53 protein-coding genes (2 of these 53 cut by a window edge) are annotated in these 55,221 nt (G+C 64.3%); 25 read left to right on the top strand and 28 right to left on the bottom strand.

Going from position 1 to position 55,221, the window contains the following annotated elements; translation table 11 throughout:
* Window positions 1-1,215, bottom strand: the 5' portion of a protein-coding gene (glyA, locus tag ACGYK4_RS02440; protein ID WP_259945921.1) for a serine hydroxymethyltransferase. Its footprint begins 63 nt before the window's first position; the window shows 1,215 of its 1,278 coding nt (coding positions 1-1,215); the start codon lies at window positions 1,213-1,215; its stop codon lies off the left edge, out of view.
* Window positions 1,216-1,396: 181 nt separating this feature from the next.
* Here glyA and ACGYK4_RS02435 point away from each other — a divergent pair, with 181 nt between their 5' ends.
* The gene (locus tag ACGYK4_RS02435) at window positions 1,397-2,158 is read left to right on the top strand and encodes an NAD kinase (protein ID WP_067267283.1); all 762 of its coding nucleotides are present in this window, start codon (window positions 1,397-1,399) and stop codon (window positions 2,156-2,158) included.
* 123 nt (window positions 2,159-2,281) lie between these two features.
* On the top strand, window positions 2,282-2,479 hold the full coding sequence (locus ACGYK4_RS02430; protein ID WP_067267282.1) for a CsbD family protein: 198 nt from the start codon (window positions 2,282-2,284) through the stop codon (window positions 2,477-2,479).
* Between the two features lie 64 nt (window positions 2,480-2,543).
* Here ACGYK4_RS02430 and ACGYK4_RS02425 read toward each other — a convergent pair whose 3' ends face one another.
* The 3 genes from ACGYK4_RS02425 to ACGYK4_RS02415 all read right to left on the bottom strand — a co-directional run bounded on the left by ACGYK4_RS02425 (window position 2,544) and on the right by ACGYK4_RS02415 (window position 7,018).
* Complete coding sequence (locus tag ACGYK4_RS02425; RefSeq protein WP_394454938.1) at window positions 2,544-3,785, bottom strand: saccharopine dehydrogenase family protein; 1,242 nt, start codon at window positions 3,783-3,785, stop codon at window positions 2,544-2,546.
* 20 nt (window positions 3,786-3,805) lie between these two features.
* Window positions 3,806-4,900, bottom strand: coding sequence for a carboxynorspermidine decarboxylase (locus ACGYK4_RS02420; protein WP_394454937.1), 1,095 nt, complete (start codon window positions 4,898-4,900; stop codon window positions 3,806-3,808).
* Window positions 4,901-5,125: 225 nt separating this feature from the next.
* Window positions 5,126-7,018 (bottom strand): propionyl-CoA synthetase, encoded by a 1,893-nt coding sequence (locus ACGYK4_RS02415; RefSeq protein WP_394454935.1) that lies wholly within the window; start codon window positions 7,016-7,018, stop codon window positions 5,126-5,128.
* A 190-nt stretch (window positions 7,019-7,208) separates the two neighbouring features.
* Between ACGYK4_RS02415 and ACGYK4_RS02410 the strand changes: the two genes are divergently transcribed.
* On the top strand, window positions 7,209-7,970 hold the full coding sequence (locus tag ACGYK4_RS02410) for a MipA/OmpV family protein (protein ID WP_209218232.1): 762 nt from the start codon (window positions 7,209-7,211) through the stop codon (window positions 7,968-7,970).
* A 43-nt stretch (window positions 7,971-8,013) separates the two neighbouring features.
* On the opposite strand, the gene ACGYK4_RS02405 is transcribed toward ACGYK4_RS02410, so the two are convergent.
* Entirely contained in the window at window positions 8,014-10,287 is a 2,274-nt protein-coding gene (locus ACGYK4_RS02405; protein WP_394433782.1) for an NADP-dependent malic enzyme, read from the bottom strand.
* 221 nt (window positions 10,288-10,508) lie between these two features.
* Between ACGYK4_RS02405 and ACGYK4_RS02400 the strand changes: the two genes are divergently transcribed.
* The 5 genes from ACGYK4_RS02400 (at window position 10,509) to ACGYK4_RS02380 (ending at window position 15,633) form a co-directional block, all read left to right on the top strand.
* The gene (locus ACGYK4_RS02400; protein ID WP_394454934.1) at window positions 10,509-10,901 is read left to right on the top strand and encodes a cytidine deaminase; all 393 of its coding nucleotides are present in this window, start codon (window positions 10,509-10,511) and stop codon (window positions 10,899-10,901) included.
* A gap of 4 nt (window positions 10,902-10,905) precedes the next feature.
* Window positions 10,906-12,210, top strand: coding sequence for a thymidine phosphorylase (locus tag ACGYK4_RS02395; RefSeq protein ID WP_394454932.1), 1,305 nt, complete (start codon window positions 10,906-10,908; stop codon window positions 12,208-12,210).
* On the top strand, window positions 12,210-13,400 hold the full coding sequence (locus tag ACGYK4_RS02390) for a phosphopentomutase (protein WP_394454931.1): 1,191 nt from the start codon (window positions 12,210-12,212) through the stop codon (window positions 13,398-13,400). The genes ACGYK4_RS02395 and ACGYK4_RS02390 overlap by 1 nt, the downstream gene beginning before the upstream one ends.
* A 70-nt stretch (window positions 13,401-13,470) precedes the next feature.
* Entirely contained in the window at window positions 13,471-14,112 is a 642-nt protein-coding gene (gene upp, locus ACGYK4_RS02385) for a uracil phosphoribosyltransferase (protein ID WP_067263778.1), read from the top strand.
* Window positions 14,113-14,199: 87 nt separating this feature from the next.
* Entirely contained in the window at window positions 14,200-15,633 is a 1,434-nt protein-coding gene (locus tag ACGYK4_RS02380) for an SPOR domain-containing protein (protein ID WP_394454930.1), read from the top strand.
* 69 nt (window positions 15,634-15,702) lie between these two features.
* On the opposite strand, the gene ACGYK4_RS02375 is transcribed toward ACGYK4_RS02380, so the two are convergent.
* Window positions 15,703-16,716, bottom strand: a complete 1,014-nt coding sequence (locus ACGYK4_RS02375) for a hypothetical protein (RefSeq protein ID WP_394454928.1) — start codon at window positions 16,714-16,716, stop codon at window positions 15,703-15,705.
* 84 nt (window positions 16,717-16,800) lie between these two features.
* A complete protein-coding gene (locus tag ACGYK4_RS02370; protein ID WP_394454927.1) occupies window positions 16,801-18,426 on the bottom strand; it encodes an AMP-binding protein in 1,626 nt (541 codons plus the stop codon).
* Between the two features lie 94 nt (window positions 18,427-18,520).
* On the opposite strand from ACGYK4_RS02370, the gene ACGYK4_RS02365 reads away from it, so the two are divergent.
* On the top strand, window positions 18,521-19,453 hold the full coding sequence (locus ACGYK4_RS02365) for a DMT family transporter (RefSeq protein WP_209218225.1): 933 nt from the start codon (window positions 18,521-18,523) through the stop codon (window positions 19,451-19,453).
* Window positions 19,450-20,091, top strand: coding sequence for a sulfotransferase family 2 domain-containing protein (locus ACGYK4_RS02360; protein WP_394454925.1), 642 nt, complete (start codon window positions 19,450-19,452; stop codon window positions 20,089-20,091). The genes ACGYK4_RS02365 and ACGYK4_RS02360 overlap by 4 nt, the downstream gene beginning before the upstream one ends.
* 249 nt (window positions 20,092-20,340) lie before the next feature.
* On the opposite strand, the gene ACGYK4_RS02355 is transcribed toward ACGYK4_RS02360, so the two are convergent.
* The 7 genes from ACGYK4_RS02355 to ACGYK4_RS02325 all read right to left on the bottom strand — a co-directional run bounded on the left by ACGYK4_RS02355 (window position 20,341) and on the right by ACGYK4_RS02325 (window position 28,235).
* On the bottom strand, window positions 20,341-22,542 hold the full coding sequence (locus tag ACGYK4_RS02355) for a 3-hydroxyacyl-CoA dehydrogenase NAD-binding domain-containing protein (protein ID WP_394454924.1): 2,202 nt from the start codon (window positions 22,540-22,542) through the stop codon (window positions 20,341-20,343).
* 20 nt (window positions 22,543-22,562) lie between these two features.
* On the bottom strand, window positions 22,563-23,777 hold the full coding sequence (locus ACGYK4_RS02350) for an acetyl-CoA C-acetyltransferase (RefSeq protein WP_209218222.1): 1,215 nt from the start codon (window positions 23,775-23,777) through the stop codon (window positions 22,563-22,565).
* 15 nt (window positions 23,778-23,792) lie between these two features.
* Window positions 23,793-24,431: a glutathione S-transferase family protein gene (locus ACGYK4_RS02345; protein WP_394454923.1), complete on the bottom strand. Its 639-nt coding sequence runs from the start codon at window positions 24,429-24,431 to the stop codon at window positions 23,793-23,795.
* A gap of 134 nt (window positions 24,432-24,565) precedes the next feature.
* Window positions 24,566-25,714, bottom strand: coding sequence for an acyl-CoA dehydrogenase family protein (locus ACGYK4_RS02340; RefSeq protein ID WP_394454921.1), 1,149 nt, complete (start codon window positions 25,712-25,714; stop codon window positions 24,566-24,568).
* Between the two features lie 23 nt (window positions 25,715-25,737).
* On the bottom strand, window positions 25,738-25,950 hold the full coding sequence (locus ACGYK4_RS02335; protein WP_067261198.1) for a hypothetical protein: 213 nt from the start codon (window positions 25,948-25,950) through the stop codon (window positions 25,738-25,740).
* A gap of 49 nt (window positions 25,951-25,999) precedes the next feature.
* Window positions 26,000-27,781 carry an acyl-CoA dehydrogenase C-terminal domain-containing protein gene (locus ACGYK4_RS02330; RefSeq protein WP_394454920.1) on the bottom strand — a complete coding sequence of 594 codons (1,782 nt, stop codon included), beginning with the start codon at window positions 27,779-27,781 and terminating at the stop codon, window positions 26,000-26,002.
* A gap of 52 nt (window positions 27,782-27,833) precedes the next feature.
* The gene (locus ACGYK4_RS02325) at window positions 27,834-28,235 is read right to left on the bottom strand and encodes a MerR family DNA-binding transcriptional regulator (protein ID WP_067261195.1); all 402 of its coding nucleotides are present in this window, start codon (window positions 28,233-28,235) and stop codon (window positions 27,834-27,836) included.
* A 185-nt stretch (window positions 28,236-28,420) separates the two neighbouring features.
* Here ACGYK4_RS02325 and ACGYK4_RS02320 point away from each other — a divergent pair, with 185 nt between their 5' ends.
* Both ACGYK4_RS02320 and ACGYK4_RS02315 read left to right on the top strand, forming a co-directional pair.
* Window positions 28,421-29,182, top strand: coding sequence for a LuxR C-terminal-related transcriptional regulator (locus ACGYK4_RS02320; protein WP_394454918.1), 762 nt, complete (start codon window positions 28,421-28,423; stop codon window positions 29,180-29,182).
* A 99-nt stretch (window positions 29,183-29,281) separates the two neighbouring features.
* The gene (locus tag ACGYK4_RS02315; protein ID WP_209218216.1) at window positions 29,282-29,506 is read left to right on the top strand and encodes a hypothetical protein; all 225 of its coding nucleotides are present in this window, start codon (window positions 29,282-29,284) and stop codon (window positions 29,504-29,506) included.
* Between the two features lie 21 nt (window positions 29,507-29,527).
* On the opposite strand, the gene ACGYK4_RS02310 is transcribed toward ACGYK4_RS02315, so the two are convergent.
* Window positions 29,528-29,908 (bottom strand): MerR family DNA-binding transcriptional regulator, encoded by a 381-nt coding sequence (locus ACGYK4_RS02310; protein ID WP_209218215.1) that lies wholly within the window; start codon window positions 29,906-29,908, stop codon window positions 29,528-29,530.
* A gap of 118 nt (window positions 29,909-30,026) precedes the next feature.
* Here ACGYK4_RS02310 and ACGYK4_RS02305 point away from each other — a divergent pair, with 118 nt between their 5' ends.
* From ACGYK4_RS02305 to ACGYK4_RS02295, 3 genes are read left to right on the top strand one after another with little or no spacing between them, the layout of a single operon-like run.
* Entirely contained in the window at window positions 30,027-30,449 is a 423-nt protein-coding gene (locus ACGYK4_RS02305) for a PaaI family thioesterase (protein ID WP_067261213.1), read from the top strand.
* Window positions 30,446-30,958, top strand: a complete 513-nt coding sequence (locus ACGYK4_RS02300) for a PaaI family thioesterase (RefSeq protein ID WP_209218213.1) — start codon at window positions 30,446-30,448, stop codon at window positions 30,956-30,958. The genes ACGYK4_RS02305 and ACGYK4_RS02300 overlap by 4 nt, the downstream gene beginning before the upstream one ends.
* A gap of 22 nt (window positions 30,959-30,980) precedes the next feature.
* Entirely contained in the window at window positions 30,981-32,333 is a 1,353-nt protein-coding gene (locus ACGYK4_RS02295) for an MATE family efflux transporter (RefSeq protein WP_394433839.1), read from the top strand.
* On the opposite strand, the gene arsC is transcribed toward ACGYK4_RS02295, so the two are convergent.
* Genes arsC through ACGYK4_RS02280 form a run of 3 tightly spaced genes read right to left on the bottom strand, consistent with a single transcriptional unit; the run spans window position 32,330 to window position 34,058 of the window.
* Complete coding sequence (arsC, locus tag ACGYK4_RS02290) at window positions 32,330-32,671, bottom strand: arsenate reductase (glutaredoxin) (RefSeq protein WP_394454917.1); 342 nt, start codon at window positions 32,669-32,671, stop codon at window positions 32,330-32,332. The genes ACGYK4_RS02295 and arsC overlap by 4 nt on opposite strands.
* Window positions 32,668-33,711 (bottom strand): quinone-dependent dihydroorotate dehydrogenase, encoded by a 1,044-nt coding sequence (locus tag ACGYK4_RS02285; protein ID WP_394433817.1) that lies wholly within the window; start codon window positions 33,709-33,711, stop codon window positions 32,668-32,670. Before ACGYK4_RS02285 ends, arsC begins: the two co-directional genes overlap by 4 nt.
* A complete protein-coding gene (locus ACGYK4_RS02280; RefSeq protein ID WP_394454916.1) occupies window positions 33,708-34,058 on the bottom strand; it encodes a DUF952 domain-containing protein in 351 nt (116 codons plus the stop codon). Before ACGYK4_RS02280 ends, ACGYK4_RS02285 begins: the two co-directional genes overlap by 4 nt.
* A gap of 129 nt (window positions 34,059-34,187) precedes the next feature.
* Between ACGYK4_RS02280 and ACGYK4_RS02275 the strand changes: the two genes are divergently transcribed.
* Both ACGYK4_RS02275 and ACGYK4_RS02270 read left to right on the top strand, forming a co-directional pair.
* Window positions 34,188-35,747, top strand: a complete 1,560-nt coding sequence (locus ACGYK4_RS02275) for a bifunctional metallophosphatase/5'-nucleotidase (RefSeq protein ID WP_394433821.1) — start codon at window positions 34,188-34,190, stop codon at window positions 35,745-35,747.
* 177 nt (window positions 35,748-35,924) lie between these two features.
* Entirely contained in the window at window positions 35,925-36,338 is a 414-nt protein-coding gene (locus ACGYK4_RS02270; protein WP_271688085.1) for a VOC family protein, read from the top strand.
* A gap of 70 nt (window positions 36,339-36,408) precedes the next feature.
* Here the strand turns inward: ACGYK4_RS02270 and ACGYK4_RS02265 are convergent, their stop codons facing one another.
* Window positions 36,409-36,738: a hypothetical protein gene (locus tag ACGYK4_RS02265; RefSeq protein WP_394454915.1), complete on the bottom strand. Its 330-nt coding sequence runs from the start codon at window positions 36,736-36,738 to the stop codon at window positions 36,409-36,411.
* 89 nt (window positions 36,739-36,827) lie between these two features.
* Window positions 36,828-37,727 carry a LysR substrate-binding domain-containing protein gene (locus ACGYK4_RS02260; protein ID WP_394433825.1) on the bottom strand — a complete coding sequence of 300 codons (900 nt, stop codon included), beginning with the start codon at window positions 37,725-37,727 and terminating at the stop codon, window positions 36,828-36,830.
* Window positions 37,728-37,824: 97 nt separating this feature from the next.
* Here ACGYK4_RS02260 and ACGYK4_RS02255 point away from each other — a divergent pair, with 97 nt between their 5' ends.
* Together ACGYK4_RS02255 and ACGYK4_RS02250 are read left to right on the top strand one after the other, a co-directional pair.
* Complete coding sequence (locus tag ACGYK4_RS02255) at window positions 37,825-39,048, top strand: acyl-CoA dehydrogenase (protein ID WP_394454914.1); 1,224 nt, start codon at window positions 37,825-37,827, stop codon at window positions 39,046-39,048.
* Window positions 39,049-39,187: 139 nt separating this feature from the next.
* Window positions 39,188-41,362 carry a thiamine pyrophosphate-dependent enzyme gene (locus ACGYK4_RS02250; protein ID WP_394454913.1) on the top strand — a complete coding sequence of 725 codons (2,175 nt, stop codon included), beginning with the start codon at window positions 39,188-39,190 and terminating at the stop codon, window positions 41,360-41,362.
* A gap of 176 nt (window positions 41,363-41,538) precedes the next feature.
* On the opposite strand, the gene ACGYK4_RS02245 is transcribed toward ACGYK4_RS02250, so the two are convergent.
* The 4 genes from ACGYK4_RS02245 to ACGYK4_RS02230 are packed head-to-tail and all read right to left on the bottom strand — an operon-like array spanning window position 41,539 to window position 45,628.
* A complete protein-coding gene (locus ACGYK4_RS02245) occupies window positions 41,539-42,771 on the bottom strand; it encodes a mandelate racemase/muconate lactonizing enzyme family protein (RefSeq protein ID WP_394433831.1) in 1,233 nt (410 codons plus the stop codon).
* Window positions 42,772-42,794: 23 nt separating this feature from the next.
* Window positions 42,795-43,637 carry an NAD-dependent epimerase/dehydratase family protein gene (locus tag ACGYK4_RS02240; protein WP_394433833.1) on the bottom strand — a complete coding sequence of 281 codons (843 nt, stop codon included), beginning with the start codon at window positions 43,635-43,637 and terminating at the stop codon, window positions 42,795-42,797.
* A 12-nt stretch (window positions 43,638-43,649) separates the two neighbouring features.
* On the bottom strand, window positions 43,650-44,429 hold the full coding sequence (locus ACGYK4_RS02235; protein ID WP_394454911.1) for an HpcH/HpaI aldolase/citrate lyase family protein: 780 nt from the start codon (window positions 44,427-44,429) through the stop codon (window positions 43,650-43,652).
* The gene (locus ACGYK4_RS02230) at window positions 44,426-45,628 is read right to left on the bottom strand and encodes an NAD(P)/FAD-dependent oxidoreductase (protein ID WP_394454910.1); all 1,203 of its coding nucleotides are present in this window, start codon (window positions 45,626-45,628) and stop codon (window positions 44,426-44,428) included. Before ACGYK4_RS02230 ends, ACGYK4_RS02235 begins: the two co-directional genes overlap by 4 nt.
* A 256-nt stretch (window positions 45,629-45,884) precedes the next feature.
* On the opposite strand from ACGYK4_RS02230, the gene ACGYK4_RS02225 reads away from it, so the two are divergent.
* The 4 genes from ACGYK4_RS02225 (at window position 45,885) to msrB (ending at window position 48,366) form a co-directional block, all read left to right on the top strand.
* On the top strand, window positions 45,885-46,385 hold the full coding sequence (locus tag ACGYK4_RS02225; RefSeq protein ID WP_209218390.1) for a sigma-70 family RNA polymerase sigma factor: 501 nt from the start codon (window positions 45,885-45,887) through the stop codon (window positions 46,383-46,385).
* Entirely contained in the window at window positions 46,382-47,074 is a 693-nt protein-coding gene (locus ACGYK4_RS02220) for an anti-sigma factor domain-containing protein (protein ID WP_394454909.1), read from the top strand. The genes ACGYK4_RS02225 and ACGYK4_RS02220 overlap by 4 nt, the downstream gene beginning before the upstream one ends.
* Window positions 47,075-47,246: 172 nt before the next feature.
* A complete protein-coding gene (locus ACGYK4_RS02215) occupies window positions 47,247-47,801 on the top strand; it encodes a fasciclin domain-containing protein (RefSeq protein WP_067268384.1) in 555 nt (184 codons plus the stop codon).
* An 82-nt stretch (window positions 47,802-47,883) separates the two neighbouring features.
* Window positions 47,884-48,366 carry a peptide-methionine (R)-S-oxide reductase MsrB gene (msrB, locus tag ACGYK4_RS02210; protein WP_067268381.1) on the top strand — a complete coding sequence of 161 codons (483 nt, stop codon included), beginning with the start codon at window positions 47,884-47,886 and terminating at the stop codon, window positions 48,364-48,366.
* Between the two features lie 52 nt (window positions 48,367-48,418).
* On the opposite strand, the gene hrpB is transcribed toward msrB, so the two are convergent.
* Window positions 48,419-50,860, bottom strand: a complete 2,442-nt coding sequence (gene hrpB / locus ACGYK4_RS02205) for an ATP-dependent helicase HrpB (RefSeq protein ID WP_394455109.1) — start codon at window positions 50,858-50,860, stop codon at window positions 48,419-48,421.
* Between the two features lie 62 nt (window positions 50,861-50,922).
* Here hrpB and meaB point away from each other — a divergent pair, with 62 nt between their 5' ends.
* Window positions 50,923-51,897 (top strand): methylmalonyl Co-A mutase-associated GTPase MeaB, encoded by a 975-nt coding sequence (gene meaB / locus ACGYK4_RS02200; protein ID WP_394454907.1) that lies wholly within the window; start codon window positions 50,923-50,925, stop codon window positions 51,895-51,897.
* Here meaB and ACGYK4_RS02195 read toward each other — a convergent pair.
* From ACGYK4_RS02195 to ACGYK4_RS02185, 3 genes are all read right to left on the bottom strand, one after another.
* Window positions 51,894-52,322: a PACE efflux transporter gene (locus tag ACGYK4_RS02195; RefSeq protein ID WP_394454905.1), complete on the bottom strand. Its 429-nt coding sequence runs from the start codon at window positions 52,320-52,322 to the stop codon at window positions 51,894-51,896. The two genes, meaB and ACGYK4_RS02195, sit on opposite strands and share 4 nt — an antisense overlap.
* Before the next feature lie 106 nt (window positions 52,323-52,428).
* Complete coding sequence (locus ACGYK4_RS02190; RefSeq protein WP_394446969.1) at window positions 52,429-53,373, bottom strand: tyrosine recombinase XerC; 945 nt, start codon at window positions 53,371-53,373, stop codon at window positions 52,429-52,431.
* Entirely contained in the window at window positions 53,370-54,077 is a 708-nt protein-coding gene (locus ACGYK4_RS02185) for a DUF484 family protein (RefSeq protein WP_067263525.1), read from the bottom strand. Before ACGYK4_RS02185 ends, ACGYK4_RS02190 begins: the two co-directional genes overlap by 4 nt.
* 271 nt (window positions 54,078-54,348) lie before the next feature.
* Between ACGYK4_RS02185 and ACGYK4_RS02180 the strand changes: the two genes are divergently transcribed.
* A protein-coding gene (locus ACGYK4_RS02180) for a nitrilase-related carbon-nitrogen hydrolase (RefSeq protein ID WP_394431441.1) crosses the window boundary here: on the top strand, window positions 54,349-55,221 show its 5' portion. It continues 48 nt past the right edge of the window; the window shows 873 of its 921 coding nt (coding positions 1-873); the start codon lies at window positions 54,349-54,351; its stop codon lies off the right edge, out of view.

Here is a 55,221-nt window from a genome sequence, read left to right as displayed (position 1 = left end):
CTCGACCTCGGCATTGCCATCGGCACCATTGGCCGCCAGCCCATCGACCACTTCGATGATCCAATCGGCGATCTGGCGGAACTCGGCCTCACCAAAGCCGCGTGTCGTGCCCGCAGGGGAGCCGAGGCGGATGCCGCTCGTCACCATCGGCTTTTCCGGGTCAAACGGCACACCGTTCTTGTTGCAGGTGATATGCGCGCGACCCAGAGCCTTCTCCGTGTCGTTGCCCTTCACGCCTTTGGGGCGCAGATCGACCAAGACAACATGGGTGTCGGTGCCATGGGTCACGGTGTCGAGGCCGCCTTTGATCAACTGATCCGACAGCGCCTGCGCATTGGCGATGACCTGTTTGGCATAGGCTTTGAACTCAGGCTGCTGCGCTTCGCCAAAGGCCACGGCCTTGGCCGCGATCACATGCATCAAGGGGCCGCCCTGAATGCCGGGGAAAATGGCGGAGTTGATCTTTTTCGAAATCGCCTCGTCATTGGTCAGGATCATGCCGCCGCGCGGGCCGCGCAGGGTCTTGTGGGTCGTGGTCGTGGCCACATGCGCATGGGGGAAGGGGGAGGGATGCTCACCCGCTGCCACGAGGCCCGCGAAATGCGCCATGTCGACGAGCAGATAGGCACCCACGCTGTCGGCAATCTCGCGCATCTTGGCAAAGTCGATCTGACGCGGGATGGCAGAGCCACCGGCGATGATCATCTTGGGCTGATGCTCTTTCGCCAGTTCGGCGACTTGGTCGTAATCCAGCAGATTGTCCTGTTTGCGCACACCGTATTGCACCGCGTTGAACCATTTGCCCGACTGGTTCGGTTTGGCCCCGTGGGTCAGGTGGCCGCCGGCATCAAGGCTCATCCCCAGAATGGTGTCGCCGGGTTGCAAAAGCGCTGTGAAGACACCTTGGTTCGCTTGGCTGCCGGAGTTCGGCTGCACATTGGCGAACTGACAATCGAACAGCGCGCAGGCGCGTTCGATGGCAAGGTTCTCGGCCACGTCGACATGCTCACAGCCGCCATAGTAGCGCCGCCCCGGATAGCCTTCGGCGTATTTGTTGGTCATGATGCTGCCCTGCGCCTCAAGCACCGCAGCCGAAACGATGTTCTCGCTGGCGATCAACTCGATCTCGTCGCGCTGGCGGCCCAGTTCGGCATCGATCGCAGCAGCGAGGGCGGGGTCGGAATCAGCGAGAGATTTGGTGAAGAAATCGGACATCAGGGGATCCTCATTGGAGCTGGTTTCGCGTGTTGCCTATCGGAAACCCGGCCTGAGGTGAAGGCTGTAAACCGACAGGTTGCAAGATATGTGCGTCAACACTGGTGGCGCACGGAATAATGTGATTGTTTTGGCCCCAAACGCCGATGATCGGAAACTTCGCCGGAATGAGCCTGCTGACATGTCCTTAAAGATCGCTTTTGTGGCCAGCCGGGCCAGCGTGGCACAGACGGCGCGGGCCGCTTTGATCGGGCGTTATGGCGATGTGCCACTGCGTCAAGCCGAGGTGATCGTGGCGCTTGGGGGCGACGGGTTCATGCTGCATACGTTGCACAGCACCCAAGACATGGACGCGCCGGTCTATGGGATGAACCGGGGCACCATCGGCTTTTTGATGAACGCCTACCGAGAGGGCGACCTGCAAGCGCGGTTGGCGGCGGCGGAAGAGGCGGTGATCAACCCTCTGGTCATGCGCGCCACCCATATCGACGGGACGATTTCGACCGCGCTGGCGATCAACGAGGTGTCTTTGCTGCGCGCGGGGCCTCAGGCGGCCAAGCTGCGCATCACGATCGACGGGCGTCAGCGGATGGAGGAACTGGTCTGCGATGGGGCGCTGGTGGCGACGCCTGCGGGCTCCACCGCCTATAACTACTCGGCCCATGGGCCGATCCTGCCCATCGGTTCTGACGTTTTGGCTTTGACCCCGATTGCCGCTTTCCGCCCGCGCCGCTGGCGTGGGGCCTTGTTGCCGAAACGGGCCACGGTGCGTTTCGATGTGCAAGAGCCGCAAAAACGCCCCGTGATGGCCGATGCCGACGGCCAGTCGCACCGCGATGTAACGACGGTCGAGGTCTCGTCCGACCCCAGCGTCAGCCACCGGATCCTCTTCGATCCCGGCCATGGGTTGGAAGAGCGGTTGATCTCGGAACAGTTCAACTGACCGGTAAGGGCGGCGCCTTTCCGCCGCACCTCGCGCCCGCCGGAACCCTGACTTCGCGCCAGCGTTGAGCCTGCAAGAGCGGGATCCTCCCGCGTCTTAACAGCCGAAGAAAGGAGACCTAAGATGAATTGGGACCGTATCGAAGGCAATTGGAACCAGATGACCGGCGCGGTGAAATCGCAATGGGGCGATCTGACCGATGACGAAATCGCCGAAGCCCGTGGCAACCGCGAGCAGCTGGTGGGTAAGATTCAAGAACGCTATGGCATCGCCAAAGACGAGGCCGAGCGTCAAGTTGATGACTTCGCCGCGAAATACTGAGTTTTGTCGGCAGAATTAAAAAAGGCGACTCAGTGAGGGTCGCCTTTTGCGTTTCAAGAGAGGCTCAAGCCTCGTGCCACGCGCGGTCGCCCTTGTCGTCTTTGACACGAGTGGGCAGGCCGATGTCGTCGAGCAGACCGAAGAGGGGCTTGGGGTCCAACTCTTCGACATTGACCATGGTGGCGGTGTCATAGGTGCCATCGGCGATCAGCATCGCAAAGGCCACCGGCGGCACACCCGCGGTGTAGGAGATGCCTTGGCTGCCCACTTCGTTATAGGCGTCCTTGTGATCGGCGACGTTATAGACAAAGACCTCGACTTCTTCGCCGTCCTTCACGCCTTTCACCAGATCGCCGATGCAGGTCTTGCCGGTGTAGTTCGGCGCAAGGCTCGACGGGTCGGGCAGCACGGCTTTCACCACTTTCAGCGGCACCACTTCCAGCCCCTCGGCGGTGGTCACCGGCTGTTCGGACAGCAGCCCGAGGTTTTGCAGCACGGTAAAGACGTTGATGTAATGGTCGCCAAAGCCCATCCAGAAGCGCACGTCAGCCTGCGGGTAGTTCGCGGAAAGCGAATGCACCTCGTCATGGCCCGACAGATAGGCCTTCTGCTTGCCGACCACGGGCAGATCCCATTCGCGGCCCACTTCGAACATCTTGTTCTCTTGCCACGCCCCTTCCTGCCAGCTGTAGACCGTGCCGGTGAACTCGCGGAAGTTGATCTCAGGGTCGAAGTTAGTCGAGAAATATTTGCCGTGGTTGCCCGCGTTGATGTCAACGATGTCGATGGATTTGACCTCATCCATGAATTCATCCACCGCGAAACGGGCGAAGGCGTTGACCATGCCGGGATCGAAACCGGCGCCGAGGATCGCGGTCACCCCCGCTTCGGCGCAGGCCTCGCGGCGCTTCCACTCGTAGTTGCCGTACCACGGCGGGGTCTCGCAGATCTTGGTCGGGTCTTCGTGGATCGCCGTGTCGATATAGGCAGCACCGGTGTCGATGCAGGCCTGCAGCACGGTCATGTTTACGAAAGGCGAGCCCACGTTGATCACGATTTGGCAGCCGGTCTCCTTGATGAGCGCGGCGACGGCCTCGGTGTCCATGCCGTCAACCTCATGCGCCTTGAAGACGCCCTCCTGTTTCATCGCGCCTTTCTCATGCACGCTGGCAATGATCGCCTTGCATTTGGAGACCGTGCGGCTGGCGATATGCAAGTCACCCAAACGGTCATTATTCTGCGCGCATTTATGCGCCACGACCTGTGCGACGCCGCCCGCGCCGATGATAAGAACATTGCGTTTCATAGTGTTGACCTCTTTCCTTTTCACGACAGGGCGGCGGCGAAATCGTCATAGTCGAAATCGCGCACCATTCGGGTGGTTCCGTCCAACTCGCGCACCGCGATGCCGGGCATCTTCACGCCGTTGAACCAGTTTTTCTTGACCATCGTGTAACCGGCGGCGTCCTGAAACGAGAGCCGGTCGCCCGCCTTCAGCGGCGCATCGAAGCGGAACTCGCCAAAGATATCGCCCGCAAGGCAGGACTTGCCGCAGATCATCCATTCGTGGTCACCGCTGTCGGGGCTCACCTTCGCGGGCTCGCGGTAGATCAGCAGATCGAGCATATGCGCCTCGATGGAACTGTCGACGATGGCAAGGTTCTTACCGTTGAACATCGTGTCGAGCACGGTGACCTCCAGCGTCGCCGCCCCGGTGATCGCGGCCTCCCCGGGCTCAAGGTAGACCTGCACGCCAAAGCGGTCGGCAAAGGCCTTGAGCCGCAGTGCCAGATCGTCGAGCGGGTAGCCCTCGCCGGTGAAGTGGATGCCGCCGCCGAGGCTGATCCACTCCATCTTGTGCAGCACCGCGCCGAAGCGGTCTTCGATCAGGGTCAGCATCTCATCGAAACGGGCGAAGTCGTCGTTCTCGCAATTGTTGTGGAACATCAGCCCGCTGATCCGGTCGGCGACCGCGTCGATCGCTGCCGGGTCATGCTCGCCCAGACGGCTGAACGGGCGGGCGGGGTCGGCGAGATCAAAGTCCGAAGTGGAAACGCCGGGGTTCACCCGCAGCCCGCGGATGTGGCCCTGCGATTGCGCATCGAACTTGTCGAGCTGGCCGATGGAGTTGAAGATGATCTTGTCGGCATGGCCCAACACCTCGTCGATCTCATGCTCGGCATAGGCGACCGAATAGGCGTGGGTCTCGCCGGGGAATTTCTCGGCCCCGAGCCGCACTTCGTAAAGCGACGAGGAAGTCGAGCCGTCCATATACTCGGACATGAAGTCAAAGACCGACCATGTAGCAAAGCACTTCAGCGCCAGCAGGCAGCGCGCACCGGACAGCGCGCGGAGGCGGGCGATCTTTTCCATATTGTCGCGGAGATTGGTCTTGTCGATCAGGTAATAGGGTGTCTGCACGTCGAAAACCTTTCTGCGCGGCCGGAGGGCAAGCTCCGGGAAGGAAAAGACCCACTGAATGTGCTGTCGTGGTTGGCCCCGCCGGGGGGCATTTCCGGGGGCGCTTCGCATATTTTGCGCAAGCAACGCAATTGTAAAAAACGCGCGGGCTGGGCTGCGCGCGCGTTTCTGTGGGGGTAACTGTAGCGCCGGACAGGCAAAGGTCCACCGCCATGTGATTTTTGGTTAGCCCTGCGGGTAGCCGATGCCCTTCAGCGCCGTGCGGATTTCGTCCAAGATCGCCGGGTCGTCGATGGTGGCGGGGGTCTTGAAATCCTCCCCATCGGCGATCTTGACCATCGTCGCGCGCAGGATCTTGCCCGAGCGGGTCTTGGGCAGGCGGTCGACCACCACGGCCTGTTTGAAGGCGGCGACGGGGCCGATCTGGTCGCGCATCCGGGTGACACATTCGGCGACGATTTCCTCATGCGGGCGGTCGACACCCTTGGTCAGGCAGAGAAACCCGACCGGCATCTGTCCTTTAAGCTCATCGCTCACCCCCACAACGGCGCATTCCGCCACGTCGGGGTGACCGGCCAAGACCTCTTCCATCGCGCCGGTCGAGAGGCGGTGGCCCGCGACGTTGATCACGTCATCGGTGCGCGCCATGATCCAGACATAGCCGTCCTCATCAATCCGGCCCGCATCGCCCGTCTCGTAATAGCCGGGGAAAGTGCTGAGGTAGGATTTGCGAAAACGGTCTTCGGCGTTCCAGAGCCCCGGCAGGGTGCCGGGGGGCAGGGGCAGCTTGATGGCGATGGCGCCCAACTCTCCGGCAGGCAGGGGGTCGCCGCGCTCATCCAAGATCTGCACGTCATAGCCCGGCATCGGCACGGTTGGGGAGCCGACCTTGACCGGCAGCGCCTCAAGCCCCGCCGGATTGCCGACGATGGTATAGCCTGTCTCGGTCTGCCACCAGTGATCGTAGACCGGCTTGCTCAGTTTCTCCTGCGCCCATTCGACGGTATCGGGGTCCGCCCGCTCCCCCGCGAGATAGAGCGCACGCAGGCTCGACAGGTCGTATTTCTTGATCTCTTCGCCCTCGGGGTCTTCGCGTTTCACGGCGCGGATGGCGGTGGGGGCGGTAAAGAAGCTCGCCACGCCATGTTCCTCAATCACCCGCCAGAAGGTGCCCGCATCGGGCGTGCCCACGGGCTTGCCTTCGAACACGACGGTGGTGTTCCCGGCGATCAGCGGCGCGTAGCAGATGTAGCTGTGCCCCACGACCCAGCCCACGTCGGAGGCGGCCCAAAAGACCTCTCCCGGTTCGACGTTATAGACGTTTTTCATGGTCCAGTTCAGCGCCACCAGATGCCCCGCCGTGGGGCGCACCACGCCCTTGGGCGCGCCGGTGGTGCCGGATGTATAGAGGATATAGGCCGGGTGGTTCCCCTCCACGGGCACGCAGGGCGCCGGGCGCACGCCGTCTTGGGCGGCGTACCAATCGATGTCCCGCTCGGGGTTCAACTCGCAGGGTTTCTGGCCGCGTTGCAGGATGATGCAGGTTTCAGGCTTGTGGCTGGCCTGTTCAATGGCTCCGTCGAGCAGGGGTTTGTAATCCACCACCCGCGATGGCTCCACCCCGCAGGAGGCGGCGATGATCGCCTTGGGTTTGCAATCGTCGATCCGCACCGCCAATTCGCTAGAGGCGAAACCGCCGAAGACCACGGAATGGATCGCGCCGATCCGCGCGCAGGCCAGCATCGCCTCAACCGCTTCGGGGACCATGGGCATATAGATCACCACGCGGTCGCCTTTTTCCACGCCTTGGGCCACCAGCGCCCCGGCGAGCGAGGCGACATGGGCCTGCAACTCCCCATAGGTAAGGGTGGATTTGCTGCCGGTGATCGGGCTGTCATGGATGATCGCTACGCGTTTGCCGTTGCCTTGGTCGACATGGCGGTCGACGGCGTTGTAGCAGGTGTTCACACTGGCATCCGCGAACCATTCATAGATATGGTCGCCCCGGTCAAACAGCGCGCGCGTCGGCGCGATGTCCCAGTCGATCGCTTCGGCTTGCTCTAGCCAATAGGCTTCCGGGTCGGCTTTCCAGCGGTCGTAGGTGTCGCGATATCCCATGGTGTTCCTCCTCCTGTTGCGCTGTGCGGCAAACCCGCGGGCCGGGTATAGGTGCAGTGTCGCGCAATTATTTCCAGTCACTCTGGCCGCTTAGAAAGATTTCGGCAAGCGGAACGCTATTGTTCCTGTCAGTCGCGCCGCGTCATGCTAGATTGGGCGGAAATTCACTGTTTTTCCGGAGCCTGCCATTATGCGTCTCGCCCTTTCCCTGCCTCTTGCATCCTGCCTTGCCATTGTTGCCGCGCTGCCTGCGGCGGCGCAGGACCGTAGCATCAACTTCGCCCTCCGCGGCGGTGTCGGGGCGGCGCCGGATTATCCGGGCGCCAGCAGCTATCGCGCGACGCCGGATCTGGCCTTTACCTTCGGTTCGCTGGAATGGGGCGGGCGCAAGATCGGCACCAACATCGGCGAAGCGCCCAAGACCGGTTTCGGCTTCACCGGCGCGTTCCGCTATCTGGGCGAACGTGACAGTTCCGATCACGCGGAACTTGCGGGGCTTGAGGATATCGACGCGGCGGTCGAACTGGGCTTTGGCGTGGTCTACCGCGAGGTGAACTGGCAGGTCTTCGGCAAGGTGCGCCGTGGCTTTGGCGGCCATGAAGGCGTGACTGGCGACATCGGCGCCGATGTGATCTTCCGCCCCGATGAGCGTTGGACCATCACCGCAGGCCCGCGTTTCAGCCTTGGCAACGACACCTATGCTGACACCTATTACGGCGTCGACACCGCCACCACGAACTTCGCCGCGTATGAAGCCGGTGGCGGTCTGCTCGGCGCTGGTGTCGAGGTTGAGGCGACCTATCGTTTGGATGACGCTTGGGCGCTGGAAGGGGCCGTGGCCTATCAACGCCTGCTGAATGACGCTGCCGACAGCCCGATCACACAGGCCGGGTCAGAGGATCAGTGGACCATGCGCATTGGCGTCAGCCGCGCCTTTACTTGGCGGTTCTAAACGGCGTTGCGCCGCCCTTTGGGGGGCGGCGCTTTCTCTTGCCTTAGCCGTAATGCGCGACCGGCGTGCCCGCGATGGCGCCCACGTTCAGCAGACCGCGCGCGGTGATCGAGGGCGACACGATATGCGCCCGGTTGCCCATCCCCATCAGGATCGGCCCGACCTCAAGCCCGTCGCCCTTCATTTTCAGGATGTTGCGCACGCCCGAGGCAGCATCGGCATGGGCAAAGACCAGCACATTGGCGGCCCCTTCCATCCGGTTGCAGGGCAGCAGCCGCGCGCGCAGTTCGGCATCAAGCGCGGTGTCGATGTTCATCTCACCTTCGTAGACGAAATCATGGTTGCCCGCGTCGAGGATCTCCAGCGCCGCGCGCAGACGTTTACCCGACCCTTCGCCCTGATTGCCGAACTGGCTTTGTGAGCAGAGCGCCACTTTCGGCTCGATGCCAAAGCGGCGGACGTGACGGGCGGCCCCGATGGCGATCTCGGCGATCTGTTCGGGGGTGGGGTGCAGGTTCACTTGGGTATCCGCGATAAAAAGCGGCCCGTCTTCGAGGATCATCATCGACAGCGCGCCATGCGGGCGGAAACCGTCGCGGCCCAGCACTTGGTTGACGTAATTGAGGTGCCAGCCAAACTCGCCAAAGGTGCCGCAGATCAGGCTGTCGGCCTCACCGCGGTGCACCATGACCGCGCCAATGGCGGTGGTGTTGGTGCGCATGATGGCGCGCGCGATGTCGGGGCTGACGCCGCGGCGGCACATCAGGCTGTGGTAGGTCTCCCAATAGTCGCGGTAGCGGGGGTCATTCTCGGGGTTCACCAGATCGACGTTTTGGCCCAGTTGCAGGTTCAGACCCGCCTTTTCGATGCGCCGTTCGATCACCTCGGGGCGGCCAATGAGGATGGGCCGTTCCACCGTCTCTTCGATGATCGCTTGCGCGGCGCGCAGCACGCGTTCGTCCTCCCCCTCGGCAAAGACCAGACGGCGGGGGGAGGAGCGGGCGGATTCGAAGACCGGGCGCATGATCAGCGCGGATTTGAACACCGACCCGTCGAGTTTGCGTTTATAGGCGTCGAGGTCTTCGATGGGCCGCGCGGCCACGCCCGTCTCCATCGCGGCCTTGGCCACGGCGGAGGAGACGACGCCGATGAGGCGCGGATCAAAAGGTTTCGGGATCAGATATTCTGCGCCAAAGGTCAGCTGTTCGCCCTGATAGGCCGCTGCCGCCTCCGCGCTCGTGGTGGCGCGGGCGAGGGCGGCGATGCCGTCGATACAGGCGATCTTCATCTCGTCGTTGATCGTGGTCGCACCCACGTCCAGCGCGCCCCGGAAGATGAAGGGGAAGCAGAGCACGTTGTTGACCTGATTGGGAAAATCGCTGCGCCCTGTGGCGATGATCGCGTCCGGTGCCACGGCGCGGGCCACATCGGGCAGGATTTCCGGCGTGGGGTTCGCCAGCGCGAAGATGATCGGGCGTTTGGCCATCTTCGCCACCATCTCGGGCGAGAGCACACCGGGACCGGAGAGGCCGAGGAAGAGGTCGGCCCCGTCGATCACATCGTCCAGCGTGCGCAGGTCGGATTTCTGCGCATATTCGGCCTTGCTGGGGTTCATATCCTCGGTCCGGCCCTCATAGACCAGCCCGTTGATGTCGCAGAGCCAGACGTTCTCACGCTTCACGCCGAGTTTCAGCAGCATATTGAGGCAGGCAATGCCCGCAGCCCCGCCCCCCGTCGAGACGATCTTGATGTCCTCGAAACGCTTTCCCGCCACATGCAGCGCGTTCTTGACCGCAGCGCCGACGACGATGGCGGTGCCGTGCTGGTCATCATGGAAAACGGGGATGTTCATGCGCTCGCGGCAGATCTTCTCGACTACGAAACAGTCGGGCGCCTTGATGTCTTCGAGGTTGATCGCGCCAAAGCTCGGCTCCATCGCGCAGACGATCTCGGCCAGTTTCTCGGGGTCGGATTGATCAAGCTCGATGTCGAAACAGTCAATATTGGCGAATTTCTTGAAGAGCACGGCCTTGCCCTCCATCACCGGTTTCGAGGCCAGCGCGCCGATATTGCCCAGGCCCAGCACTGCCGTGCCATTGCTGACCACGGCCACCAGATTGCCGCGCGAAGTATAGCGCGCGGCGGTGTCGGGGTCGTTTTTGATCTCGATGCAGGCCTCGGCCACGCCCGGTGAATAGGCCCGCGCCAGATCGCGGCCATTGGCCAGCGGTTTGGTCGCGCGGATCTCCAGTTTCCCGGGCCGGGGGTGTTCGTGGTAATCCAATGCAGCTTGGCGCAGGTTGGGGGTGTCGGACATCGTTTATGCTTCTCCCGAATAATGGTTTAGCGTTAAACTAATTTTCGCGCGCAAGCAAAGCGGCTTTTGGCGGGGGCGGTCTAGGTGCCGGTTGGCTTTGCCCCAGCGTCGCCCTTGCAGGTCATTTTGCGCGGGCCTTTAAGAGGCGATTGAGGCGACATGTGGTTTTGCATCGCACAGGGCGGGGCAATTTTCTATAGTCCGAGAAAAGGGAGAGCCTAATGACTGATTTGCGCGACGCGGCTATGTTGGTGCGGGAAAACGCCCATGCGCCCTATTCGAATTTCAAGGTCGGCGCGGCGATCCGCACCGCCTCGGGCGCGGTGTTCAGTGGCTGCAATGTGGAAAACGTCGCCTACCCGCAGGGCACCTGCGCCGAGGCGGGCGCGATTGCTGCCATGGTCGCGGCGGGCGAGCGTGAGATCGCCGAGGTCTATGTTGTGGCGGGCAGCGATATGCCTGTGACGCCCTGCGGCGGCTGCCGCCAGAAACTCGCGGAATTCTCGGGCGGGGATGTATCCGTGACCATGGCGACCGTGGCGGGCAAGGAACAGCAGACCACCATGGGCGACTTGCTGCCGGGGGCCTTTGGCGCCGCCCATATGCAGGGTTAACCGCATGAGCGCGCGGGACATTCTGGCGCGGCTGCGCCATGGTGAGGCATTGGACGCAGAGGCGCTGACGTGGATGGCAGGCGCGCTGGCCGATGGCCGTGTTAGTGACGCGCAGGCCGGAGCCTTTGCCATGGGCATCTGCCTCAATGGCTTGGACCAGCCGGGCCGGGTGGCGCTGACCCTCGCGATGCGCGATTCGGGGCAGGTGTTGGACTGGGACTTGGACGGCCCCGTGCTCGACAAACATTCGACCGGCGGGGTGGGCGATTGCGTCTCATTGATCCTCGCCCCCGCGCTGGCTGCCTGTGGGGCCTATGTGCCGATGATCTCGGGTCGGGGGCTGGGGCATACGGGCGGCACGCTCGACAAGCTTGAGGCGATCCCCGGCGTCAGCACGCAGTTGGAAGAGGCCCGCTTTCGCGACGTGGTGCGAGACGTGGGTTGCGCCATTGTCAGCGCCAGCGGCGACATCGCCCCGGCAGATCGGCGGCTTTATGCGGTGCGGGATGTGACCTCGACCGTAGATTCGCTCGACCTGATCACCGCGTCGATCCTGTCGAAAAAGCTCGCCGCCGGGCTGGATGGGCTGGTGCTCGACGTGAAGGTCGGCTCGGGCGCTTTCATGAAGGAGCTCGCGCAGGCGCGTGCCTTGGCCGAAGCGCTGAGCGGCACCGCCACGGCGGCGGGCTGCCCGACGACGGCGGTGATCAGTGATATGAACCAGCCGCTGGTGCCGAGCCTTGGCAACGCGCTGGAAGTGGCCGAGGTAATGCGGGTGCTGACCGGGGCGGCCACGGGGCCGATCCTTGATGTGACGGCTGAATTGGGTGGCGGGCTTCTTGCCAATGGCGGTTTGGCCGCGACGGCTGAGGCGGGGGCCGAAGCGCTCCGCGCGGCAGTCCGCGATGGCCGCGCGTTGGAGCGTTTCACCCGGATGCTCAGCGCCATGGGCGCACCCGCCGATTTCGCCGAAAACTGGGAGCGTATTCTGCCCAAAGCCCCCGTGATCCGCGCGGTCCCCGCGCCGCGCGGCGGCTACGTGAGCACGATCGACGGCGCGGCACTTGGCATGGCGGTGGTCAACCTCGGCGGGGGCCGGGTGGTCGAGGCGGACCAGATCGACCCGGCGGTGGGCCTGTCGCAGGTGCGGCGCTTGGGCGAAGAGGTCTGCGTGGGCGCGCCTTTGGCCACGATCCATGCGGCGGGGGACGCGGCGGCGGATTCGGCGGAAGCGGCGGTTCTGGCGGCGATCACGCTAGGGGACAAGGCGGTTGAAGCGCCGGATTTGATCTTGGAAAGGATCGGTTGATGGGACGTGCATTCTTGGTCGTGATCGATTCCGTGGGCATCGGCGGTGCGCCGGACGCGGGGGATTTCTTTAACGGTGATCTGCCCGATACCGGGGCCAATACGCTGGGCCATATCGCGCAGGCCTGTGCGGCGGGAGAGGCCGAAGAGGGGCGCAGCGGGCCGCTGGCGCTGCCCAATCTCGACCGGTTGGGTCTGGGCGCTGCGCTGAAGCTCGCCAGCGGGATGGAGGCGCCGGGGCTGGGTGCTGCGCCCGAAGGCCGCTGGGGCGCTGCGACGGAGGTTTCGCAGGGCAAAGACACCCCCTCGGGCCATTGGGAATTGGCCGGGTTGCCAGTGCCCTGGGCATGGCATTACTTCCCCGATGAGACCCCTGCCTTTCCAGCAGACCTGACCGCAGAGGTTGCGCGGTTGGCGGGCAGCGATGGCATCTTGGGCAATTGTCACGCCTCTGGCACCGCCATCATCGAACGGCTGGGGGCGGAGCATTGCGAAAGCGGCTGGCCGATCTGCTATACTTCTGCCGACAGCGTGTTCCAGATCGCCGCGCATGAAGAGACCTTTGGCCTCGACCGCCTTTTGAAGCTTTGCCAAGACATCGCACCGCGGCTGCATGAGATGAAGGTGGGCCGTGTCATCGCGCGGCCCTTCACCGGTGAAGTGGGCGCCTTTGAGCGCACCGCGAAACGGCGCGACTATGCCATCACGCCGCCTAAACCGGTGCTGACCAACTGGGTGCAGAACGCGGGGGGGCGGGTCTCTGCGGTGGGCAAGATTGGCGACATCTTTACCATGCAGGGCATCGACGAGCTGCGCAAAGGGCCAGACGCCAAGCTAATGGACCATCTGCATGATCTGATTGCCGAGGCCGAAGAGGGCAGCCTGACCTTCGCCAACTTCGTGGAGTTCGACAGTCTTTACGGGCACCGCCGCGATGTCTCGGGCTATGCCCGCGCGTTGGAGTGGTTCGACGCCGAGATCGGCAAGGTGATCGCCGCGCTGCGCGAGGGCGACATGCTGGTGGTGACGGCGGACCATGGCAATGATCCGACATGGGCGGGCAGCGATCACACCCGCGAAAGGGTGCCGGTGCTGGTCGCCGGGACCGGGGCGGGGGCATTGGGGCAGATCGGCTTTACCGATGTCGCAGCGCTCGTCGCCGGGCATCTGGGGGTAGAGGTGCCGCAGTAGCCGCGCAGCCTTTGCTTGCGAGCGGGGCGCTTGTGCGGCTAGAAGCAGTGCAAATAAAGGAGCCTGCCGCATGACCGATACCCCCAATCACCTGACGATCGTCGACCATCCGCTGGTGCAGCACAAGCTGACCATCATGCGCGACAAAGCCACCTCGACCGCCGTCTTCCGGCAGTTGCTGCGCGAGATCAGCCAGCTTTTGGCCTATGAGGTGACGCGCGGCCTGCCGATGACGACCAAGCGGGTCGAGACCCCGATGCAAGAGATGGACGCGCCAACGCTTGACGGCAAGAAACTGGCGCTGATCTCGATCCTGCGGGCGGGCAACGGGCTGATGGACGGGGTGCTCGAATTGATCCCCTCGGCGCGGGTCGGCTTTGTCGGTCTCTACCGTGACGAAGAGACCCTCCAGCCGGTGCAGTATTACTTCAAAGTGCCCGAGGCGATGGAAGACCGTCTGGTCATCGCCGTGGACCCGATGCTGGCCACCGGCAACTCCTCGGTCGCGGCGATCAATCTGCTGAAAGAGGCAGGCGCCACCAATATCATCTTCCTCTGCCTGTTGGCCTCGCCCGAGGGGGTCGCCACGATGAAAGCGGCGCATCCGGACGTGCGCATCGTCACGGCCTCGCTGGACGAGTCCCTCAACGAAAAGGGCTATATCATCCCCGGTTTGGGCGACGCAGGAGACCGGATGTTCGGCACCAAGTGATCGGGTAAGTTTCGCTAATCGGCGCGCGGTGCTTTACTCAGGCCGCGCGCTGATGCATCGTTCTACCAGATAGTGTGGGGGCATTAGATGACACTTACCAGAAGTATTGCCATGGCGATGATCGTCGCAGCCTTGGGTGTCGGCGGATCGCAGACCCAAGCGCAGGACAGCCGCAGCCAACCGGCAGAGTTTCCGCCGTCCTCTTACAAGGGCAAGCAATATGTCGACAGCGCGGGATGTGTGTTCATCCGCGCGGGCATTGACGGCAATGTGTCATGGGTGCCCCGCATGAGCCGTGCGCGCCAGCAAATCTGCGGTTTCCAGCCCACAAACGGCGTGAAAGTGGCAGAGGCAAAGGTTGAGGCGGCGCAGACCAAAGTCGACCCCGCCCCGGCCAAGAGGCCCCCCGCCCGTGTCGCCGAAGCGCCTGCGCCCAAGGCGAAGCCGAAAGCCCCCGTGGCCCGGCCCGCGCCGCAAAAAGTGGTGCGCCGTGTCGCGCCAGCCCCGGCGCGGAGCACTGCCCCCAAAGTCGTGCGCGAGACCGCGCCGCGCCCCGTGCCCGTGGTGCCCAGCAAACCCGTCGCGCTGGCCGCCCCGGCACCGGCTGGCTTCGTCACCGCTTGCCCCGGCGCGTCGCCCCTGTCGCAGCGCTATATGCGGCGCGGGGATGGGTATAGCGTGCGCTGTGGTCCGCAGGCAGAGCCGATTGTGACGGGGCGTCTTGCCCCTTCGAGCCCGCAGCGCGGCACCGCACCGCAGCCCTACCGCAGCGCGGGTGTGATGCCCGGCGTTGCCACTGCACCCGCGCGGATCGTGGCCCCTGCCGCCGTCGCCGCACCGGTGGTCAGCGCCAAGCCCGCCCGCGCCGTGGGCACGCAGACGCGGATCGTGCCGAAACATGTGGCGATCAATCGGGTGAACACGACCAATGTGAAAGTCCCGAAAGGATACCGGAAGGTTTGGGAAGACGACCGTCTGAACCCGCACCGGGCCGAGCAAACCTTGGAAGGCCGCGCCGACATGCTGTTGGTCTGGACCCAGACCCTGCCGCGCCGTTTGGTCAACAAGGCCACCGGCGAAGACGTGACCGCCAAAGTGCCGCTGATCTATCCCTATCTCGATATCGAAACGCAACGCCGCAAGCTGGGGCGGGTCAAGATCGTCGAGCGCGATGGCCAAGTGGTGAAACGGGTGCTGCGCTACCGCAACGCCGCGCCGATCCATCGGGATGCCCGCCCGATCAAGAAGGCCCCCGTCTATTCCAGCCGCTCCGCCCCGACAGCCCAGCCCAACACCAAAGCGGGCTATGTGCAGGTCGGTGTCTTCGGCAGCCCCGCCAATGCGCAGCGCGCGGCGCGGCAGATCGCGGCCTTGGGCCTGCCCGCCCGCATCGGCAAACAGACCCGTGGCGGCAAGACCTATCACAGCGTTCAGGCGGGCCCCATCGCGGGCGGCTCTGCCCAAGCGGCGCTTGGCCAATTGCGCCGGGCGGGATACCGGGACGCCTATCTGCGGCGCTAAGCGTTTTGCAATGAAGGAGAAAGGCCAGCCGCGGTTTCCCCGGGCTGGCCTTTTTCTTGGGCCAATCCGTCAGCCGCCGCAGATGCTTTGCAATCTCAGCCAATCGGCATCCGACATCAGCGGCGCGGTCAGCTTGCCGTTCATCGGGTCACCTTCGATCAGGGGCAGGGTGCTTTCGCCGGTGATGTCACGCGCAAAGGCATAGGGCTTGCTGCGCAGCTCGGCTTGGGCAAATCGCGCCAGTTGAGCCTCGACCTGCGGTGTCGCGGCGGGGCGCATCAGCAGTTGCTCGGCATAGGCATCCAGCGCCTCGGAAGAGATATCGCCGGTGGTCAGCAGGCGGAAGTTCTCGCGCAGGCCCACGGCCTCCAGAAGGGCGCGCAGCGGGTCATGCTCCCGGCGCGCCACATCCTCGGTCAGCACATAGCCCGCAGCGACATCGGGTTCTTCGTAATCCTCCAGCACCGCGCGGTCGAGCACGATGAGACGGCCCGGCAGATGCAGGCTGGCGCGGGTCATATCAGGTAGGATCGCCACGCGCCCGACCGCCAACCGTTTGGTGAGCCGCGCCAGCGCGGCGCTGCCGCCGGGGCTTTCGCAGGCGGGGCCAGAGACGCGTTCCAGCCGCTTGAGCAGGGCCGTGCCCAAAGAGACACGTTTAACCTCTGGCACCACTTTGATCGCATGATCGCGCAGCGCGCCGGGCATCCAAAAGACCGCCAGCGCCGCCACCACCGCGACGGAGGCCAACATGCCGACCGACCGCAAACGCTCCGGCTTGGGACGGCTGCGATTGATCGCGCGGCGCAGCTTTTCGATGGCCTCGATCATCTCGGTTTCATTGTCGGGCAGTTCCAGCGTCTCGCCCGGATCGCCGTCTGGATGATAGAGCGCGGGGGTCTGGCCGGGGTTGGCCCTGTCGACGGCGGCCAGCGACCAATGGGTCAGCGCCTGATCCTTGAGATCGCTGATCACCAGCGTGGCGTCACCGATAGAGACGATCACCTCGCGCCGCTGCGCATCGGGCGTGGCGCGCCAAAGGCCCGTCGCTTCGAGCCGGGCGTATTTTGTCAAGGCGGTCATGGGGTTCTGCTGCGGGCCTGTCAGTTTTCGCCACTCTACCACGCGCTGCGGGATCAGCAATGGCAGGTGACATAATGCCCCGCCTTAGAAGGCCGCCGCCTGTTTGCGCAATTCGAACTTCTGGATCTTCCCGGTGGAGGTTTTTGGCAGTTCGCCAAAGACCACGCGCTTGGGCGTCTTGAACCCGGCAAGGCGCGCGCGGGCAAAGGCGATCAGCGCCTCTTCGCTGGCCTCCGCCCCCGGTTTCAACTCGACAAAGGCGCAAGGCACCTCGCCCCATTTCTCATCCGGTTGCGCCACCACGGCCGCGAGGTTGACCGCGCCGTGGCCCATCAACACACCCTCGACCTCGACGCTCGAAATATTCTCTCCGCCCGAGATGATGATGTCCTTGGCGCGGTCGGCGATCTGGATGTAGCCGTCGGGATGCTGCACCGCGATGTCGCCGGAATGGAAGTAGCCGCCTGCGAAGGCTTCTGCCGTGGCCTCGGGGTTCTTGAGGTAGCCTTTCATCACCGCATTGCCGCGGATCATGATCTCGCCCTGTGCCGCGCCGTCACGCGGGGTTTGGGCCATCTCGGCGTCCATCACGGTGATCTCTTCCATCATCGGCATCGCGACACCTTGGCGGGCCTTGATCCCGGCGCGCTCCGGTTCGGGCAGCCCGTCCCATGCGCCTTGCCAGAGACATTCGGTGACATGGCCAAAGGTTTCGGTCAGCCCATAGACCTGCGTAACGTTGAACCCCAGCTTTTCGATCTTCGACAGGGTCGCGGGGGCCGGGGGCGCGCCCGCGGTGAAAACCTCGACCCGGTGATCGAAGGCGCGGCGGTCTTCTGCGTCCGCGTTGACCAGCATGTTCAGCACGATGGGCGCGCCGCCGAAATGGGTGACGCCGTGATCGGCGATGGCGTCATAGATCGCCGCCGCGGTGATGTCGCGGCAACAGACCAGCGTGCCGCCCAAAAGCGGCATCATCCAAGTGTGGTTCCAGCCGTTGCAGTGAAACAGCGGCACGATCTGCATGAAGACCGGGCGCAACACCATCTGCCAAGAGATTACCGTGCCCATGGTCATCAGGTAGGCGCCGCGGTGGTGGTAGACCACGCCCTTGGGCCGCCCGGTGGTGCCGGAGGTGTAGTTGAGCGCGAGGCTCTCCCATTCATCTTCGGGCATGATCCAGTGAAAATTCGGATTGGCTTCGGCCAGAAGGTCTTCGTATTGCGGGTGCCGCCCGCTGGCAGGGAAACCGGCGGCAGGGTCGGGCACTTCGATGATCGCGGGGCAGGTGCCCTCCATCCGCGCGCAGGCGTCTTCGGCCAGCGGCAGGAACTCGGTATCGACCAAGAGCACCTTGGCCCCGCCGTGGTCGAGGATATAGGCCACCGTGTCGGGATCGAGGCGAATGTTGATGGTGTTGAGCACGGCCCCGCAGGCGGGCACGCCGAAATGCGCCTCGGCCTGCGCGGGCAGGTTGGGGATGAGGGTGGCGACCACGTCGCCGGGGGCCACGCCGATTTCGGCCAGCAGCGCGGCGAGGCGGCTGCAGCGGTCATGGTACTGGGCATAGGTGACGCGGTGGTCGCCGTGGATCACCGCCGTCTGGTTCGGGAAAACCTCTGCGGCGCGGACCAAATGCGACAAGGGCGTGAGCGGCACGAAATTCGCCGCGCATTTCTCAAGCCCGCTTTCATCCGTCATCCACCCCATGCGACCCCTCCCAAGGCATTGGTTGCGATTTGGGGTTGAGTATTGCTGCCCGGACGTGACTTTGAAAAGAGGGCAGGAGGGAAAAGGAGGGCAGATGCAGGACACAGCGGTAAAATCGGGGCTGGCGGCGCTTTGCGCGGTGAGTGGTATGGCGGCTTTGGGGCTGACGGATAATTTCGTCCCCTTCATCACCGAGCGCGGGTCGCTCTGGCAGTTTCACTTCCTGCGCGGGCTTATGGCGGTGGCGATCCTGATGGTGCTGGCGGCCTTGGGTTTCGGCATCTTGCGCCCGCGGCGGTTCTGGGCCGTGGCCGGGCGCAGCTTGTTTCAGGCGGGCGCGATGTTGATCTATTTCGGCTGTCTGGCTTTTCTGCCCATCGGGGTGGTGGTGGCCGGGCTGTTCACCTCGCCGCTTTTCGTGCTGATGATCTCGGCCCTGTTTCAGGGCAAGCGCGTCGGCCCATGGCGGTGGGGGGCCGTGGCCGTGGGTTTTGCCGGGGCCTTGATGGTGATCCGCCCGGACCCGAGCGATCTTGACCCCGTGGCCTTCCTCCCGCTGTTGGCCGGGGCGCTCTATGCCATCGGCGCCGTGGCGACGCGGGCGTGGTGCGAGGGGGAGAGCACGATGGTGATGACCGCGGGCTTCTTCGGCATGTTGGCAGTCATGGGCGGCATCGGTGTCTTGGTCCTGCCGGGGGCGGAGGTGGCGGGGGCCGAAGGTTTCGTCAGCCGGACATGGGGGCCGCTCGACGGCGCGATGTGGTTCTGGATCGCGGTGCAGGCGGTGGGCTCGCTCATCGGCATCGGCTTCCTGGTGCGCGGCTACCAATTGGGAGAGGCCGGGCATGTGGCGATTTTCGAGTACTCGCTGCTGATCTTCGCCAGTTTCTGGGCCTATATCCTTTGGGATCAAGAGGTACCGCCATTGGCTTTCGCGGGCATGGCGTTGATCGCACTGGCCGGGGCGGTGATCGCCCTGCGCAGCGATGAGCCTTCGACCCTACGCGCGCCGGAGGCGGTGGAGTGATCATTAGTCGCGGTCGGCGTTACGTCTTCGTTCATATCCCCAAGACCGGGGGCACCTCACTGGCGCTGGTGCTTGAAGATCGCGCGATGAAGGACGACGTGATGCTGGGCGACACGCCGAAAGCGCGCAAGCGGCGGCGGCGGGTGCAGGGCGCGCAGGCGGCGGGGCGGCTGTGGAAGCATTCGACGCTGGCGGACATCGACGGGTTGGTGACAGCGGAGGAACTCTCGGGGCTGTTCTGCTTCACGCTGGTGCGCAACCCGTGGGACCGGGTGGCGAGCTATTATCGCTGGCTGCGGGGGCAGGGGTTTGAGCATCCGGCGGTGGCGCTGGCGAAGGCGACGGATTTCGCCGGGTTCCTGCGGCAACCGCAGACGCAAGCCAGCCTGCGGGCATGGCCCGCGCGGCGGTATATGCGGGATGCGGCGGGGCGGGAGCGTTGCGATCTCTATATTCGGCTGGAGCATTTTGCCGAAGATGCGGCGCCGTTGTTTGAGCATCTTGGGTTTGAGTTGGAATTGCCGCGGGTAAACACCTCGGAGGGGCAGGCGGCCTATACGCCCGAGTTGCGCGATTTGGTGTCGGAGGTCTGTGCCGAGGATATCGCGCGGTTTGGCTACGGTTACGAAGAACACTAGGCCCGGAATCAAGCCGCAGGCGCCGGGCCATCGCCTGCCCGCCCCGTCACGCCAGAGGCGTGCAGGTACAGTTAGGGCGCACCTCCGGTGCGACCGGGTAGGCGATTTGGTGAGGCAGGGCGCGACTTCGCGAGCGCACATCATGGCTGCACCATAAAGTGGCATAAAGCCACGTCGCATCGCCGACCCGCGGGCAGGCGATGACCCTCCTACCAATAAAAAGGGGCGCCGAAGCGCCCCCTCTCTCCCTTACGCCGCCTTGGCGTCTGGGTTGAACCGTCCGTAGAAACTCTGGTTCTTCTGCGCCATATCGCGCAGCAGGTCCGGGCATGCAAAGCGCTCACCGTATTTCTCGGTCAGCTCGTCACAACGCTCCGCCGCATAGGGCGCGCCGATCATGTCGAGCCAGCTCAGCGGGCCGCCGGACCAGGGCGCGAAGCCCCAGCCGAGGATCGCGCCCACGTCGCCCTCGCGGATGTCCATCAAGACACCTTCCTCCAGCGCGCGCACGGCTTCCAGCGTCTGCGAGAACAGCAAGCGATGCTGCACCTCGATCAACTCGGGCTGCTCCTCGGCCACGGGGTACTTGTCCCCCATGCCCTGCCACAGACCCTCGCGCTTGCCCTTCGCGTCGTAGCTGTAGAAACCGGCGTTGGCCTTGCGGCCCAGACGGCCCTCTTCCTCCATCCAGAACACCAGCGGGTCGATGTCGTCGTTCGGATATTCATCGCCCATCGCCGCCTTGGTCGCGCGGGCGATCTTGGCCCCCAGATCGATCGAGGTCTCGTCCATCAGCTGCAGCGGGCCAAGCGGCATGCCGACCAGCTTCGCGGCGTTCTCGATCAACGCGGGCTCGACGCCCTCCTGGACCATGCGCACACCTTCGTTGATGTAAGGAATGATGCAGCGGTTGGCGTAGAAGAAGCGCGCGTCATTGACCACGATCGGGGTCTTGCGGATCTGGCGCACGAAGTCGAGCGCTTTCGCCACGGCCCGGTCACCGGTCCCTTGGCCCTTGATGATCTCCACCAGCAGCATCTTCTCGACGGGCGAGAAGAAGTGAATGCCGATGAACTGCTCCGCGCGGCTCGACGCTTTGGCCAGATCGGTGATCGGCAGGGTCGAGGTGTTGGAGGCAAAGATGCAATCCTCGGGGATCACGGCCTCGACCTTCTGAGTCATCTCGGCCTTAACCTTCGGATCTTCGAAGACCGCCTCGATGATCAGATCACACCCCTTCAGCGCCTCCAGATCGGTGGTCGCGGTGATCAGATCGAGCGCCTTGGCCTTCTTCTCGGGCGTGGCTTTCTTGCGGGCGATGCCCTTGTCGAAATAGCCCTCGGTATAGGCCTTGCCCTTGTCCGCGGCCTCCTGCGTCTGGTCGATCAGCACCACCTCGATGCCGGCCTGCGCCGAAACCAGCGTGATGCCGGCACCCATCATGCCCGCGCCCAGAACGCCCAGCTTCTTCACGCGCTGGTCCGGCACGCCTTCGGGCCGCACGGCACCCTTCTCCAGCGCTTCCTTGTTGAGGAAAAGCGAGCGGATCATGTTGCCCGACGACGGATTCATCAGCACGTTGGTGAACCAGCGCGCCTCGACCTTCAGTGCGGTGTCGAAAGGCACAAGCGCACCTTCGTAGACCGCCGACAAGAGCGCCTTGGCCGCCGGATAGACGCCCTGCGTCTTGCCGTTGACCATCGCATTGGCGCCGACGAAGGTCATGAAGCCGGCCGGATGATAGGGCGCGCCGCCGGGCATCTTGTAGCCCTTGGCATCCCACGGCTTGACCAGATCGGCGTCCTTGGCGTTCAGCACCCAGTCACGCGCGGCGGCCATCGGGTCTTCGCTGACCTCGTCGATGATCCCGGCCTTCTGCGCTGCGGCAGGGGCCACCATCTTGCCTTCCAGAAGGAAGGGCGAAGCCGCCATGGCGCCGAGCTTGCGCACCATCCGCGTGGTGCCACCCGCACCCGGGAAGATGCCCACGAGGATCTCCGGCAGGCCGATGCGCGCCTTGGGGTTGTCGGCGGCAAAGGTGCGGTGCGTGGACAGCGGCAGTTCCAGCCCGATGCCCGCGGCGGTACCGGGGATCACGCAGGCCACGGGCTTGCCGCCCTTGTTGGTCTTGGGGTCCATGCCCGCGCGCTCGATCTTGCGCAGCAGGGCGTGCATCTGCATCGTGCCCTCGAAAAGCCCCTTGGCCGGATCGTCGCCCGCGTCTTCCTTCATCTTCGCCAGCAGGTTCAGGTCCATGCCCCCGGCGAAAGAGCCCTCCTTGCCGGAGGTGATGACGATGCCTTTGACGGCGTCATCGGCCAGCGCGTCGTCGATATGCTTTTCCAGATCGCGCAGGCCGTCGAAGGACATGACGTTCATGCTCTTGCCCGGCACGTCCCAAGTGATGGTGGCGATGCCTTCGGCATCCTTGTTCATTGTGAAATCGGTCATTCTCTTGCTCCCTTCGCGGCTCACACGCGCTCGATGATGGTGGCGGCACCCATGCCCGACGCGATGCAGAGCGTGGCCAGCCCCACTTCCTTGTCGGCGCGCTCCATCTCATCGAGCAGGATGCCGATGATCATGGCGCCGGTGGCGCCCAAGGGGTGCCCCATGGCGATGCCGCCGCCGTTCACGTTGACCTTGCTGTCGTCCACATCGAAGGCCTGCATGAAGCGCAGCACCACGGCGGCGAAAGCCTCGTTGACCTCGAAGAGGTCGATGTCGCCGATGGTCATGCCGTTGTCCTTGAGGATCTTCTCGGTCACCGGCACCGGGCCGGTCAGCATGATGGTGGGATCGGTGCCGATCTTGGCGGTGGCGCGGATGCGGGCGCGGGGCTTCAGCCCGTGCTGCTCGCCGAACTCCTTGTTGCCGATCAAAACGGCTGCGGCACCGTCGACGATGCCAGACGAGTTGCCCGCGTGGTGGATGTGGTTGATCCGCTCCAGATGCGGGTATTTCATCAGCGCGACCTTGTCGAAGCCGGGCATGACCTCGCCCATCTGCTGGAAGGCGGGGTTCAGGCCGCCAAGGCTCTGCATGTCGGTCTGCGGGCGCATGTATTCGTCGCGGTCGAGGATGGCGAGGCCGTTCTGGTCGCGCACGGTGATGACAGATTTGTCGAAGCGGCCCTCTTCCCAGGCCCGCGCGGCGCGCTGCTGAGACTGCATGGCCAGTTGGTCGGCCTCGTCACGCGAGAAGCCGAACTCGGTGGCGATGATATCCGCCGAGATGCCCTGCGGCACGAAGTATTTCTCCATCGCCAGCGTCGGGTCCACGGCGATGGCCGCCCCATCGCTGCCCATGGCCACGCGGCCCATCATCTCGACACCACCGGCGATATAGCCGTTGCCCGCGCCGCCTTTGACTTGGTTCGCAGCGAGGTTCACGGCCTCCATGCCCGACGCGCAGAAGCGGTTGATGGCCAGACCCGGGATGCGCTCATCAAGGTCCGAGGCCAGCACCGCCGAGCGGGCCAGGCAGCCGCCCTGTTCCATCACCTGGGTGACGTTGCCCCAGATCACGTCCTCGACGGCATGGCCTTCGAGGTTGTTGCGCTCCTTCACGGCGTTCAGGGTCTGGGCGGAAAGCCGCAGCGAGGTCACCTCGTGCAGGGCGCCGTCCTTACGGCCCTTGCCGCGCGGGGTGCGCAGGGCGTCGTAGATGTATACGTCTTGGGTCATGTCATGTCCTCCGGGTCAGGCGCGGTCAGCAGGGCTGCCGGGCATCAAATCATAGGGGGCTTTCCAGCCCGGTGTTTCGCTCAGACGCGTAAGCCACGCGTCGATATGGGGCCAGTCGCTGCGGTCGAAACCGAAAGGCTCGGGGTAATAAAGATACCCGCAGCAGCTGAGGTCCGCGTTGGTGATGTCGTCGCCCGCGATCCAATCGCGCCCGTCGAGATGGTCGTTCAGCACGCCGTAGGCCGCCTTGAGCCGGCCCTGGTTGAAGGCGATGACCTCGGCGGGGCGTTTGTCTTCGGGCAGGAAGTTCATCAGAAAACGGGTCATCCCGGCAACGGAGCTAAGCTTGTGGTTATCCCATAGCACCCAACGCAGGATTTCGCGCCGTTCCGTCGCGTCGCGCCCGCCGAATTTGCCCGTCTTTTCCGCAACGTAATCCTGAATCACCCCCGATTGGGTGAGCCGAAGATCGCCGTCGATCATCACCGGCGCCTCGCCCATGTTGTTGATCTGCGCGCGGTAGTCGGGCTGGCGCGTCTGGCCACCGAAAAAGTCCACCTTCACCGGCTCCCAGTCGAGCCCGGACAATTCGAGCGCAAGCGCCGCCTTGTAGGCGTTGCCCGATTCGCCAAAGCAATAAAGCTGTATGGTCACCTGTCATTCCTCCTCTTCTGTCGGCGCCCGCTGAAATGTCGGAAGGTATTTGTGAAAGGATGAAGGGGGCAGGGGGCGCCTTATCTTCATCCTTTTTCAAATACCTCTGCGCCGGTGTTTCAACCCGCGCACGGCTAGAGGTTGCGCGCGATCAGTTCCTTCATGATCTCATTGGTGCCGCCGTAAATGCGCTGCACCCGCGCATCGGCCCACATTTCGCCCACGGCATATTCCTGCATGAAGCCGTAGCCGCCGTGCATCTGCAAGCAGACATCCAGCACCTCGCCTTGGGTGTCGGTGAGCCAGTATTTCTGCATCGCTGCCTTGTCGACGCTGAGTTCGCCGCGCAGGTGTTCGCTAATGCATTCGTCGAGGAAGGCGCGGGCCACCGCAGTCTTGGTCTTCACTTCGGCGAGTTGGAAGCGGGTGTTCTGGAACTGGGTCAGCGGGCCGCCGAAGGCTTCGCGTTCCTTGCAGTATTGGATGGTGCGCGCCACGGCGCCTTCCATCGCGCCCACCGCGCCGCAGCCGATGATCAGCCGTTCCTGCGGCAGTTGCTGCATCATCTGGTAGAAGCCCTGGCCCTCGTCCTGGCCGAGGATGTTCTCGGGCGGGATCTCGACATTGTCGAAGAAGAGCTCGGAAGTGTCGGCGGCGTGCAGGCCGATCTTGTCGAGGTTGCGGCCGCGCTGGAAGCCTTCGGCCTTGTCGGTCTCCACGACGACGAGGCTGACGCCCTTGGAGCCTTCCTTGGGGTCGGTCTTGGCTGCCACGATGATCAGGTTGGCGTGCTGGCCGTTGGTGATGAAGGTCTTTTGGCCCGAAAGTTTGTAGGCGTTGCCCTCTCGGATCGCCTTGGTCTTGATGCGCTGCACGTCCGAGCCGGTCGAGGGTTCGGTCATTGCCAGCGCGCCGACCAGCTCGCCCGAGACCATCTTGGGCAGCCAGCGTTTTTTCTGGTCCTCGGTGCCGTAGGCGAGGATGTAATGCGCCACGATGCCGGAGTGGATGCCGTGGCCCCAGGAGGCGAGGTTAGCGCGGGAGCCTTCGATGAGGATGGCGGCCTCATGGCCGAAATCGCCGCCGGCGCCGCCGTATTCTTCGGGCACCGAGGGGCAGAGCAGGCCCAGTTCTCCGGCCTGCGCCCATGTGTCGCGGTCCATCTGGCCCTGTTTGCGCCATTTCTCGAAATGCGGCGCCCATTCGGTGTTGATGAACTGCGCCGTCATGTCGGCGATCATCTGGTGTTCATCGGTCATCCAGCTGGATGTTTTGGTCTGCATCTTCTGGCCCCCTCCCCAAGGGTTCAGCGTTTGCGGGCGTCCAGTTCGGCGTTGAACAGGCGCAGCCGCGCGATCAGGTTTTCTTCGTTCATGACCGAGTTGAAATTCTCGAACAGGAACGACAGCGCTTCCCCCTCATCAAGACCTGCATCCGTGCTGAACTTCTTCAGCCTGCGGTAGCCTTCTTCGGTCATGGCGACGGGGAAGCGGCGGGTCAGGCGGAAGCGTTTGGGCATGGTCTCTCCGGGTGTTGGGCAGGGTGGGGGCTTGCCCCCACCCCCCGTTTTAGAAGTTTGCGGCCTCCAGCGCCATGACCGTATCCGCGCCGGATTGGATGCGGGTCAGGTGCAGGGCCGTGGCGGGCAATTGGCGCGCCATATAGTAGCGGCCAGTGGCGAGCTTGGTCTCATAGAACGTGGCGTCGCCGCTGCCGTTCTTCAATGCTTCTTTCGCCGCGAGACCCATCTTGGCCCACATCAGGCCGAGGCAGACATGGCCGAACATATGCATGAAGTCGTTGGACCCGGCGAGCGCGTTGTTGGGGTTCTTCATGCCGTTCTGCATGAAGTACATGCCCGCCGATTGCAGATCCTTGCTGGCCGCCTTCAGGGGTTCAAGGAAGGCCGCGTCGAATTCGGCGTCTTGGCCCGCGTTGTCCTTGATGAAGCCCTTCACGAGGTCGAAGAAGGCCATGACATGCTTGCCGCCGTCCTGCGCCAGTTTGCGGCCCACGAGGTCAAGCGCCTGCACGCCATTGGCGCCTTCGTAGATCTGTGCGATGCGGGCGTCACGGGTGAATTGGGACATGCCCCATTCCTCGATATAGCCGTGGCCACCGTAGACCTGCTGGGCCTTCACGGTCATGTCGTAGCCTTGGTCGGTCAGGAAGCCCTTGATGACCGGGGTGAGCAGCGACACGAGGCCATCTGCGTCCTTATCCTCAGCGCGGTGCGCCGCGTCGATCATCGTGGCCCCCCAGAGGATGAAGGCACGGGCCGCTTCGACAAAGCTTTTCTGATCCATCAGCGAACGGCGGATGTCGGGGTGCACGATCAGCGGGTCGGCGGGTTTTTCGGGGGCGACGGCACCGGTAACGGCGCGGCCTTGCAGGCGGTCCTTGGCGTATTCCAGCGCGTTTTGATAGGCCACCTCGGCCTGAGCCAGACCCTGCATGCCGACGCCGACGCGGGCTTCGTTCATCATGGTGAACATGGCGCGCATGCCCTTGTGTTCGGTCCCCAGCAGATAGCCGGTGGCACCGTCGTAGTTCATCACGCAGGTCGAGTTGCCGTGGATGCCCATTTTCTCTTCGATGGAGCCGACGGAGACGCCGTTACGCTCCCCCAAAGACCCATCTTCGTTGACCATGAACTTGGGCACGATGAAGAGCGACACGCCCTTGATGCCCTCAGGCCCGCCTTCGATTTTGGCCAGCACGAGGTGGATGATGTTGTCGGCCATGTCATGCTCACCCGAGGAGATGAAGATCTTCTGGCCAGAGATCTTGTAGCTGCCATCGTCCTGCGGGGCCGCCTTGGTGCGCATCAGGCCCAGATCGGTGCCGCAATGCGGCTCAGTCAGGTTCATGGTGCCGGTCCATTCGCAGGAGACCATCTTGGGCAGGTAGGTGTCCTTCTGCGCGTCGGTGCCATGGGCAAGGATCGCCGAGGCCGCGCCATGGGTCAGACCTTGGTACATGGTGAAGGCTTGGTTCGCCGCCGAGAACATCTCACCCACGGCGGTGCCGAGGACGTAGGGCATGTTCTGCCCGCCATAGGCTTCGGGCATGTCGAGGCCGGGCCAGCCGCCTTCTTTCACCTTTTCAAAGGCTTCCTTGAACCCTTTGGGCGTGTAGACGACGCCGTTTTCCAAACGGCAGCCTTCCTTGTCGCCCACGACGTTCAGCGGGGCGAGCACTTCGGAGGTGAGCTTGCCCGCCTCTTCAAGGATGGCGGAGGTGAAATCAGGCTCCAGCTCATCATAGCCGGGGGTCTTGCTTTCGGTCACCTTCAGCACGTCGTGCAGAACGAATTGCAGGTCTTTGGTGGGGGCTGTGTAACTGGGCATCTTTGCTCTCCGCGTCGTCTTTTTATGGATGTGAGGGGCGGCGTCGCCGGGGCTATTCGGCGGCGCGGCGGGGTTGGTTCATGGAGGCGATCATCTTTTCCCCCCATTTCAACTGGTCCTTGAGGTCTTCGATGGCCTCGTTCAGCTCTTCGCGGCGCGACTCGAGGTCGGCCAGACGGGCGCGGGCGATCTCATAGGCCGCGGCGATCTGCGTCTGTTGCTGGTCGCCCATATGATAAAGGTCGAGCAGCTGGCGGATTTCTTCGAGGCTGAAGCCAAAGCGCTTGCCGCGCAGGATCAGCTTGAGCCGAGCGCGGTCGCTTTTGGTGAACAGGCGTTTCTGGCCCTCGCGCAATGGGAAGAGCAGCTCTTTCGCTTCGTAGAACCGCAGGGTCCGCGGGGTCACTTCGAAAGCGTCGCACATCTGGCGAATGGTCAGCGTGTCGGCAGTCATCTCATCACTCTCCAATCGTCGTTTCATGACTTCAGTTGGGGGCTGGCATTTCTGATACAATGGGAGTTGACGTTGACGTAAGTGATACGTTGCGTCACTTTATGCGCAGGGTAATTTCCTTTAGGTTTGAAAGGATGATGGGCGTGCGCCGCCGCCATGGCGCTGGGCAGCAAAACGGGTGGGAGATGGCAAACCTCGATCAAAGCGGGCCGAAGACGTTGGACGGATTGGTTCACTGTGCGCAGAACGCCACCTCCGCGGCGCGTCTTCTGGCTTGCGGACTTGCCTATTATCAAGGTCTTGGAATTGATCTGGTCAGCTATCACGGGGACAGCCCCGGCGCGCCTGCGATCCTCTATCAGTTCGACAGCAGTGGGACAGATGGACCGCAGTGGCATTCGCAGTTTCTCGACATAGAGAAGCTGCGCGAAAGCCCGGTGGAGGCGCTAGCCCGGCAGCAGGTGATGCCGATCTACTGGTCGGATGTGGCCCGCACCGTGCGGCTCACCACTGCGGAAGATCACTATATGAAAGGGTTGATGCGGCGCTATCCGAATGATGGCATTTCGCTTAGGGTGCATGGCCCGGGCAGGGATTCCGCCGTGGTAGGACTGGGGTTTGCCGCCAAACAGGCGCGTCTGTCGCCGGAGGCGTTGTACAAACTTCTCAGCGCCGCCCAGATCGCGCATCTGCGCTATTGCGCCTTGGCCGAAAGCCAATCGCCGCGTGATTTCGGCCTGTCCCCGCGCGAGGTTGAGGTGCTGGAGTGGATCGCTACCGGCAAGAGCAATGGCGTCATCGCCGAAATACTTGGGATTTCGCCCCATACGGTCGATACGATCGTGCGGCGCATCTTCTCCAAGCTTGACGTGAACGACCGCACCACCGCGGCCATTCGCGGGCTCGGCGCGGGGCTGCTGCGCCGCCCGAAAGAGGGCGCGCCCTAGGGCAAGGTTGACCTCGCGTCGCTGTCGCGTGACTGCGTGACATGACCCCACGTCGTGAGGGCTGTAGGTGCGGGCGCTCGACCTAAAGAGGCACGAGGCATGTCAGAAAAACAAGAGCAGACAGGTAGCGGGGCTGAAAACGGTTCCGTGGTAGAAACGCGCGCGCGCGTGGTTGCAGAGCTGAAAGGCGCGTCCGAGACCATCGAAAACGGCGCATTCGATCTGGCCGGAGACGCGAGCGCGGATGTGGTGTCCGATCTCATCCGCATCACGGCGGATTTGCAGATGCTCATCGGGCAGTTGGCGCAGCGCAACAGCCGCTGAGCCCGCCGCTCAGCCAGCCGCTCAGCTCTTGTCCGAGGCGATGGCCGCGGCGGTGTCGTCGCGCAGTTTTTGCAATTCCGCCATGGCTTCGTCCAACTGGCGGCGCTGCTCGGCCAGTTCTTCCAATTGACCATCGGCCATGGTGACCCAAGTGCGCATCTGCGCCTCGGTGCCCTCTTTCTCGTAGATCAGCAGCCACTGGCGGATGTCCTCCAGCGCGAAGCCGAACTTGCGGCCGCGCAGGATCAGCTTCATCCGCGCCCGTTCGCGCGGGCCATAGAAACGCGAGCGCCCCTCACGGTGCGGTTGCAGCAATTCGATATACTCGTAATAGCGCAACGTGCGTGGCGTCACGTCAAATGCCGCGCACATCTCTTTGAATGTCAGGCGTTCATCGTCCAAAGCATCTTCTCCCTTCCGGCAAACTATGGTCACGCGCGGGGATGCGCAACAGGCGGTCTTGCCCTTTGGCTATCTCGCCCTGATAAAGGACAAAACCAGAGGCAGAGGGTTGGGTTGCATGTCCGACAAATTAAAGCTGGCGCGACAGTTCATTCAGGCGCTGCCCCATTCCATGGCACTGGGGATGGAGTTGCAGGAGTTGGGCGATGGCTCTGCCGTGATCACCATGCCCTATGATGACAAGCTGATCGGTGACCCGCAGACCGGGGTGATCAGCGGCGGGGCGGTCTCGGCGCTGATGGACACTTGCTGCGGCGCTGCGGTGATGAGCCATCCGAGCAACCCCGCGGCTACCGCCACGATGGATCTCAGGATCGAATATCTGCGCGCCGCCACACCGGGGCAGACGATCATCACCCGCGCGACCTGCTATCATGTCACCCGCTCGGTCGCCTTCGTGCGGGCCACGACAACGGATGAGGACGCCGACAACCTTGTCGCCACGGCGACCGGCACTTTCACCGTGGAGGGGCACACATGACCACACGTCGCAAGCCGGAGCCGGTTCAGGTCATCAAGCAACGCCGCGACGGGGTGCTACGCGCCATGGTCGAAGGCGTGCCCTATATCCGCTTTCTGGGCATCGAGTTCGAGCGCCGTGGCGATGAGTTGACCGGCATCATGCCTTTTTCCGAACAATTGATCGGCAACCCGATCCTGCCTGCCCTGCATGGCGGGGCCACGGCGGCCTTTCTTGAGGCGACCGCGATCATCACCCTCAGCTGGGGGCTGATCTGGGAAGATATGGAAAGCGGCGCGCTTGATCTGGACAATCTGGATGCCGACCATCTGCCCCGGCTGCCCAAGACGATCGATTTCACCGTGGATTACCTGCGGTCGGGCCTGCCGCGCGATGCCTATGCGCGGGCGCGGATCAACCGCTCGGGCCGGCGCTACGCCAGTGTCCATGTCGAGGCATGGCAGGACAACCGCAGCCGTATTTTTGCGCAGGCCACGGGCCATTTCCTGATGCCGCAACGGCGTGGCTGAGCCGCAATCAGAGACCGAGCCGCTGACCGACGCAGAGGTGCGCGCGGTTGAGCGTGGCACGCTGGCGGCGCGCGATGTGGTGACCCACCGCCGCGTGCTCAAGATCGCGGTTCCCATTGTCATCTCCAACGCCACCGTGCCGATCCTCGGCGCGGTCGATACCGGCGTGGTGGGGCAGATGGGCGCCGCCGCCCCCATCGGCGCGGTGGGCTTGGGGGCGATCATCCTCTCGGCGCTTTACTGGATTTTCGGCTTTCTGCGGATGGGCACCGTGGGCCTTACCGCGCAGGCGGCGGGCAATGACGAAGAGAGCGAGGTCGCAGCGCTGTTGACGCGCGGGCTGATGATCGGCGCGGGGGCCGGGCTGGCGCTGATGGCGCTGCAGTTTCCACTTTTCTGGGGCGCCTTCCAAATCTCCCCCGGATCGCCCGAGGTCGAGGGGCTGGCGCGGCAGTATATGGCGATCCGCATCTGGTCTGCCCCCGCCGCGATCTCGATCTATGCGATCACCGGCTGGCTCATCGCGCAGGAGCGCAGCCGCGCCGTGCTTGTGTTGCAGGTCTGGATGAACGGGCTGAACATTCTGCTGGACCTGTGGTTTGTGCTGGGCCTCGGTTGGGGTGTCGAAGGCGTCGCCATCGCCACCTTCCTTGCAGAGTGGAGCGGGGCGGCCTTGGGCCTGTGGTTCTGCCGCGCGGCTTTCGCAGGGGTGGCGTGGCGCGATTGGGCGCAGGTCTTTGACGGGCCGCGCTGGACGCGCATGATGCAGGTAAACACCGATATCCTGATCCGCTCGCTTTTGTTGCAGGCGATCTTTGTCTCCTTCCTCTTCATGGGGTCGGGCTTGGGCGATGTGACCTTGGCGGCCAATCAGGTGCTGCTGCAATTCCTGATGATCACCTCCTACGGGCTGGACGGTTTCGCCTTCGCCGCCGAGGCGATCATTGGCCGGGCCTACGGCGCGGGGCAGCGCGATGTCCTGCGGCGCGGGGCGGTGCTGACCTCCGCTTGGGCGCTGTTGGTTAGCCTGCTGTTGGCGGTGGTCTTTGCCGTCAGCGGCGGCGCGATCATCGACATGATGGCCAAGGCCCCGCAGGTGCAAGAGCTCGCCCGGGTCTATCTGCCGTATATGATCGCGGCGCCGCTGCTGGGTTGTGCGGCCTATATGTTCGACGGTATCTTCATCGGCGCCACGCGGTCGCGCGACATGCGCAATATGATGCTTGTGTCGTTTCTGATCTATGCCGTGACGGCGCTGGCATTGGTGCCAAGCCTGGGCAATCACGGGCTTTGGATATCGCTTCTGGTGTCCTTCGTGGTGCGCGGCATCACCTTGGCGCTGCGCTATCCGGCGTTGGAGCGCGCGGCGGGCTAGAGCAGCGCCTGCACCGCTTCGGGCGGGCGGCCGATCACGGCGCGGCCAGTGCTAAAGGCGATGGGGCGCTCGATCAGGATCGGATGGGCGGCCATGGCATCGATCAGGGTCTCTTCGGGGCTGTCCTTGGACAGACCCAACTCTTTGAACAGCTTCTCGCCCGTCCGCATCATCTTGATCGCAGGCAAGCCAAGGGTGTCGCGGGCGGCGATGACCTCATCCCGTGTCGACGCATCTTCGAGGTAGCGGCGGAGGGTTACCTCCACCCCCGCCGCTTCGATCAGCGCCAGCGTCTGCCGCGATTTCGAGCAGCGCGGGTTATGCCATAGGGTGATCATAGCCAATCCTCGCGTTTGCTGCCCACGGCCTCGGCCACGCTGGCAAAACCATCGCGGGCCAAGAGTGCATCCAGCCCGGTGGTGATCTCTCGCACCAGTCCGAGACCGCCGAAGACCAGCGCGGTGTAAAGTTGCAGGGCAGAGGCCCCGGCGCAGATCTTGGCATAGGCGGTCTGCGCGTCCGACACCCCGCCGACGCCGATCAGCGGAATATCCGTCAGCCCCGCCAGCCGCGCCAAGACGCGGGTCGAGCGGTCGAACAACGGCGCACCGGACAGACCACCCGCCTCGCCTGCATGGGCGCTGGCAAGGCCGGTCCGGTCAAGCGTGGTATTGGTCGCGATGATGGCAGCAACGCCCGAATTTTGGGCAACCTCGGCCACATCCTCAATCTCGGCTTCGCTGAGATCGGGGGCGATTTTCAGGAAAACCGGCGTGGCGCCGCGCACGTCCATCACCCCTTCGAGCAGGGCCGAGAGCGCCGCTTTACCCTGAAGGTCGCGCAGCTTCTCGGTATTGGGGGAGGAGACATTGACCGTCGCGAAATCGACGTGATTGCGCGCGGCGGTCATCACGCGGGCAAAGTCGGCGGCCCGGTCCGCGCTGGTCTTGTTCGCACCAAGGTTCAGCCCCACCGGCACCCCCGCGCCGCGGCGCGAAAGCCGGGCGCAGATCGCCTCCATCCCCTCGTTGTTAAAGCCGAAACGGTTGATCGCGGCGCGATCCTCGGTCAGGCGAAACAGGCGCGGGCGCGGATTGCCGGGCTGGGGCAGGGGCGTGGCGGCCCCCACTTCGACAAAGCCGAAACCGGCGCGGGAAAGGGGGGCGATCGCGGTGGCATTCTTGTCAAATCCCGCCGCCAACCCGAGAGGGTTCGGCAGGTCCAGCCCGGCAAGCGTGGTGTGCAGCCGCGCCGAAGTCTGCGGCCCCGGCGCGGGCGCAAGCCCTGCGCGCAGCGCGCGGATCGCCAGACCGTGCGCCGCTTCGGGATCGACCCGGTGCAGCGCCTGCAGGCCCAGCTTTTCCAAGAGCGGCGTCATTTGCTGGCCTCGCCCAATCCTGCGGGGAATTCATGCACGCCATCCACCAGCGGCAGGGGCTGCGCCCAGACCACATCCTCGATCTTGAGTGGGCGGTAGAGATGGGGGAAAAGCGTGCCGCCGCGCGAGGGCTCCCATTTCAGCGCATCGCCCAGAGCGTCGGCCTCAAGCGCGAGCAGGAACAGGCCGTCCTCCCCCTTGAAATGTTTGGCTGCGGTTTCCGCCGCCTGTTCGGCGGTGGAGAAATGCACATAGCCATCGGTGACATCGATCGGCGCCCCGTCCGAGACCCCGTTCTTGCGCAGCGCAGCCCATTCGTCCGCGCGGAATATTTTGAAAATCAGCATGGCTTCTGATGCCCGCCGGGCGGGGCGGGGTCAAGACCCGCGGGTGACCATAGGGCAGGTCATATGACCTTTGACACGGGCCAAACCCCGCGCCACGATACCGGCATAACAAGCAACAGGGGAACTATCATGAAACGATTCCTGACCGCGACCGCTGCGCTGGCTTTGACCAGCGGCATGGCGGCGGCAGAGTATAATCTGACCATTCTGCATACCAATGATTTCCATGACCGGTTTGAGCCGATCAGCAAATATGACGGCCCCTGCAGCGCCGAGGACAATGCCGAGGGCAAATGCTTTGGCGGTGTCGCGCGAATGGTCTCCGCCATCGAAGCCGCCCGTGAACGCGCCGGAGAGAACCACCTGCTGCTGGATGCGGGCGACTGGTTCCAAGGCTCGCTTTTCTACACGCGCTACAAGGGCGACATGGCAGCCGAGTTCATGTCGAAGCTCGACTATGACGTGATGGCCGTGGGCAACCACGAGTTTGACGACGGCCCCGAGGGGCTGGCCGATTTCGTGGCACAGGTCGATTTCCCCGTGCTCTCGGCCAATATCGACGTGGGCGGTGTAGAGGGGCTGGAGGGCGAGATCGGCAAATCCACCGTGGTTGAGGTTGGTGGAGAGCGGATCGGCATCGTCTCCGTCCTTGCCGAAGACACGCCCGAAACCTCTTCGCCCGGGGCGGAGGTGATCTTCTCTCCCGCAGCGGATGCGGCACAGGCCGAGATCGATGCGCTGACCGAGGATGGGGTTAACAAGATCATCCTGCTCACCCACATCGGGCTGGCGGGCGACAAGCGGCTGGCCGAGGAGTTGACCGGCGTCGACCTGATCGTCGGCGGCCATTCCCACACGCTTCTGAGCAACAGCGAAGAGCGGGCCGAGGGCGCTTACCCGACTATGGTCAACGACGTGCCGATCGTGCAGGCCTATGCCTACAGCAAATATCTGGGCGAGGTGAATGTCACCTTCGACGACGCGGGGGAGGTGACCGCGATTTCCGGCGATCCGATCCTGCTCGACGCCTCAGTCGAAGAGGATCAGGCGACGGTCGATCTGGTGGCCGAACGCGCCGCCCCGCTGGAGGAGCTGCGCCAGAAGGTCGTGGCCGAGACGTCGGAAACCATCGAAGGCAGCCGTGACATCTGCCGCGCGCAGGAATGTGCGATGGGCAACCTCGTCTCCGACGCGATGCTGGACCGGGTGAAGGATCAGGGCATCGACGTGGCGATCTCCAACGCGGGCGGCTTGCGTGCATCCATCGACGCGGGTGAGGTGACCATGGGCGAGGTGCTGACCGTGCTGCCGTTCCAGAACACGCTTTCGACCTTCCAGATCAGCGGTGCGACCCTGATCGAAGCCTTGGAAAACGGGGTAAGCCAGTTGGAAGACGGCGCGGGCCGTTTCCCGCAGGTGGCGGGCATGTCTTATACCTTTGATCCCAAGGCCGAGCCCGGCAGCCGCATCAGCGATGTGATGGTGGGCGGCGAACCGATTGATCCCGAAAAGACCTATGGCGCCGTGTCCAACAACTATGTCCGCAATGGCGGCGACGGCTACGCGATGTTTAAGGACGCCGAGAATGCCTATGACTTCGGCCCCGATCTGGCGGATGTGACAGCGGAGTATCTGGCGAAGAACGGCAGCTACAAGCCCTACACCGATGGCCGCATCAAGATGAAGTAAGGGCCTCGGGCCTTAGCGAGAGGGCGCGTCCAGCGGGGCGCGCCCTTTTTGTTTAGGAATAGCCGGGCAGGGCCCTTGCTTTCGGGCTGATGCCCAAGCTGCGCGTCCCCCGCAAGCCAGCCCCTTGCACCTCTCCCGCCAAGGGATACACATGCGGTAACCAAACAGGAGACCGCTATGCTCACCCCCTTCCACCTTGCCTATAACGTCCGCGACCTTGATGAGACCCGCGCCTTCTACGGCGATGTGCTGGGCTGCACCGAAGGCCGGTCGACCGAAACTTGGGTCGATTATTCCTTTTTCGGCCACCAGATCTCCATGCATCTGGGTGAGCCTTTCAAGACAGAGGCCACTGGCAAGGTCGGTGAGCATATGGTGCCTATGCCGCATCTGGGCGTCGTCCTGCGGATGGAGGATTGGAAGGCGCTGGCGGAGCGGCTGAAGGGCGCAGAGGTCGACTTCGTGATCGAACCTTCGCTGCGTTTCGAAGGGGAGCCGGGCGAGCAAGCGACCATGTTCTTCCGCGACCCGTCGGGCAACCCGATCGAGGTCAAGGGGTTCGCCGATATGGACCGCGTTTTTGCCCAATAAGGCCAAGCGCTGAAACGACAAAGCCCCGCTGTCGCAAGCGGGGCTTTGAACGGCTGAAACCGGTGCGGGCTCAGTCGAAGCTGATCGCCCCTTCGAAAGCAGGCTCTTCCAAAGTCTGCCCGCTGAAACGCGTCGGAGTCTGTGCGGTGATGTCGAGCGTGTAGCTGCCGTTCACGGGGATCGGGCCGCTGGTCCAAACCTCATCCTCGCCGGTGATCGTATGGCTGCCGGTGGCGTTATTGGTGAAGACCACTTGATCGCCTAGCTGCACATGGGACAGCGATGGGAAATAGGCGCCGTCGACGATCAGCACGTTGCGGCTTTCGGCCATGGCGCCAGCGGCACAGAGGCTCAGGGCAAGGGCCAGAGCGCCGGTGCTTTTGCGGTATGAACTTAGCATCATCTGCTCCTTTGGAACGCCCGATGCGGGCGGGTTAGCCGGTTTCATACAAGGTAAATGCGGCATAACTTGGGCCAGCTTTGCGCGGCTCACCCCGCCGTCGCAGGCTCCGCCTGCTGGGCCAGCCAGCCACGGAATGACGCAAGCGCCGCCGTCTCATCCCGGTCGTCAGGCCAGACGAGGTAGTAGTTCCCGATGCTTTGCGTGGTGGGCGAGGCGGCCAGCACCAATTGCCCGTCGCGCAGGTAGGGGCGGGCGAAGAAGGTCGGCAGCAGCGCCACCCCCAGCCCGTGAATGGCCGCCTGCGCCATGGTCGAGAATTGGTCGAACATCATGCCGCCCGGGGGCTCATCCGTCACGCCGAGCGAGGATAGCCAGCGCGCCCATCCGCGCGGGCGGGTCTCCAGATGAAGCAGCGGCAGATGGCGCACGTCGCGTGCATCCTCCAACGGTGCGGGCAGCAGGTCGGGCGCGCAGACCGCCACCACCGTTTCCGGCAAAAGCGGGAGGTAGCGCACGCCGGGCCAATCTTCATGACCAAAATGAATGGCGGCGTCGAATCGGCTGCCCGCAAAGGCGAAGGGCCGCAGCCGGGTCGATAGGTTCACTGTCACCTCCGGGTGATCCCGCGCGAAATCACGCAGGCGCGGGGCCAGCCAATGCATGCCAAAGGCGGGCAGGATCGCCAGATTCAACGTGCCGCCCGTAGGGTTCGTCCGGGCCGAGACCGAGGCCTGCGCCAGCCGGTTCAGGATGTCGCGCACCTGCGTTACATAATCCAATCCCGCCTGCGTCGGGGTTAGACGGCGGCCCTGACGGATCATGAGCGAAACGCCCAGTTGTTCCTCCAGCGTCTTGATCTGACGGCTGACCGCGCTCTGCGTCAGGTTCAATTCCTGCGCCGCTGCCGTGGCGGTGTCGAGCCGCACGACCGCCTCGAAGGACAGCAGGGCCGAGATCGAAGGCAGGAAGCGGCGCGGCGCGATCATATGACTTTTTCTCATGAACTCAGGACAAAGCAGCGATAGAGTTCGCGCTGCCGATTTGCAATACTGCCGCAAATCACATCACCCGAAAGGATGCATCATGACCGCTGACGCCCCCAAGCTGCGCGCCAAGGACAAACCCGATCTCGGAACCTTCGACTGGCAGGATCCCTTCCGCCTCGACAGCCAATTGACCGAAGACGAGCGCATGATCCGCGATTCCGCCCGCGCCTATGCGCAGGAAAAGCTGCAGCCGCGCGTGATCGAAGCCTTCGCCGAGGAAAAGACCGATCCGGAGATCTTCCGCGAGATGGGCGAGATGGGCCTTCTTGGCGTCACCATCCCCGAGGAATACGGCGGTCTCGGCGGCAGCTACGTCTCCTACGGCCTCGTCGCCCGTGAGGTCGAGCGCGTTGACAGCGGCTACCGGTCGATGATGTCGGTGCAGGCGAGCCTCGTGATGTATCCGATCTATGCCTATGGCTCCGAGGAACAGCGCCAGAAATACCTGCCCAAGCTCTGCTCGGGCGAATGGATCGGCTGCTTCGGCCTGACCGAGCCCGACGCGGGCTCCGACCCTGCCGGCATGAAGACCCGCGCGGTGAAGACCGACACCGGCTACACGCTCACCGGCTCCAAAATGTGGATCTCGAACTCGCCGATTGCCGATGTCTTCGTGGTCTGGGCAAAGTCCGAGGCGCATGGCGGCAAGATCCGCGGCTTCGTGCTGGAAAAGGGCATGAAGGGCCTGAGCGCGCCGAAGGTGGGCAACAAGCTTTCCTTGCGTGCCTCGATCACCGGCGAGATCGTCATGGACGGCGTCGAAGTGGGCGAAGACGCGCTGCTGCCGCATGTGGAAGGTCTCAAAGGCCCCTTCGGCTGCCTCAACCGCGCCCGCTACGGCATCTCTTGGGGCGCTATGGGTGCTGCCGAGTTCTGCTGGCACGCGGCGCTGCAATACGGGCTGGACCGCAAGCAGTTCAACAAGCCGCTGGCGCAAACGCAGCTGTTCCAGAAGAAGCTCGCCGACATGATGACCGAGATTTCGCTCGGCCTTCAGGGCTCCCTGCAAGTGGGCCGTTTGATGGATGCCGCTAACGCCGCGCCCGAGATGATCTCTATCGTCAAACGCAACAACTGCGGCAAGGCGCTCGACGTGGCACGCATGTCGCGTGACATGCACGGCGGCAACGGCATCTCGGGCGAGTTCCAGGTGATCCGTCACATGATGAACCTCGAGACGGTGAACACCTACGAGGGTACCCATGACGTGCACGCGCTGATCCTGGGCCGCGCCCAGACCGGCCTGCAGGCGTTCTTCTAAGAACCGGTATTGGGGGGATTTCCTCCCCCCAAGCCCCCCTCCAAGTATTTACGGCCAAAAAGAATGGGGACGCCCCCGCTCTTTTTGGCCAAAAGTACTTTCGCCGAAGGCAAGAAATTTCTTAATTCCAAGAGGCTCCATGGACCGCGTCGCCATCGTTCATGAGAATTTCCTCCGCCGCGTCGCGGCCGGGGACTTTCCTGACACCATCCACTCCGACAAAGCGCTGGAGCGCGACCAACTTCTGCCGCTCTACCGCGCGCAGGTGCTGAGCCGGGCGCTCGATCTGCAAAGCCGCGTCATGCAGAAGGAGGGGCAGGGGTTCTACACCATCGGCTCTTCGGGGCACGAGGGGATGGCCGCGGTGGCGGCCGCCTTGCGCGTCGATGACATCGCTTTCCTGCATTACCGCGATGCGGCCTTCCAGATCGCCCGTGCCGATCAGGCCGGGGGGCAGGACATGATGCGCGACATGCTTTTGAGCTTTGCCTGTTCGGCGGAGGATCCGACCAGCGGAGGGCGGCACAAAGTGTTAGGCTCGCGCCCGCTGATGATCCCGCCGCAGACCTCGACCATTGCCAGCCATCTGCCCAAGGCGGTGGGGGCCGCGCATTCCATCGGCATGGCGCGGCGGCACCGGCCCGAGCATGCAATCCTGCCGCGCGACGGCATCGCCATGTGCAGCTTCGGCGACGCCTCGGCCAATCACTCCACCGCGCAGGGGGCGATCAATGCCGCTTGCTGGACCGCCGTGCAGGGCGTGCCGCTGCCGCTGCTCTTCGTTTGCGAGGACAATGGCATCGGGATTTCGACCAAGACACCGACGGGATGGATCAAGGCGTCGATGTCGGCGCGGCCGGGGTTGAAGTGTTTCGAGGGCGAGGGGCTCGATCTGCACGCGGCCTATGCGGCGGCGAAGGCGGCGGCGGATTACGTGCGCGTGCATCGCAAGCCGGCTTTCCTGCACCTGCGCACCGTGCGGCTCTATGGCCATGCCGGGGCGGATGTGGCGACCTCCTATCTGCCCCGCGCTGAGGTGGAGGCGGATGAGGCCAACGATCCGCTGCTGCATTCCGCGCGGCTGCTGGTGGAGGCTGGGGCGTCTGCCGAGGAGGCGCTGGTGATCTACCGCGATACGCAAGAAGCGGTCGCGAAGGCGGCTGACGAGGTCGTGAAACGCCCCCGGCTGAAGACGGCGTCGGACGTCATGGCGAGCCTCGTGCCGCCCAAGCGCGACTGCGCGCCCAGCAACGGGCCGAGCGCCGAGGCGCGGACCGAGACCTTTGGCAGCGACATGGGGCAGATGGACAACCCCCAGCCCATGTCGCGCCTGATCAACTGGGCGCTGCACGACCTGATGCTTTCGCACCCCGAGACCATGCTGATGGGCGAGGATGTAGGTCGCAAGGGCGGGGTCTATGGCGTCACCCAGAAGCTGCAGAACCGTTTTGGCCCCGGTCGGGTGATCGACACGCTGCTGGATGAGCAGAGCATCCTCGGCCTCGCCATCGGCATGGCGCACAACGGCTTCGTGCCGATGCCGGAGATCCAGTTCCTCGCCTATCTGCACAACGCCGAGGACCAGTTGCGCGGCGAGGCGGCGACCCTGCCGTTCTTCTCCAACGGTCAATGGAGCAACCCGATGGTGCTGCGCATCGCGGGGCTGGGCTATCAGAAAGGGTTCGGCGGGCATTTTCACAACGACAACTCGCTGGCCGTATTGCGCGACATTCCGGGCATCGTCATCGCCTGCCCCTCGGCAGGGGACGACGCGGCGATGATGCTGCGCGAAGCGCACCGTTTAGCGCTGGAAGAGCAGCGCGTGGTGGTCTTTGTCGAGCCCATCGCGCTTTACCCGATGCGCGACCTGATGGAGGCCGGGGATGGCGGCTGGATGCGGACCTACCCGGCCCCGGATCGGCGGATCGGGTTGGGCGAGGTCGGCGTCACGGGCGAGGGCGGTGATCTGGCAATCGTGAGCTATGGCAACGGGCATTACCTGAGCCAGCAGGCGGCGCGGGATCTGGCCGAGCCGGGCGTCGATGCGCGGGTAATCGACCTGCGCTGGCTGGCGCCTTTGCCGGAGGATGCGTTGATCGAGGCCATCGGGGATCGTCCGGTGCTGATCGTCGACGAATGCCGCCGCACGGGCGGGCAGGCCGAGGCGCTGATGGCGCTGATGGCTGAGCGTGGTGTGAAGCGCTTTGCTCGGCTGACGGCGGAGGACAGTTTCATCGCCACGGGGCCTGCTTATGCGGCGACGCTGCCCTCGCGGGAGGGGATTGTCGCTGCGGCGCGGGATCTGTTGGGGTAGCTGAGGGCCAGCGCCTGCCCGCGGGTCGGCGATCCGCGGGTGCCTTATGCCACTTTATGGTGCAACCTCGGCGCGCCTTCGCGAAGTTGTGCCAAGCCCCGCCAAATCGCCTACCCGGGGGGCGGGCAGGCGATGGCCCGGCGCCTGCGGCTTGAATCCGGGCCGGGTACGCGCGCCTAGTGGCTATCCGCGGGTGCGCCGCCTTGGAAATTATTCCCATTCACATAATCGCAAGGCTCTTCGCGCATCTCCAGATGCAGGCCATCGCCTGTGTAAGGATGCGCGCGGGCGAGTTCCTCATCGACTTCGATCCCCAAACCGGGCGCTTTGGGGGCGGTGATGAAGCCGTCCTCCACCCGGATCGACCCTTTGATCAATTGGTCATGGAACGGCGTCTCAATACATTCGCACATCAGGATGTTCGGGATCGCGGTGGCAAGCTGCACATTCGCGGCCCATTCCACCGGTCCGGCATAGAGATGCGGCGCCACTTGCGCGTTATAGACCTCGGCCATGGTGGCGATCTTCTTGGCCTCCGCGATGCCGCCCACACGGCCAAGGGCCGGTTGCAGGATCTCCGCCGCGCCCGCCCGCAACAGCGGCGCGAACTCGGCCTTGGTGGTCAGCCGCTCGCCCGTGGCCACAGGGACGCGCACGCCGCGCGCGACCTTGGCCATCTGCTCAGGCGCGTCTGGCGGGATCGGCTCTTCGTACCACAGCGGGCTATAGGGTTCGATCGCTTGGCCCAGCCGGATTGCGCCCGCGGTGGTGAATTGCCCGTGAGTGCCAAACAGCAGGTCGGCGCGGTCGCCCACCGCCTCTCGGATGGCCTTGCAGAACGCCGCTGAGGTGCTGATGTCCGACATTGCAGGCATATGCCCGCCGCGCAGCGTATAGGGGCCAGCGGGGTCGAATTTCACCGCCGTATAGCCGCGCGCCACGCAATCCGCCGCCGATTCCGCCGCCATCTCGGGCGAGGTCCAGAAATCCGCCATGCTGTGATGCGGCAGGGGGTAGAGGTAGGTATAGCCGCGCACCCGGTCATTGGTGCGCCCGCCGATCAGCGCATGCACCGGGCGGTCGCGGTCCTTGCCCAAGATGTCCCAACAGGCGATCTCAAGCCCCGAAAACGCGCCCATCACGGTCAGGTCTGGCCGCTGGGTGAAGCCTGCGGAATAGGCACGGCGGAACATCAACTCGATATTCTCGGGGTTTTCGCCCTGCATATGACGGGCAAAGACATCTTCGATCACCGCGCGCATCGCGTCGGGCCCGACGCTGGCGGCATAGCATTCGCCCCAGCCGGTTACGCCGGCGTCGGTGGTCAGTTTGACCAATATCCAATAGCGCCCGCCCCAGCCGGGGGCGGGCGGGGCCGTCACGATGATATCGAGGTCTTGCAGTTTCATGACGGTCCCTTTCGTTTGGCCGCTTAGGTCTCTTTCTTGTCGTCGACGATGGTCATCTGCGCGATGCCGCTTTCGCCCAGATCGACCTTGGCGAAGGGGCCGCCGTGGCACATCTGGCCGGGGTCGGTGATGTCCACGGGGCCTTCCTCGGCCAGCACTTTTTCGGCGAATTGCTCGGCGTTGTCCTTCGGGCGGTAGCCGAGGAAGGAGGCTTTCGAGTTGTCCACCGGGGCGCGGTCGTTGTTCGACACGCCGTAGATCACCGTGAAACCGACCGAGGGCGTGTCCACCGCGCGGGTCACCAGTTGGATCAGATCGTCATAGCTGAGCCACGAGCCAAGCGCGCGGGAGTTGTTGACCTGTGCCGCGCTCAGGATGCGCAGATGCACGGATTCGAGCTGGCGCTTGTCCCAATACATGGAGCCGAGGTCTTCGGTGAAACATTTGGCGAGGCCGTAGAAAGTGTCGGGCTTGTGAGGCGCATCAATGCCGATGAAATCGGCCTTTTTGTGCATCCCCACCGCATGGATCGACGAGGCATAGACGACGCGCCGTGCGCCCGCCTGATAGGCCGCTTCCCAGACGTTGTAAGAGCCGACGAAGTTCGGGCCCAAGAGTTCCATGAAGGGTTTTTCGTCCACGATGGCCCCGAAATGCACCACCATGTCGGCGCCCTCCATCAGGGCCGCGACCTCGTCGTAGCTCGCCAGATCGGCCTTCTGATAACGCTCACCGTCGTAAAGCTTGCCAATGTCCTCGGCGATGTCGGAGCTGACCAGTTCCTCGCACATGGCGGCCAGCGGCTCGCGCAGGTAGGAGCCGAGGCGCCCTGCGGCGCCCGTCAGGACCAGTTTCTTAAATTTCATAACATCTTCCTTTCACGTCTCAGAAATCTTGTCGCGCACCTTCGCACGCAGGACATCGGCGCCTTGGGCCAAAAGGCCCACATCCGTGCCGCAGGCGACAAAGGTGAAGCCTTCGTTCAGCAGTTGGGCGGCGAAATCGGGGTCGGTGACCAGCGTGCCCACGGGAATGCCCTTGTCCATCAAGAGTTTGGCCGCGGGGCGGATCAGCTCCCAGACCTCGGGGTGCAGGGTCTGGCCAAGATGGCCCATGTCGGCGGCGATGTCGGCGGGGCCAAAGAAGATGCCGTCGATCCCCTCAACCTCGGCAAAGGCGGCGGCGTTTTCGACGGCGGCGCGGGTTTCAAGCTGGATCAGAATGGCGGTCTGGTTCTCGACCTCGGCGTTGTAATCCTTGACCCGGCCAAACTGGTTGGCGCGGTTCAGCCCGGCCACGCCCCGAATGCCGCGGGGCGGATAGCGGCAGGCGGCCACGGCGGCGCGGGCCTCATCAGGGGTCTGCACCATGGGAAACAGCAGCCCCGGCGCGCCGAGGTCCATCAGCCGTTTGACCTTGACCGCATCGTTCCAGTCGGGCCGCACCATCGCCGTGGTCTCACTGCCCGAGAACGCCTGCAACTGCCCCAGGACCGAGGCCATGTCGCTGGGCGCTTGTTCCATATCCAGCATCACCCAGTCATAGCCCGCATGGGCCACCACCTCGGCGGCATAGCCGTTGGAGAGGGAGACCCAGAGGCCCAGCTGCTTTTGCCCGGCGCGGATGGCCGTGAGGAAGCTGTTCTCGCGCAATTTCATATCACGGCCCTTTCGACGAATTTCTCGGAACGCACGATCCGCGCGTAGTCCAGCGGCGTGAGGTCGAGCGTGCGGTAGCCGCCATGGGTGATCAACTCTGCCGTGCCGCGCCCGATGGCAGGGGCCTGTTGCAAGCCGTGGCCGGAAAAGCCGTTCATGAAGACGAAGTTCGCGACCTTGTCGTGCCGACCCAGAATCGCATTCTGGTCGACGGTATTATAGGCGTAATGGCCGACCCATTCGTTGATCACCTTGACCCGCTCAAAGGCCGGAACGCGGGTGGCGATGATGGGCCAGACCTTCTCTTCCCAGATCGAATGGTCGAAGGTGAAATCATCATATGCCGCGTCATAGTCATCCTCTGGCGGGCAACCGGCCATATAATATTTGCCTTCTTGGCGCATATGCACGCCGCTGGGATCAATGGTCAGCGGCAGGTCCATCTCAAGCGGCTCGGCGGCGTCGAAGATGAAGGTGTAGCGTTTGCGCGGCACCACGGGCAGGGTGATCCCGGCCATCTGCGCCGTCGCCGCCGCGCGAGGGCCAGAGGCATTGACCACCGTCCCGCAGGAGACCGTCGCGCCGGACTTCAGCGTCACCGCATCCACCGCACTGCCCGCGGGGTTCAGCACCATGCCGGTCACCTCGTCATGCACAAAGGTCACGCCGCGGCGCTTGGCCATGCGTTTGAACCAGTCGAACATCGTGCCGCCGTCGAAATAGCCCTCATTCACCGTATTGTGATTGGCAGCGATCACATCGTCGAGCATGTAGAAGGGATAGCGCGCGGCGATCTCATCCTTGGTCATATGCCGGGTGTGCGCGCCCATGGACGTCTGGATGCCCTGCGCCTCGCGCAGGGTCTGGGCAAACTCGGGCGTGTCGGCAAAGTAGAGATAGCCAAAGCTTTGCAGCGCCAGTTCCGGCACCTCGGGATCGTCATGCATGAACTGGCGGAAGTTTCTGATGAACTCGGCCCCGAACTGCGAAATCTGGATGTTCACAGGCGCGCTGAACTGCTGGCGGATGCAGGAATTCGTATGGCTGGTCGAGGCGAATTCATAGGTCGGATCACGCTCGACCACCAGCACCTCGCCGTCGAACTCCGGCGTGTTGGTTAGCCACCAAGCCAAAGCCGAACCATAGATGGCCCCGCCCACGATCACCACGTCATAGGACGTCTCAAGCGCGTTTTGCATGCACAGTCTCCTTTTGCGCATTCCCCTCTGAATCGTGGGTAGCCTAAGCATTCAAAGCCTGCAATCTTTGTGAAGCGCGGCGCGAATTTTCGTTTTGCGGCGATGGGTTGCGCCTGTGCCCATGAATGAGGCAGGGTTGACTTTTACTGCGGCTGTCGCACCATGAGCGCTATGCCGCAACACAGATGACCGCCCAAAGGAGTGGCCCTTGGACAGCGACCGCGAAGAGATTGAGCGTCTGATTGCGCAGGTCGCAATGGGGGACCGTGCCGCCTTTGAGGCGCTTTATGATCGGGTGTCGGCGAAACTATTCGGGGTCTGCCTGCGTGTGTTGGACACACGCGCCGCAGCAGAGGATGCCATGCAGGACAGTTTCGTCAAAATCTGGAATAATTCCGACCGCTATCAGGCCAATGGCCTGTCGCCGATGACGTGGCTGATTACCATTGCGCGCAACACGGCGATCGACCGGCTGCGCGCCACCCGTAAGGGCCATCAGGATATCGACACGCCGGGGCTGGAACTGGCCGCGCCGGGGCCGAACCCCGAGCAATCCGCCGTGGCCGCGTCAGAGGCCAAGCGGCTGACCAATTGTCTGGATGATCTTGAAGCGGATCGCGGTGCTGCGGTGCGCGGGGCGTACCTTGATGGCGACAGCTATGCCGAGCTTGCGCAGCGTTTCAACGTGCCGCTCAACACCATGCGCACATGGCTGCGCCGTGGTTTGATGGCCCTGCGGGAGTGTATGAGCATATGAGCGACACCCCCATCACCCCGCCGGAAGACGACGATCTGCTGGCCGCCGAAATGGCCTTGGGCCTGTTGGAGGGCGAAGACCGTGCCGCGGCCCGCGCCCGGCTGATGCAAGACCGTGATTTCGCCCGTCGCGTGGCCGATTGGCAGGAGCGTTTCGTGGCGATGACCGACGATATCGCCCCCGTCACCCCGCCCGCGAAGCTGCGCCGCGCGCTGATGGCGCGGCTCTTCCCCGCGCGGCAGGTGCCGCTGTTGCAGCGGCTTTGGCTGTGGCAGGGGATTTCGGTGGCGGCTTTGGCCACCGTGGCCTTCCTTGCCCTGCCGATGCTGCGCGAGCCGCCGATGCAGCCCCCGGCCGAGGTCTATGCCACCCGCATGGCCGCCGAGGACAGCGCGCTGGAATTGCTGGCCGTCATGGATATGTCGCGCGGCGATATCGCGCTGCGCCGTGTCTCGGGCGACGCGCCCGCGGGCCGCGTGCTGGAGCTTTGGGCAATCCTGCCGGACCGCGCGCCGATCTCTCTAGGCGTGCTGCCTGAGGGAGAGGTCAACCGCGTGGCCTTGCCTGCTGATCTGGCGCCCGAGGCGGCGCAGATCACGCTGGCCATCACCGATGAGCCGCCCGGCGGCGCACCCGGCGGTGTCCCCACCGGAGAGGTCATGGCCGCTGGTGCTGTGGCGGAACTCTAACCCCCCGAAACGCCCTGCTTTGACCGAGCAGGGCGTTTCATTTTTCACCCCCCTTACAACGCGTTATGCTTTTGTTGCGAATTTTTTGAACCATTCTGAAACTCCTCTCACGTCTGCCCCGTGGGTCCAGTATCGCCGCCCACAACGGGGGGCATTCAAGGGAGGAAACCCAATGAAGACGCTCAAGACATTCGCCGCCGCCACCGCCACTGCCGCTCTGCTGGCCACCGGTGCCATCGCCGCCAATCCCGAAGTGGGCGGCGCGCCCATGTTCGAGAATAAGAACATCGTCGAAAACGCCGTGAACTCCGCCGATCACACCACGCTGGTGGCCGCCGTGAAGGCCGCCGGTCTGGTCGATACGCTGGCCTCCGAAGGGCCGTTCACCGTTTTCGCCCCGGTCAACTCCGCCTTTGACGCGCTGCCTGCGGGCACTGTCGAGACCCTGCTCAAGCCCGAGAACAAGGACATGCTGACCAAAGTGCTGACCGCCCATGTGGTGGCCGGTAAATGGTCCGCCGCCGACATCGCCGCCAAGGCACGCGCCTCCAGTGATGGGTTCTACCACTTTAACGCCGTCTCCGGCGATGCGCTGTCGGCGCAGGTGAAGGGCCGCAACGTCTATATCATCGACGAAAGCGGCAATGCCTCGCGCGTGACTATCGCAGATGTGAACCAGTCCAACGGGGTGATCCATGTTGTAAACAGCGTGTTGGTGCCCAAATAAGAGGCAACCCATACCCCTGTTGCCGGGCCAGTACCCCCATGCTGGCCCGGCGCCATCCCACCCGAACGCGAGGAGTAACACCATGAACAGACGTCATTTTCTGACATCGACCTTTCTGGGCGCCACCGCCATCGGGTTGGGTGCGCGCGGCACCTTGGCGGCCTATGTCGAGGGCGACTTCGAGGTTACCCGCAGCGAGGCCGAGTGGCGCGCGATGTTGAGCGATTTGGAATATGCGGTCATGCGCGAAGGCGATACGGAGCGGGCCTTTACCAGCCCGCTGAACGACGAGAAACGCCCCGGCACCTTCATCTGCAAGGGCTGTGATCAGCCGCTTTATGATGCGGCGACCAAGTTCAAAAGCGGCACCGGCTGGCCGAGCTTTTATCAGCCGCTCGACAATGCGGTTGAGACCATGGCCGACAACAGTTTCTTCATGCGCCGGACCGAGGTGCATTGCGACCGTTGTGGCAGCCATCTGGGCCATATCTTTGATGACGGGCCAGAGCCCACGGGCAAGCGGCATTGCATCAACGGCGTCTCGCTGAAGTTCGTCGCGGCTTAACAGATACGTCTCACCCCAACGGATCGCGCGCCGCTTTCGGCGCGCTGCCTTGTTAGGTGCCGCGCGGTTTGGCGCGCAGGGTTGGGTCCGCCACCGTGGGGTCTTCGGGCCAGGGGTGACGCGGATACCGCCCGCGCATGTCCTTTCGCACATCGGCATAGGAGCTTGCCCAGAAGCCGGGGATGTCCATCGTGACCTGCACCGGGCGCTGCGCGGGTGATAGCAGGGTGACTTGCAACGGCTGGCCGCCCACCGTCGGGTGCCGCGTGACGCCGAACATCTCTTGCAAACGCAGCGCGATGCCGGGGGTCTCTCCGCTGTAGTCGATGGCCACGCGCCGCCCGAGCGGGGTTTCAAAATGGGCAGGGGCCGAGCGGTCCAACTCTTGTTGCTGCTCCCAACTCAGCCGGGCTTTGAGCGCCGGGGTGATGTCGAACCCTTTCCAATCGGCGCTGCTGCGCACGCCCGTGAGATGCGGCAGCAGCCAGTCTTCCAGCGTCTCCATCAGATGCGCTTCGCTGAAATCGGGGAAGGGCGCGGGCATCAGCCGGGCGCGGGCCAGAAACAGCGCCGCCGTCTTGCCGGGGTTCAGCCCCAATTGCCGCACCCCGTCCAGCATCGCGACCGCCACTGCATCGGCGGGCGCATCGGGCCATGTGCGGTCCTCTAGAATCAGCGCGCCAAAGACCTCTTGCTTGCGGGTCAGCACACGCCCCTCGCGGCGCGACCATAGGCAGACATCCTGCCAGCGGATTTGATCGGCGAAGGTAGCGCGCAACTCGGCGTCCGAGATCAGCGCCGCCTGCCGGATACGCGCCTCGCGCGGGTCGCCGTCAAGGTCGGTGGCCACCAAGAGCCGCGCGCCCGCCATCGGGTCGGCCTCTGGCAGCACGGCGCCCTTGCCGCCCGAGAGTACATAGCGTGGTGCCTCGCCCTTGCGGCGCAGCCCGACGCGGTCGGGGTAGGCGAGGGCCGCCAGCACGCCCAAGGAGTCCGGCCCGTCGCCCTTCGCGCCGCGTGCCAGACGTTTCGCCTCGGCCTTGATGCGCGCCAGCGTCGGGGCATGGGGCGGCGTGGCGGTGCGTTTTCCGGCCAGCGCGTCCATCCGCAGCGCAAGGTCGACGGGTGCGCCGCGCATCGGGTCTCGCTCGGCGAGAAGGGCTGCGAGCATCGGTGCGCGAGGGCCGCCGCGGGCCACCATATGCGCCAATCGTGGGTGCAGGGGGAGTTTCGCCAAGGCGCGGCCATGTTCGGTGATGCGCCCGCTGCCGTCGAGCGCGCCCAGCATCTGGAGCACCGATTGCGCCTCGGCCAGACGGCCCGCGTGGGGCGGCGTGACGAAGCTCAGATCGCTCGCCTGCGCGCCCCAGAGCGCCAGTTCCAGCGCAAAACCGGTGAGGTCGCCCGCCTCGATCTCCGCCGGGGGGAAGGCCGCCAGCGCGCCTTCCTCGCCGCGGGTCCAGAGCTTGTAGGCCACCCCGGTATCGAGCCGCCCGGCACGGCCCGCGCGCTGCGTCGCCTCGGCGCGGGTCACCCGCTCGGTCACGAGCCGGGACATGCCCGAGGCCGGATCGAAGAGCGCGCGCCGCGCGCGGCCCGCGTCGACGACGATGCGGATGCCTTCGATGGTCAGGGAGGTCTCGGCGATGGAGGTCGCGAGCACCACCTTGCGGCCCGAGGGCGCGGGCGCGATGGCGGCCTGCTGCGCCTTGAAATCAAGCGCGCCGAAAAGCGGAGCGAGGGTGCAATCTGCGGGCAGGGCAGGGCGCAAAAGCGCCTCGACCCGGCGAATCTCCCCCTCGCCGGGCAGGAAGACCAGCGCGGAGCCGGGCGATTCCGACAGCGCCTTCAGCGTGAGGTCAGCCACGGCGTTCTCTAGCCGTTGTTTGCCCATGGGCTTGTCGAGCCAGCGCGGTTCAACCTCGAAACTGCGCCCCTCGGAGGTCACGATCGGCGCCGCCATCAGCGCGGCCACCGGGGCGGCGTCGAGCGTGGCGGACATGGCCACCAGCATCAGGTCGTCACGGAGCGCGCCCGCGACCTCAAGACAAAGGGCGAGGCCAAGATCGGCGTTCAGCGAGCGTTCGTGAAATTCGTCGAAGATTACTGCGCCGACGCCCGGCAGGTCGGGGTTGTCCTGCAACATGCGGGTCAGGATGCCCTCGGTGACGACTTCGATGCGCGTGGCCTTGGACACCGCCGAGGCGCCGCGCACGCGAAAACCGACGGTCTGCCCGGTCTCCTCGCCGAGGCTTTCTGCCATGCGCGCGGCGGCGGCGCGGGCGGCAAGGCGGCGCGGCTCCAGCATCAGGATGCGGCCTTGGGTCAGCCCGGCCTCCAGCATCGCCAGCGGCACCCGCGTCGTCTTGCCCGCGCCGGGGGGCGCTTGCAGCACGACGCGGCCCGTGTCGCGCAGGGCGGCGATTACATCCGGCAGGACGGCGTCGATGGGCAGGGCGAAATCAGCGTTGGACATGGCGCGGTTATCGGGCATCGCGCGCGCCGCGCCAAGGGTGGGGATGGACAATTCCACCCGCCCCCCGCAAAAGTTGCCCCATGGATATCGAGACATTGGCCGAAGGCATCATAGCAGGAGAGCGCCGCGCATTGGCGCGGACGATCACCTTGGTGGAATCGGGCCGCGCCGATCACCGCGCGGCGGCGGCAGAGCTGTTGGCGAAGCTGCCCACCGACCGGCAGGCGCTGCGCATCGGGCTGTCGGGCACGCCCGGTGTGGGCAAATCCACCTTCATCGAAAGCTTCGGCATGATGCTGACGGGGCAGGGCAAACGGGTGGCGGTGCTTGCGGTGGACCCCAGTTCGGCGCGCACCGGCGGCTCGATCCTTGGTGACAAGACGCGGATGGACCGGCTGAGCCGTGATCCCAATGCCTTCATCCGGCCCTCGCCCAGCCAAACGCATCTCGGCGGCGTCGCGCGCCGCTCGCGCGAGGCGGTGCGACTCTGCGAAGCGGCGGGCTTCGACGTGGTGCTGATCGAGACCGTGGGCGTCGGCCAGTCGGAAACCGTGGTGGCCGAGATGTCGGATGTCTTCGTGCTGCTTCTGGCACCGGCGGGCGGGGACGAGTTGCAGGGCGTGAAACGCGGCATCATGGAGATTGCCGACCTCATCGTCATCAACAAGGCCGACGGCGATCTGAAATCCACCGCCGCGCGTACCCGCGCTGACTATGCCGGTGCCCTGCGCCTGTTGCGCAAGCGCCCGCAGGACCCCGAGGGTTTTCCGCGTGCCACCGCCGTTTCAGCGCTGGAGGAAAACGGGCTGGAGGAGACTTGGGCCGCTTTGCAGGAACTGACCGACTGGCGCCGGGAAAACGGGTTCTGGGACCGCACCCGCGCCGCACAGGCGCGTTATTGGTTCGAACAGGACGTGAAGCAGCGGCTTCTGGCGCAGCTTGAGACCCCGCAGGCCATGGACGATCTGACGCGGCTCAGCGATGCCGTGGCCGATGGCGCGCGTGATCCGGCGGAAGCGGCGGCGGAATTCGTCCGCCGCCTCAGGGCAGACTAAGACGCGTTTGCGGGTTCCGAGACGGGGAAGAGCACGTCGTAGATCCAGTTAAAGACGAAGGCGTAGATCAGGTAAAACACCGCCAAGGACACGTCGATCAAGAAGGCTTCGCGCAGAGAAATCTCTAGATACCACGCGATGAAGGGCAAGAGCACGAAGAGCAGCCCGATCTCGAAACTCACGGCATGAAGCACGCGGATCGGCACCGTCTTTTTCACCGTGCCGCGCAACCGGCGCAGGGCGTGGTCGAAGCCGAGGTTGTAGGCATAGTTCCACCCCGTCGCGATGCTGGCGCTGACCACAGCGACGACGCCGATATGGCCGATGGGCTTGTCAAAGAGCCAAGCACTGGCGGGGGTGACGATCAGCAGGGCGATGATCTCAAAACTAAGGGCGTGGCGGATGCGGTCTGCGGTGCTGCGCATGGGGTGGTCCCGGTATTGGTCGGGCCGTCCCGAGTGGCTGCCCAAATGGGGGAGGTCGTCCTCGCTTGGGGCCAATATGGCGATTGACGCGCGGGGTGCAAGGGGTTCAGCGGCCCGCCTTGGGGTGGGCGTTGTTATAGACCTCCATCAGCCGCGCGGTATCGACGGCGGTATAGGCCTGCGTGGTCGAGAGGGAGGCATGGCCCAGAAGCTCCTGAATGGCGCGCAGATCGCCGCCCGCGTCGAGCAGATGGGTGGCAAAGCTGTGGCGCATGGCGTGGGGCGTGGCGCTGGCGGGCAGGCCCAGTTGCATCCGCGCATCGGCCATCACCTGCGCCACGGCGCGCGCGCCCAAACCACCGCCACGTATGGCGCGGAACAGCGGGGCCTGCGCCTCACGCGGGTGCGGGCAGAGGGCGAGGTAGTCTTCGACCGCGGCGCGGGCGGCGGGCAAAACCGGCACGACACGTTCCTTCCCGCCTTTGCCAAGGATGCGCAGGCTGGCGGGGAGGGGCGCATCGCCGCCTTTCAGCGCCAGCGCCTCGGAAATCCGCAGCCCGCAGCCCCAGAGCAGGGTCAGCACCGCCACGTCACGCGCCGCCACCCATGGGGCGCGGGCTTGGGTCTCGACACAGTCGATCAGCGCGCGGGCGGCGTCTTCGGCCAGCGGGCGGGGCAGTTTTTTGGTGAACTTCGGCGACCGGGCGAGCAGAACGGCAGTGGGCTCGAACCCCTCCCGCTCGGCCAGCCAGCGGTAAAAGGCTTTCACCGCCGAGAGTTTGCGCGCGACCGACCGTGACCCCGCCCCGCCGCTGCGGGTGCTGGCCATCCATGCGCGCATATCGCTGATGGTGATTTTCGCCAACGCCCCCAGACCTTGGGTGTCGCCCTTATGCAGCGTCATGAAGGTGAGGAATTCGGTCACATCGCCCCGGTAGGCGATGATCGTATTTTCGGCCGCATCCTTCAGCGCGCTTTGGTGTTCCAACCACGTCTGAAGCGCGTCCCGCGCGGCGGGGCTGATCAGCAGCGGATTTGCCTTCTCGCTCAAGACAGCCAGCGGCGCATGGAACGCTCCAGCACGCCGGTAAAGAAGGTGAGCAGATCGGTGCCCTGTTGCGGGCCGAACATATGCGGGTCTTCGGCGCCCATGACCAACAGGCCGGGCAGCCGTCCGGGGCCGAAATCAAGCTTGAGACAGGCTTCGGACCGGATCCACCCCGCCTTGCTGCCATAAAGCGCTTCGGATCCGTCTTGCAGTGCGCGCAGGGTCACCTGCCGCACCATGCCGCCGCGCCCTTGGCTCAGGTAGTCGTCGATGAACCCCGGTTCGGCCACGCTGAGCACATCGCCCAAGCGCTGCACCGCCGGGTCATTGTCGTTCTGAGTAGATTCCAACACCAGCCGCACCGCATCGACGCGCAGGATATCGGCCACTTCGCCGCCGAGATCGCGCAGGAAAGTCTCGAACTCCACTGGGTCGAGCATGCGCAGGATGGCGCGGTGGATCTGGTTGGTCCCGGCAAGGTTCTCATAGGCCGCTGCGATGACGCTGCGATGGGTGTCTTCCAGCCGGTCGAGCCGGGTTTCAAGCCGCTCCATCGCGATGCCGCGCAGGTCGACGATATTGCCGCCCATGGCCTTTTCATTGGCCGCAATCAGCGCCTGCATCACGTCGCTGTCGTCAAGAATGACGTCAGGCGCTGAGATGATCGCCTCCCGCAGGGCGTCGTCGATTTTGGGGCTGCTGCTCATGGGCGTCTCTTTTTGATTTGCGGTGTCATAGCATGCTGGGGCGTCAAGATCTGCCCCCAATTGGTCACGGGTCCTGCCGCCTGCGGTCTTTGTTGCCGCATTGCGTCAAGCCGGGATGTAGAACGAAGCCCGGCGGAACAAAAGCTGCGCAGACGTGTTGGCCTCGGTCGACGCGCGGATTTCAGCCGTAGGGCCGCGCGTACCTGATCGAAGCCTGCCGCATATCCCCGGATGCGGTGGGAGAGGTCTTTGCCGGGAGAGGAAATCTTACATGGAACATGTCTCTGTCGATCTTTGGGCCGCCAACCTTCAGGTCGCGCCGGACTCGCTGCAAAGCTGGCTCGCCAGTGTCGAGACGCGCCTGCAACAGGCCGCCGCGCGTGAGGCGCAGCTTTTGGTAATGCCCGAGTTTTGCTGCGCCCAGTGGCTGAGTTTCGCCCCCGCCGACCTGCCTGCGGAAGAGCAGCTTGGCTGGCTCGCGCAGACCGCCACGCTGGCGCTCGACCCGATGCGGCGCATGGTTGAGCAAACCGGCGTGGCCCTGCTGCCCGGCACCTTTCCCGTGGCCTTCCCTTCGGTCGATGCGCCCGAAGGTTACCTTAATCAAGCGTGGTTTCTGACCCCCGATGGCGGGCTGCAAGTGCAGAACAAGCTGAGCCTGACCCCGCTTGAGGCGAATGGCGCCAGCGGCGTGACCATCGCAGGCACGGGGATCAACCTGTTCGAGTGGAACGGTTTGCGCTGTGTCATCGCGATCTGTCTCGATGCGGAATATACCGCGCTTTGGTCGAAGCTGGGGGAATTGAACCTCGATCTGGTGATCATTCCGGCCAAGACCGACATGATCACCGGCTATAACCGTGTGTTCAGCTGTGCGCGGGCGCGGGCGATCGAATTGCAAACCGCCGTCTGCTGTGTCGGCGCCGTCGGCGCGCCGCTGACCCCATGGCAAGAGGATACCGGCGTGGGCGGGGCGAGCGTTTACCTGCCGTGCGACGTTTCGGTGGCTTTGGACGGAATGCATGCGGCCCTGCCGCCCCAGACGGCGGCGCAGGGCATGGATTTGGTTTTGCAAGCACCCGCAATTCCCGTGGGACAGTGCCGCCGCATCCGCGCAGGCGCGGCCGAGGCCGAGGTGCGTCCG

Source organism: Sulfitobacter sp. 1A13368, from assembly GCF_043557275.1.
GTDB classification, from domain to species: Bacteria; Pseudomonadota; Alphaproteobacteria; order Rhodobacterales; family Rhodobacteraceae; genus Sulfitobacter; species Sulfitobacter faviae.
Note: the sequence above shows the minus strand (reverse complement) of the source record. Positions and strands in the feature narration are given on the sequence as shown.

What these genes read in the sequence shown, in the direction of transcription:
- ACGYK4_RS02435 (WP_067267283.1), top strand. Translation starts at nt 1,397, where the DNA reads ATGTCCTTAAAGATCGCTTTTGTGGCCAGCCGGGCCAGCGTGGCACAG.
- ACGYK4_RS02430 (WP_067267282.1), top strand. Translation starts at nt 2,282, where the DNA reads ATGAATTGGGACCGTATCGAAGGCAATTGGAACCAGATGACCGGCGCG.
- ACGYK4_RS02425 (WP_394454938.1), bottom strand. Translation starts at nt 3,785, where the DNA reads ATGAAACGCAATGTTCTTATCATCGGCGCGGGCGGCGTCGCACAGGTC.
- ACGYK4_RS02415 (WP_394454935.1), bottom strand. Translation starts at nt 7,018, where the DNA reads ATGGGATATCGCGACACCTACGACCGCTGGAAAGCCGACCCGGAAGCC.
- ACGYK4_RS02410 (WP_209218232.1), top strand. Translation starts at nt 7,209, where the DNA reads ATGCGTCTCGCCCTTTCCCTGCCTCTTGCATCCTGCCTTGCCATTGTT.
- ACGYK4_RS02405 (WP_394433782.1), bottom strand. Translation starts at nt 10,287, where the DNA reads ATGTCCGACACCCCCAACCTGCGCCAAGCTGCATTGGATTACCACGAA.
- ACGYK4_RS02400 (WP_394454934.1), top strand. Translation starts at nt 10,509, where the DNA reads ATGACTGATTTGCGCGACGCGGCTATGTTGGTGCGGGAAAACGCCCAT.
- ACGYK4_RS02395 (WP_394454932.1), top strand. Translation starts at nt 10,906, where the DNA reads ATGAGCGCGCGGGACATTCTGGCGCGGCTGCGCCATGGTGAGGCATTG.
- ACGYK4_RS02390 (WP_394454931.1), top strand. Translation starts at nt 12,210, where the DNA reads ATGGGACGTGCATTCTTGGTCGTGATCGATTCCGTGGGCATCGGCGGT.
- upp (WP_067263778.1), top strand. Translation starts at nt 13,471, where the DNA reads ATGACCGATACCCCCAATCACCTGACGATCGTCGACCATCCGCTGGTG.
- ACGYK4_RS02380 (WP_394454930.1), top strand. Translation starts at nt 14,200, where the DNA reads ATGACACTTACCAGAAGTATTGCCATGGCGATGATCGTCGCAGCCTTG.
- ACGYK4_RS02375 (WP_394454928.1), bottom strand. Translation starts at nt 16,716, where the DNA reads ATGACCGCCTTGACAAAATACGCCCGGCTCGAAGCGACGGGCCTTTGG.
- ACGYK4_RS02370 (WP_394454927.1), bottom strand. Translation starts at nt 18,426, where the DNA reads ATGGGGTGGATGACGGATGAAAGCGGGCTTGAGAAATGCGCGGCGAAT.
- ACGYK4_RS02365 (WP_209218225.1), top strand. Translation starts at nt 18,521, where the DNA reads ATGCAGGACACAGCGGTAAAATCGGGGCTGGCGGCGCTTTGCGCGGTG.
- ACGYK4_RS02355 (WP_394454924.1), bottom strand. Translation starts at nt 22,542, where the DNA reads ATGACCGATTTCACAATGAACAAGGATGCCGAAGGCATCGCCACCATC.
- ACGYK4_RS02350 (WP_209218222.1), bottom strand. Translation starts at nt 23,777, where the DNA reads ATGACCCAAGACGTATACATCTACGACGCCCTGCGCACCCCGCGCGGC.
- ACGYK4_RS02340 (WP_394454921.1), bottom strand. Translation starts at nt 25,714, where the DNA reads ATGCAGACCAAAACATCCAGCTGGATGACCGATGAACACCAGATGATC.
- ACGYK4_RS02335 (WP_067261198.1), bottom strand. Translation starts at nt 25,950, where the DNA reads ATGCCCAAACGCTTCCGCCTGACCCGCCGCTTCCCCGTCGCCATGACC.
- ACGYK4_RS02330 (WP_394454920.1), bottom strand. Translation starts at nt 27,781, where the DNA reads ATGCCCAGTTACACAGCCCCCACCAAAGACCTGCAATTCGTTCTGCAC.
- ACGYK4_RS02325 (WP_067261195.1), bottom strand. Translation starts at nt 28,235, where the DNA reads ATGACTGCCGACACGCTGACCATTCGCCAGATGTGCGACGCTTTCGAA.
- ACGYK4_RS02320 (WP_394454918.1), top strand. Translation starts at nt 28,421, where the DNA reads ATGGCAAACCTCGATCAAAGCGGGCCGAAGACGTTGGACGGATTGGTT.
- ACGYK4_RS02315 (WP_209218216.1), top strand. Translation starts at nt 29,282, where the DNA reads ATGTCAGAAAAACAAGAGCAGACAGGTAGCGGGGCTGAAAACGGTTCC.
- ACGYK4_RS02305 (WP_067261213.1), top strand. Translation starts at nt 30,027, where the DNA reads ATGTCCGACAAATTAAAGCTGGCGCGACAGTTCATTCAGGCGCTGCCC.
- ACGYK4_RS02300 (WP_209218213.1), top strand. Translation starts at nt 30,446, where the DNA reads ATGACCACACGTCGCAAGCCGGAGCCGGTTCAGGTCATCAAGCAACGC.
- arsC (WP_394454917.1), bottom strand. Translation starts at nt 32,671, where the DNA reads ATGATCACCCTATGGCATAACCCGCGCTGCTCGAAATCGCGGCAGACG.
- ACGYK4_RS02285 (WP_394433817.1), bottom strand. Translation starts at nt 33,711, where the DNA reads ATGACGCCGCTCTTGGAAAAGCTGGGCCTGCAGGCGCTGCACCGGGTC.
- ACGYK4_RS02280 (WP_394454916.1), bottom strand. Translation starts at nt 34,058, where the DNA reads ATGCTGATTTTCAAAATATTCCGCGCGGACGAATGGGCTGCGCTGCGC.
- ACGYK4_RS02275 (WP_394433821.1), top strand. Translation starts at nt 34,188, where the DNA reads ATGAAACGATTCCTGACCGCGACCGCTGCGCTGGCTTTGACCAGCGGC.
- ACGYK4_RS02270 (WP_271688085.1), top strand. Translation starts at nt 35,925, where the DNA reads ATGCTCACCCCCTTCCACCTTGCCTATAACGTCCGCGACCTTGATGAG.
- ACGYK4_RS02265 (WP_394454915.1), bottom strand. Translation starts at nt 36,738, where the DNA reads ATGCTAAGTTCATACCGCAAAAGCACCGGCGCTCTGGCCCTTGCCCTG.
- ACGYK4_RS02260 (WP_394433825.1), bottom strand. Translation starts at nt 37,727, where the DNA reads ATGATCGCGCCGCGCCGCTTCCTGCCTTCGATCTCGGCCCTGCTGTCC.
- ACGYK4_RS02255 (WP_394454914.1), top strand. Translation starts at nt 37,825, where the DNA reads ATGACCGCTGACGCCCCCAAGCTGCGCGCCAAGGACAAACCCGATCTC.
- ACGYK4_RS02250 (WP_394454913.1), top strand. Translation starts at nt 39,188, where the DNA reads ATGGACCGCGTCGCCATCGTTCATGAGAATTTCCTCCGCCGCGTCGCG.
- ACGYK4_RS02245 (WP_394433831.1), bottom strand. Translation starts at nt 42,771, where the DNA reads ATGAAACTGCAAGACCTCGATATCATCGTGACGGCCCCGCCCGCCCCC.
- ACGYK4_RS02240 (WP_394433833.1), bottom strand. Translation starts at nt 43,637, where the DNA reads ATGAAATTTAAGAAACTGGTCCTGACGGGCGCCGCAGGGCGCCTCGGC.
- ACGYK4_RS02235 (WP_394454911.1), bottom strand. Translation starts at nt 44,429, where the DNA reads ATGAAATTGCGCGAGAACAGCTTCCTCACGGCCATCCGCGCCGGGCAA.
- ACGYK4_RS02230 (WP_394454910.1), bottom strand. Translation starts at nt 45,628, where the DNA reads ATGCAAAACGCGCTTGAGACGTCCTATGACGTGGTGATCGTGGGCGGG.
- ACGYK4_RS02225 (WP_209218390.1), top strand. Translation starts at nt 45,885, where the DNA reads ATGGGGGACCGTGCCGCCTTTGAGGCGCTTTATGATCGGGTGTCGGCG.
- ACGYK4_RS02220 (WP_394454909.1), top strand. Translation starts at nt 46,382, where the DNA reads ATGAGCGACACCCCCATCACCCCGCCGGAAGACGACGATCTGCTGGCC.
- ACGYK4_RS02215 (WP_067268384.1), top strand. Translation starts at nt 47,247, where the DNA reads ATGAAGACGCTCAAGACATTCGCCGCCGCCACCGCCACTGCCGCTCTG.
- msrB (WP_067268381.1), top strand. Translation starts at nt 47,884, where the DNA reads ATGAACAGACGTCATTTTCTGACATCGACCTTTCTGGGCGCCACCGCC.
- hrpB (WP_394455109.1), bottom strand. Translation starts at nt 50,860, where the DNA reads ATGCCCGATAACCGCGCCATGTCCAACGCTGATTTCGCCCTGCCCATC.
- meaB (WP_394454907.1), top strand. Translation starts at nt 50,923, where the DNA reads ATGGATATCGAGACATTGGCCGAAGGCATCATAGCAGGAGAGCGCCGC.
- ACGYK4_RS02195 (WP_394454905.1), bottom strand. Translation starts at nt 52,322, where the DNA reads ATGCGCAGCACCGCAGACCGCATCCGCCACGCCCTTAGTTTTGAGATC.
- ACGYK4_RS02185 (WP_067263525.1), bottom strand. Translation starts at nt 54,077, where the DNA reads ATGAGCAGCAGCCCCAAAATCGACGACGCCCTGCGGGAGGCGATCATC.